This is a genomic window from Alcanivorax sp. 24 (assembly GCF_004360225.1).
In the GTDB taxonomy this organism is placed as follows: domain Bacteria; phylum Pseudomonadota; class Gammaproteobacteria; order Pseudomonadales; family Alcanivoracaceae; genus Alloalcanivorax; species Alloalcanivorax xiamenensis.
This window is the reverse complement of sequence record NZ_SNUA01000005.1, coordinates 114,394-171,597: the sequence shown is the minus strand read 5'-3', so window position 1 is coordinate 171,597 and position 57,204 is coordinate 114,394. Positions and strand designations below refer to the sequence as shown.

54 protein-coding genes (2 of these 54 cut by a window edge) are annotated in these 57,204 nt (G+C 62.7%); 38 read left to right on the top strand and 16 right to left on the bottom strand.

Translation table 11 applies throughout. The annotated features are described in order from the left end of the window. The 7 genes from E0L37_RS09045 to flgL form a co-directional block, all read left to right on the top strand. A protein-coding gene (locus E0L37_RS09045; protein ID WP_133491422.1) for a flagellar basal body rod protein FlgF crosses the window boundary here: on the top strand, positions 1-687 show its 3' portion. Its footprint begins 51 nt before the window's first position; the window shows 687 of its 738 coding nt (coding positions 52-738); its start codon lies off the left edge, out of view; the stop codon is at positions 685-687. A 53-nt stretch (positions 688-740) separates the two neighbouring features. Next, positions 741-1,523: a flagellar basal-body rod protein FlgG gene (gene flgG, locus E0L37_RS09040; protein WP_133491421.1), complete on the top strand. Its 783-nt coding sequence runs from the start codon at positions 741-743 to the stop codon at positions 1,521-1,523. Continuing rightward, positions 1,492-2,184, top strand: a complete 693-nt coding sequence (locus tag E0L37_RS09035) for a flagellar basal body L-ring protein FlgH (protein WP_133491420.1) — start codon at positions 1,492-1,494, stop codon at positions 2,182-2,184. Before flgG ends, E0L37_RS09035 begins: the two co-directional genes overlap by 32 nt. Positions 2,185-2,198: 14 nt before the next feature. Then, a complete protein-coding gene (locus E0L37_RS09030; RefSeq protein WP_205655594.1) occupies positions 2,199-3,335 on the top strand; it encodes a flagellar basal body P-ring protein FlgI in 1,137 nt (378 codons plus the stop codon). Further along, entirely contained in the window at positions 3,335-4,234 is a 900-nt protein-coding gene (gene flgJ / locus E0L37_RS09025; protein ID WP_133491419.1) for a flagellar assembly peptidoglycan hydrolase FlgJ, read from the top strand. Before E0L37_RS09030 ends, flgJ begins: the two co-directional genes overlap by 1 nt. Before the next feature lie 225 nt (positions 4,235-4,459). Beyond that, positions 4,460-6,079, top strand: coding sequence for a flagellar hook-associated protein FlgK (gene flgK, locus E0L37_RS09020; protein WP_133491418.1), 1,620 nt, complete (start codon positions 4,460-4,462; stop codon positions 6,077-6,079). A gap of 20 nt (positions 6,080-6,099) precedes the next feature. Beyond that, positions 6,100-7,293, top strand: coding sequence for a flagellar hook-associated protein FlgL (gene flgL, locus E0L37_RS09015; RefSeq protein WP_133491417.1), 1,194 nt, complete (start codon positions 6,100-6,102; stop codon positions 7,291-7,293). 246 nt (positions 7,294-7,539) lie between these two features. Here the strand turns inward: flgL and fliR are convergent, their stop codons facing one another. From fliR to fliF, 13 genes are all read right to left on the bottom strand, one after another. Then, entirely contained in the window at positions 7,540-8,331 is a 792-nt protein-coding gene (gene fliR, locus E0L37_RS09010; protein WP_133491416.1) for a flagellar biosynthetic protein FliR, read from the bottom strand. 5 nt (positions 8,332-8,336) lie between these two features. After that, positions 8,337-8,606 (bottom strand): flagellar biosynthesis protein FliQ, encoded by a 270-nt coding sequence (gene fliQ / locus E0L37_RS09005; RefSeq protein WP_133491415.1) that lies wholly within the window; start codon positions 8,604-8,606, stop codon positions 8,337-8,339. Positions 8,607-8,619: 13 nt separating this feature from the next. Beyond that, positions 8,620-9,324 (bottom strand): flagellar type III secretion system pore protein FliP, encoded by a 705-nt coding sequence (fliP, locus tag E0L37_RS09000; protein WP_133491534.1) that lies wholly within the window; start codon positions 9,322-9,324, stop codon positions 8,620-8,622. A 50-nt stretch (positions 9,325-9,374) separates the two neighbouring features. Then, entirely contained in the window at positions 9,375-9,800 is a 426-nt protein-coding gene (gene fliO, locus E0L37_RS08995) for a flagellar biosynthetic protein FliO (protein WP_133491414.1), read from the bottom strand. A 3-nt stretch (positions 9,801-9,803) separates the two neighbouring features. Further along, positions 9,804-10,319, bottom strand: coding sequence for a flagellar motor switch protein FliN (gene fliN / locus E0L37_RS08990; RefSeq protein ID WP_133491413.1), 516 nt, complete (start codon positions 10,317-10,319; stop codon positions 9,804-9,806). Further along, positions 10,312-11,343 (bottom strand): flagellar motor switch protein FliM, encoded by a 1,032-nt coding sequence (fliM, locus tag E0L37_RS08985; RefSeq protein WP_133491412.1) that lies wholly within the window; start codon positions 11,341-11,343, stop codon positions 10,312-10,314. Before fliM ends, fliN begins: the two co-directional genes overlap by 8 nt. A gap of 42 nt (positions 11,344-11,385) precedes the next feature. Further along, entirely contained in the window at positions 11,386-11,853 is a 468-nt protein-coding gene (gene fliL / locus E0L37_RS08980) for a flagellar basal body-associated protein FliL (protein ID WP_166643027.1), read from the bottom strand. A gap of 228 nt (positions 11,854-12,081) precedes the next feature. After that, positions 12,082-13,146 carry a flagellar hook-length control protein FliK gene (locus E0L37_RS08975; protein ID WP_133491410.1) on the bottom strand — a complete coding sequence of 355 codons (1,065 nt, stop codon included), beginning with the start codon at positions 13,144-13,146 and terminating at the stop codon, positions 12,082-12,084. A gap of 17 nt (positions 13,147-13,163) precedes the next feature. Continuing rightward, complete coding sequence (gene fliJ / locus E0L37_RS08970; protein ID WP_133491409.1) at positions 13,164-13,619, bottom strand: flagellar export protein FliJ; 456 nt, start codon at positions 13,617-13,619, stop codon at positions 13,164-13,166. Next, positions 13,616-14,974 carry a flagellar protein export ATPase FliI gene (gene fliI / locus E0L37_RS08965; RefSeq protein ID WP_133491408.1) on the bottom strand — a complete coding sequence of 453 codons (1,359 nt, stop codon included), beginning with the start codon at positions 14,972-14,974 and terminating at the stop codon, positions 13,616-13,618. Before fliI ends, fliJ begins: the two co-directional genes overlap by 4 nt. After that, a complete protein-coding gene (gene fliH / locus E0L37_RS08960) occupies positions 14,971-15,681 on the bottom strand; it encodes a flagellar assembly protein FliH (protein ID WP_236564145.1) in 711 nt (236 codons plus the stop codon). The genes fliI and fliH overlap by 4 nt, the downstream gene beginning before the upstream one ends. Then, a complete protein-coding gene (gene fliG / locus E0L37_RS08955) occupies positions 15,674-16,690 on the bottom strand; it encodes a flagellar motor switch protein FliG (protein ID WP_133491407.1) in 1,017 nt (338 codons plus the stop codon). The genes fliH and fliG overlap by 8 nt, the downstream gene beginning before the upstream one ends. Beyond that, positions 16,677-18,371 carry a flagellar basal-body MS-ring/collar protein FliF gene (gene fliF / locus E0L37_RS08950; RefSeq protein ID WP_133491406.1) on the bottom strand — a complete coding sequence of 565 codons (1,695 nt, stop codon included), beginning with the start codon at positions 18,369-18,371 and terminating at the stop codon, positions 16,677-16,679. Before fliF ends, fliG begins: the two co-directional genes overlap by 14 nt. Positions 18,372-18,635: 264 nt before the next feature. Between fliF and fliE the strand changes: the two genes are divergently transcribed. After that, a complete protein-coding gene (gene fliE / locus E0L37_RS08945) occupies positions 18,636-18,953 on the top strand; it encodes a flagellar hook-basal body complex protein FliE (protein ID WP_133491405.1) in 318 nt (105 codons plus the stop codon). A 182-nt stretch (positions 18,954-19,135) separates the two neighbouring features. On the opposite strand, the gene E0L37_RS08940 is transcribed toward fliE, so the two are convergent. Next, a complete protein-coding gene (locus E0L37_RS08940) occupies positions 19,136-19,486 on the bottom strand; it encodes a flagellar protein FlaG (protein WP_133491404.1) in 351 nt (116 codons plus the stop codon). 246 nt (positions 19,487-19,732) lie between these two features. Next, positions 19,733-20,626 carry a LysR family transcriptional regulator gene (locus tag E0L37_RS08935; protein ID WP_133491403.1) on the bottom strand — a complete coding sequence of 298 codons (894 nt, stop codon included), beginning with the start codon at positions 20,624-20,626 and terminating at the stop codon, positions 19,733-19,735. A gap of 205 nt (positions 20,627-20,831) precedes the next feature. Here E0L37_RS08935 and bla point away from each other — a divergent pair, with 205 nt between their 5' ends. After that, a complete protein-coding gene (bla, locus tag E0L37_RS08930) occupies positions 20,832-21,668 on the top strand; it encodes a class A beta-lactamase (RefSeq protein WP_370450524.1) in 837 nt (278 codons plus the stop codon). Between the two features lie 226 nt (positions 21,669-21,894). On the opposite strand, the gene E0L37_RS08925 is transcribed toward bla, so the two are convergent. Continuing rightward, entirely contained in the window at positions 21,895-23,007 is a 1,113-nt protein-coding gene (locus E0L37_RS08925) for a FliC/FljB family flagellin (protein ID WP_133491401.1), read from the bottom strand. A gap of 439 nt (positions 23,008-23,446) precedes the next feature. Here E0L37_RS08925 and fliD point away from each other — a divergent pair, with 439 nt between their 5' ends. The 29 genes from fliD to E0L37_RS08780 form a co-directional block, all read left to right on the top strand. Then, the gene (gene fliD, locus E0L37_RS08920; RefSeq protein ID WP_133491400.1) at positions 23,447-24,796 is read left to right on the top strand and encodes a flagellar filament capping protein FliD; all 1,350 of its coding nucleotides are present in this window, start codon (positions 23,447-23,449) and stop codon (positions 24,794-24,796) included. 119 nt (positions 24,797-24,915) lie between these two features. Next, positions 24,916-25,341, top strand: coding sequence for a flagellar export chaperone FliS (gene fliS, locus E0L37_RS08915; RefSeq protein WP_133491399.1), 426 nt, complete (start codon positions 24,916-24,918; stop codon positions 25,339-25,341). Then, positions 25,338-25,754: a flagellar protein FliT gene (locus E0L37_RS08910; RefSeq protein WP_133491398.1), complete on the top strand. Its 417-nt coding sequence runs from the start codon at positions 25,338-25,340 to the stop codon at positions 25,752-25,754. Before fliS ends, E0L37_RS08910 begins: the two co-directional genes overlap by 4 nt. After that, positions 25,751-26,842: a flagellar hook-length control protein FliK gene (locus tag E0L37_RS08905; protein ID WP_133491397.1), complete on the top strand. Its 1,092-nt coding sequence runs from the start codon at positions 25,751-25,753 to the stop codon at positions 26,840-26,842. Before E0L37_RS08910 ends, E0L37_RS08905 begins: the two co-directional genes overlap by 4 nt. After that, on the top strand, positions 26,835-27,122 hold the full coding sequence (locus E0L37_RS08900; protein WP_133491396.1) for an EscU/YscU/HrcU family type III secretion system export apparatus switch protein: 288 nt from the start codon (positions 26,835-26,837) through the stop codon (positions 27,120-27,122). The genes E0L37_RS08905 and E0L37_RS08900 overlap by 8 nt, the downstream gene beginning before the upstream one ends. A gap of 481 nt (positions 27,123-27,603) precedes the next feature. Then, a complete protein-coding gene (gene flhD, locus E0L37_RS08895) occupies positions 27,604-27,930 on the top strand; it encodes a flagellar transcriptional regulator FlhD (protein ID WP_133491395.1) in 327 nt (108 codons plus the stop codon). Positions 27,931-27,933: 3 nt separating this feature from the next. Next, on the top strand, positions 27,934-28,506 hold the full coding sequence (flhC, locus tag E0L37_RS08890) for a flagellar transcriptional regulator FlhC (protein ID WP_133491394.1): 573 nt from the start codon (positions 27,934-27,936) through the stop codon (positions 28,504-28,506). A 1,202-nt stretch (positions 28,507-29,708) separates the two neighbouring features. Continuing rightward, entirely contained in the window at positions 29,709-30,596 is an 888-nt protein-coding gene (motA, locus tag E0L37_RS08885) for a flagellar motor stator protein MotA (protein ID WP_133491393.1), read from the top strand. Next, positions 30,593-31,453, top strand: coding sequence for a flagellar motor protein MotB (motB, locus tag E0L37_RS08880; protein WP_133491392.1), 861 nt, complete (start codon positions 30,593-30,595; stop codon positions 31,451-31,453). Before motA ends, motB begins: the two co-directional genes overlap by 4 nt. A 2-nt stretch (positions 31,454-31,455) precedes the next feature. Continuing rightward, positions 31,456-33,459, top strand: coding sequence for a chemotaxis protein CheA (gene cheA / locus E0L37_RS08875; protein ID WP_133491391.1), 2,004 nt, complete (start codon positions 31,456-31,458; stop codon positions 33,457-33,459). Further along, entirely contained in the window at positions 33,456-33,956 is a 501-nt protein-coding gene (locus E0L37_RS08870; protein ID WP_133491390.1) for a chemotaxis protein CheW, read from the top strand. Before cheA ends, E0L37_RS08870 begins: the two co-directional genes overlap by 4 nt. Before the next feature lie 30 nt (positions 33,957-33,986). Next, positions 33,987-35,246 (top strand): methyl-accepting chemotaxis protein, encoded by a 1,260-nt coding sequence (locus E0L37_RS08865; RefSeq protein WP_305015734.1) that lies wholly within the window; start codon positions 33,987-33,989, stop codon positions 35,244-35,246. Then, positions 35,239-36,900 (top strand): PAS domain-containing methyl-accepting chemotaxis protein, encoded by a 1,662-nt coding sequence (locus E0L37_RS08860; RefSeq protein ID WP_133491389.1) that lies wholly within the window; start codon positions 35,239-35,241, stop codon positions 36,898-36,900. The genes E0L37_RS08865 and E0L37_RS08860 overlap by 8 nt, the downstream gene beginning before the upstream one ends. A 1-nt stretch (position 36,901) precedes the next feature. Beyond that, the gene (locus E0L37_RS08855) at positions 36,902-37,765 is read left to right on the top strand and encodes a CheR family methyltransferase (protein WP_240687446.1); all 864 of its coding nucleotides are present in this window, start codon (positions 36,902-36,904) and stop codon (positions 37,763-37,765) included. Between the two features lie 110 nt (positions 37,766-37,875). Further along, entirely contained in the window at positions 37,876-38,928 is a 1,053-nt protein-coding gene (locus E0L37_RS08850) for a chemotaxis response regulator protein-glutamate methylesterase (protein WP_133491388.1), read from the top strand. A gap of 33 nt (positions 38,929-38,961) precedes the next feature. Beyond that, complete coding sequence (locus E0L37_RS08845; protein WP_133491387.1) at positions 38,962-40,713, top strand: methyl-accepting chemotaxis protein; 1,752 nt, start codon at positions 38,962-38,964, stop codon at positions 40,711-40,713. A 24-nt stretch (positions 40,714-40,737) separates the two neighbouring features. Continuing rightward, complete coding sequence (gene cheY, locus E0L37_RS08840) at positions 40,738-41,127, top strand: chemotaxis response regulator CheY (protein ID WP_133491386.1); 390 nt, start codon at positions 40,738-40,740, stop codon at positions 41,125-41,127. A 90-nt stretch (positions 41,128-41,217) separates the two neighbouring features. Next, positions 41,218-41,874 carry a protein phosphatase CheZ gene (gene cheZ / locus E0L37_RS08835; protein WP_133491385.1) on the top strand — a complete coding sequence of 219 codons (657 nt, stop codon included), beginning with the start codon at positions 41,218-41,220 and terminating at the stop codon, positions 41,872-41,874. Between the two features lie 189 nt (positions 41,875-42,063). Continuing rightward, a complete protein-coding gene (flhB, locus tag E0L37_RS08830; protein ID WP_133491384.1) occupies positions 42,064-43,221 on the top strand; it encodes a flagellar biosynthesis protein FlhB in 1,158 nt (385 codons plus the stop codon). Then, positions 43,218-45,302: a flagellar biosynthesis protein FlhA gene (gene flhA, locus E0L37_RS08825; RefSeq protein ID WP_133491383.1), complete on the top strand. Its 2,085-nt coding sequence runs from the start codon at positions 43,218-43,220 to the stop codon at positions 45,300-45,302. The genes flhB and flhA overlap by 4 nt, the downstream gene beginning before the upstream one ends. 22 nt (positions 45,303-45,324) lie before the next feature. Further along, positions 45,325-47,370 carry a hypothetical protein gene (locus E0L37_RS08820; RefSeq protein ID WP_133491382.1) on the top strand — a complete coding sequence of 682 codons (2,046 nt, stop codon included), beginning with the start codon at positions 45,325-45,327 and terminating at the stop codon, positions 47,368-47,370. Next, positions 47,367-47,816, top strand: a complete 450-nt coding sequence (locus tag E0L37_RS08815; protein WP_133491381.1) for a hypothetical protein — start codon at positions 47,367-47,369, stop codon at positions 47,814-47,816. Before E0L37_RS08820 ends, E0L37_RS08815 begins: the two co-directional genes overlap by 4 nt. After that, positions 47,813-48,205, top strand: a complete 393-nt coding sequence (locus tag E0L37_RS08810) for a flagellar protein FlhE (RefSeq protein WP_133491380.1) — start codon at positions 47,813-47,815, stop codon at positions 48,203-48,205. Before E0L37_RS08815 ends, E0L37_RS08810 begins: the two co-directional genes overlap by 4 nt. Positions 48,206-48,602: 397 nt before the next feature. Then, complete coding sequence (locus E0L37_RS08805; protein WP_133491379.1) at positions 48,603-49,298, top strand: RNA polymerase sigma factor FliA; 696 nt, start codon at positions 48,603-48,605, stop codon at positions 49,296-49,298. An 80-nt stretch (positions 49,299-49,378) separates the two neighbouring features. Next, entirely contained in the window at positions 49,379-50,959 is a 1,581-nt protein-coding gene (gene prfC, locus E0L37_RS08800) for a peptide chain release factor 3 (RefSeq protein WP_133491378.1), read from the top strand. A gap of 227 nt (positions 50,960-51,186) precedes the next feature. Continuing rightward, a complete protein-coding gene (locus E0L37_RS08795; RefSeq protein ID WP_133491377.1) occupies positions 51,187-53,250 on the top strand; it encodes a metallophosphoesterase family protein in 2,064 nt (687 codons plus the stop codon). 271 nt (positions 53,251-53,521) lie between these two features. Next, positions 53,522-55,123: an isocitrate lyase gene (locus E0L37_RS08790; RefSeq protein ID WP_133491376.1), complete on the top strand. Its 1,602-nt coding sequence runs from the start codon at positions 53,522-53,524 to the stop codon at positions 55,121-55,123. A 288-nt stretch (positions 55,124-55,411) separates the two neighbouring features. Beyond that, positions 55,412-56,968: an AMP-binding protein gene (locus E0L37_RS08785; protein ID WP_133491375.1), complete on the top strand. Its 1,557-nt coding sequence runs from the start codon at positions 55,412-55,414 to the stop codon at positions 56,966-56,968. Further along, positions 56,965-57,204: the 5' portion of a nitronate monooxygenase gene (locus tag E0L37_RS08780; RefSeq protein ID WP_133491374.1), read on the top strand. 777 nt of this gene lie beyond the right edge of the window; the window shows 240 of its 1,017 coding nt (coding positions 1-240); its start codon is at positions 56,965-56,967; the stop codon falls past the right edge of the window. The genes E0L37_RS08785 and E0L37_RS08780 overlap by 4 nt, the downstream gene beginning before the upstream one ends.

Here is a 57,204-nt window from a genome sequence, read left to right as displayed (position 1 = left end):
CAGCAGGCGGTGGTCAGCAACAATCTGGCCAACGCCACCACCTCCGGCTTTCGCGAGCAGATTCACGCGCTGCGGGCGGTGCCGGTGCGGGGTGACGGAGCACTGCCGACGCGGGTGTCGATGATGGCGACCACGCCGGGCACCGATTTCAGTATCGGTCCGATCAACGCCACTGGTCGTGATCTGGACGTGGCTCTGCAGGAGGGCAACTGGCTGGCGGTACAGGGCGCCGACGGCACCGAGGCGTACACCCGTCGAGGTGATCTTCAGGTCAACGGCGAGGGATTGCTGACCAGTGCCGGCCGGCCGGTGATTGGCGATGGCGGCCCCATCGTGGTGCCGCTCGGTGCCAGCCTCTCGATCGGCGCCGACGGCACCGTCAGCGCCATCGGCGCCGGGGAGCAGCCCGATGCCATCGCCGAGGTCGGACGTCTGAAACTGGTTAACGCCGCCGCCGGAAATCTTGAGCGCGGTGATGACGGTTTGTTCCGCGCCGGAGCCGGTGTGCTGCCGCGTGATGAATTGGGTCGTCTGCAATCCGGTGCCCTGGAAGGCAGCAACGTCAGCACCATGGAAGCCATGGTGTCGATGATCAACACCGCCCGCCGCTACGAGATGCAGCTGCAAGTGATCGAGCACACCGACCAGAACTCACAGCGCGCCAACGCTCTGTTGTCGATGAACTGAGGTCGGCCCGCGAATGCGGCCCGATAACGAGATAACCGAAAGAGGACATCGCCATGATTCGCTCTTTGTGGACCGCCAAGACCGGTCTCGAATCGCAGCAGGTGAAGATGGACGTGATCGCCAATAACCTGGCCAACGTCAGCACCAATGGGTTCAAGAAATCCCGCGCCGTGTTCGAGGATTTGTTGTATCAGAATCTGCGTCAGCCCGGCGGTCAGAACGATGTACAGAACCGCTTGCCGTCCGGTCTGCAGATCGGCACCGGGGTGCGGCCGGTGGCCACCGAACGTTTGCACGCTCAGGGGGGGCTTGAGCAGACCGGTAACTCACGGGATCTGGCGATCAACGGCAAGGGGTTTTTCCAGGTGCTGATGCCGGACGGTACCATCGCCTATACCCGTGACGGCAGCTTCCAGCTGGATGAGAACGGCCAGATGGTGACGTCCAGTGGTTACCCGCTGGAGCCGGCGATCCTGATTCCCGATAACGCGCTCAGCGTCACCATCGGTCAGGACGGTATTGTTTCCATCACCGAGCCCGGTTCCACCGATGCCCGCGAAGTGGGGCAGTTGACCCTGTCCACGTTCGTTAACGCCGCCGGCCTGGAAAGCATCGGCGAGAATCTTTACCTGGAGACCGCCGCTTCCGGTATGCGTACCGAAAGCATGCCGGGCATGAACGGCGCCGGCCGGATTTACCAATCCTATGTGGAAACCTCCAACGTCAATGTGGTGGAGGAAATGGTCAACATGATCCAGACCCAGCGGGCCTATGAGATCAACAGCAAGGCAGTGCAAACCTCCGATGAAATGCTTGCCCGGCTCACCCAGCTCTGATCCGCGCCGGTGGGGGCTGGCCCTGGGCCTGTTTCTGTTGGCGGGCTGCGCGCAACTGCCGCGCCCTTCCGTGGTGGGTGAACAGGAGCGGGTGGAGATCGCCCAGCCGCCGGCGCCCCAGGCCAACGGCTCCATTTTTCAGGCCAGGCGTGGCTATCACCCGCTGTTCGAGGACAACCGGCCGCGTATGACCGGTGATGTGCTGACCATTGTGTTCGACGAAGAAGTCAGCGCCAGCAAAGTCTCCAGCAGTAATGCCAACCGTACCGGCAACAGCACCTTTACGCCGCAAGTGCTGCCCAAGGGGCTGGAGGGCCTGGCCGACTATGGCTTCGACCTGACCGGTGAAAACACCTTCGAAGCGGGCGGCGGTTCCCGGGCCAACAACAGTTTCACCGGCACCCTCACCGTTACCGTTTTGGAGGTGCTGAGCAACGGTAATCTGCGCGTGCGGGGGGAAAAACAGATCGCCATCAACCAGGGAACGGAATTCATCCGTTTCGCCGGCGTGGTGGATCCCCAGGTGATTCGCGGCGACAACTCGGTACTGTCCACCCGGGTCGCCGACGCGCGCATCGAATATGTCGGCGACGGCTACATCAATGAAGCTCAGCACATGGGGTGGCTGCAGCGGTTCTTCCTGAATATCTCCCCGTTCTGATGACGGCGCCAACCATGAAACTGTTTGCCTTACCTCGTTCCCGATCGCACCGCCCAAAATGGTTGGCGGCATGGCTGTTCCTGCTGTTGTCATGGCCACTGTCCGCCGGCGCGGAAACTCTGCGGGAACTGGCCAGCTTTGCCGGCGTGCGTGACAACACCCTGGTGGGATATGGCCTGGTGGTGGGGCTGGACGGCAGCGGCGACCAGACCATGCAGACGCCGTTCACCACCCAGGGGCTGACCAATATGTTTTCGCGGTTGGGTATCACCGTGCCGGCGGGTACCAACATGCAGCTGCGTAACGTGGCAGCGGTGATGGTGACCGCCGATCTGCCGGCGTTCGCCCGCCCCGGGCAGCGCATTGACGTGGTGGTGTCCTCGGTGGGCAATGCGCGCAGCCTGCGTGGAGGCACTTTGCTGATGACGCCGCTGAAAGGCGTGGACGGCCAAACCTATGCCCTGGCCCAGGGTAACCTTCTGGTCGGTGGGGTTGGCGCCGAGTCCGGCGGCAGCAGTGCTCAGATCAATCAACAGGCCGGTGGCCGTATCAGCGGCGGCGCCATGGTGGAGCGGGAAGTACCGTTACAGCTCGGTGGAGACAACGGTGTGCTGGAATTGCAGTTCCACGATGCCGATTTCGATACCACCTGGCGCGCGGTGCAGGCGATCAACCAGGAGTTTGGCTCGCCGGTGGCCAGTGCCGTCAACGGCGGTGTCATTCGTCTGGTCGGCCCCCGCGACGATAATCGCCGGGTGGCGTTCATGGCGCGGGTGGAACGCATTGCGCTGAATCCTTCGGACGCCCCCGCCAAGGTAGTAATCAATGCCCGTACCGGTTCGGTGGTGTTGAACGGGCGCGTCACGCTGCGACCGGCGGCGGTGGCCCACGGCAACCTCTCGGTCACCATCGACACCCGTTTTGGTGTCAGTCAGCCGGCGCCGTTTGGTGACGGGGAAACCGTGGTGGTGCCGGACAGTGATATTCGTATCGAGCAGGAGGGCGGGGCACTGCAGGTGGTGGAAGGCGCGGACCTGATGGAAGTGGTGGACGCGCTGAATGCCTTGGGCGCCACGCCCCAGGATCTGATGTCGATCCTTCAGGCGCTCAAGTCAGCCGGCGCGCTGCGCGCGGAACTGGAGATACTGTGATGGCTGTTGGCGCGGGCAATAACCAGTTCGCCCTCGATTTGCAGGGGCTGCAGCGGCTCAAGCAAAAAGCCGCTCTGGAACCGGCCAAACAATTGGCGCACGCGGCGCAACAGTTCGAAGCGTTGTTCTTGCAGCGGATGGTCAAGAGCATGCGTGATGCGGTCCCTCGTTCGGATTTGCTCGACAGCAACCAGTCCCGCTTCTATCAATCGCTGGCGGACCAGCAGCTGGCGCAACATGTGGCGGGTCGTGGCGTCGGTCTGGCGGAGCAACTGATCAGCCAGTTGTCGCCACGGGCCGGCGGCGGTACCGAGGTGCCGGCTGCTTTTGGAGCCGTGCCCCGTGCTTTGGGGGCGAAGCAGGCGTTACCGGTCACCGCGCCGGACCGCTTTGCCGGGGTGGTGGAACGTCAGGCGGAATGGAGCAAGGAGGCGTTCCTGCAACGGCTCTCCGGGCCCGCCGGCGAAGCCAGTGAACGCAGCGGTCTGCCACGGGAATTGCTGCTGGCGCAAGCGGCGCTGGAAACCGGTTGGGGGCGCCATCGCATTCACACCGCCGAGGGCGCCGACAGTCATAACCTGTTCGGCATCAAGGCCGGGACGGGGTGGCGCGGCAACACGACCGACATTATCACCCACGAGTACGTGGATGGTGAGAAGGTCCGGCAGGTGGATCGTTTCCGTGTTTATGACTCTTACGCCGATGCCTTCGCCGATCATGGTCGTCTGCTCACTGAAAATCCGCGTTACGCCGGGGTAATGTCGGCGCCGGATGCGCACAGCGCCGCTCGTGCCCTGCAAGCGTCCGGTTATGCCACCGATCCGGCCTACGCGGAGAAATTGATTGCGGTCATGGAGGGATTGAGCGGCACCTCGCTGGCAAGCACGACGATCGACTAATGTAATCCCGCAATGTGCGGGTGCGCTATTCGCTGCCAAGGCAGCTTCCCACAGCAGGTTACTACGGAGCCGCTGTGGGAAGCTGCCTTGGCAGCGAATGACGAGCCATATAAAAAGGTCGAACATCAGATGCTCTGGCCGTCAATACAAATAAAACCGCCGCCGGGACTCAAGTAGCGCCCGCCGCCGCCGATAACCTGATTAGATAACGCAGGGATACCGTCGATGAGCTTGTTTTCCATTGGCCTGAGTGGTCTGAACGCGGCCCAGAACGCGCTGTACACCACCAGCAACAACATCAGTAACGTCTACACGCCCGGCTACAACCGGGAGCTGGTTTTGCTGGGTGAACGCGGGGTCGGCAACGGCGTGCGGGTAAACGACATTCAGCGTCAGTTCGACCAATACGTGGCCGAGCAACTGAATCAATCCACCAGCAACGCCAGCGCCTTGCAGGCCTACCAGACTCAGGTCAGCCAGATTGACAATCTGTTGGCGGATCAGGAGGCCGGCCTGGCTCCGCTGATCCAGAAATTTTTCTCCTCCCTGGAAGACCTGGCCGGGGCGCCTTCCGACCCCGCGTCCCGCCAGGGCGTGATCGGTAGCGCCGATACCTTGTCCGCCCAGTTCCGCTCGTTCCAGCAATACCTGGATGACATGCAGAGTGGTATTAACGGACAGATCAGTGACGAGATCACTCAGATCAACAACACCGCCGAGCAGATCGCCAATCTGAACCGGGAAATTGCCCTGGCCAAAGCCAAGCAGGGCGAAGCACCGAACGCCTTGCTCAATCAACGCGACCAGTTGGTGGCGGAACTGAGTGAGCGTGTCGACGTCAAGTTGTCGGTGCAGGAAAGCGGCACCTACAACCTGAGTATCGGTAATGGCCAGCCGCTGGTGGCCGGTACCCGTAGTTTCGATCTGGAAGCGGTGGAATCAAAGACCGACCCGTCCCGTCTGGTGGTGGGCTACCACGACTCCGCCGGTAACCTGGTGGAACTGAAGAGCAAGAACATTCAGGGCGGTACCCTGGGCGGGCTGTTGAACTTCCGCGAAGAGACTCTGGATAAAACCCAGAACGAGCTGGGCCGTCTGGCGGTATCCCTGGCCGGGGCCTTCAATGAGCAGCACCGTGCCGGTGTTGATTTGAATGGCGACGCCGGCGGCGACATGTTCGCCATTGGTACCCCCCGCCTGTACAGCCACGCCGATAACACCGGCACCGCCACGCTGTCGGTTGCCTTTGGCGATGCCGGTGATTTGACCACCAGCGATTACACGGTGACCGTGGTTGATCCCGCCACCGGTGAGTTCGCCATTACTCGCAAGGACAATGGCGAAACCGTCAATGCCACCCTGGATGCCAATAACCAGCTCAGCTTCGGTGGCGTGGTCGTCACCATTGATGACCCGACACAGCTCGTCGCCAATGATCGCTTCGAGGTTCAGCCCACCCGGTATGCCGCCGGTGGTATGGAAATGCTGATTCGCGATACCGCCGAGATCGCCGCCGGCAGTGCCGCCGGCAGCGGCAACAACGAAAACGCGCTGGCGCTGCAGGAATTGCAGAACCAGTCTCTGGTCAGCGGCAACGCCACGTTCAGCCAGGCTTACGCCTCGTTGGTGGGGGACGTTGGCAACCGCACCAATATCGTCAAGGTGAATCTGGCGGCACAGCAGGGTTTGCAGGAGCAACTCAGCGCCGTGCAACAGTCGGTATCCGGGGTGGACCTCAATGAGGAAGCCACCAACCTGATCCGTTTCCAACAGTATTTCCAGGCCAACGCCAAGGTGATCGAAGTCGGCAGCACCGTGCTGGATTCGATTCTTGGCCTGCGTTAACCGGTCAAGGAGCCCTCGTTATGCGTATCAGTACGGTGACCATGTTCGAGCAAAGCATGACCTCCATGAACCGGCAGCAGGCGGACTTCATGAAAGTCAGTCAGCAGATAGCGTCCGGGCGGCGGGTAGTCAATCCGTCCGACGATCCGCAAGCCGCTTCCCAGGCGGTCCGCGTGGCGCAATCCCTGGCGCTCACCGAACAATATGGTGACGCGAGGGTCAGCGCGCGCAATGCGCTGTCCCAGGAAGAGAGCGTGCTGAACAGCGCCAGTGATTCAATCACTCAAGCCAAGACACTGATCCTGCAGGCGGTGAATGGCACGCTCAGCGACGCTGACCGGGATTCCGCCGCCAGTGAATTGCGCGGGATCTATGAAACCCTGCTCGGCCAGGCCAACGCCACCGACGGTAACGGCCGTTATCTGTTCGGCGGCTACCAGGACGACAGCCCGCCGTTCGTCAAAAACGGCGGCGGCGTGGACTATGTGGGGGATACCCGGGTGCGCCAGCAGCGCATCGATGCCTCCCGTTTGATGCCGGTGTCCGATAACGGCGAGGACATCTTCCAGAGTGTGCATACCAGTGCCGGCTATCTGGCTCGCGCCGAAGGCGGCAATAGTGGATCCCTGACCTTCACCGGACCGGACGTGGTTGATGTCGATGACCCGGACTTCGGTGGCGCCTTTACCATCGAGTTCGCCGACGACGGAACCGATATCACCTACAGGGTCAACGGAGGCGTGCCGCAACCTTATCAGGAAGGTGAACCGATCCGTTTCGGCGGTCTCTCCATGACATTGGAAGGCGCGCCGGCGGACGGTGACAGTATCGCGGTGGACAAAGCCGCCGACATGGATCCGGACTTGTTCGCGACCTTTGAGCGGGCTCTGGCGGTGCTGGAGAATCCGGCCTCCACCGACGCGGAGAAGGCGGCGCGTACCAACACCCTGAACAACGCACTGCGCGAACTGGACAATGGCCTGGACAATGTTCTCACCGTGCGGGCCTCGGTTGGCGCCCGCCTTAACGAGTTGGACGTGGTGGATACGGTGGCGGAGAACCGTACTCTCAACTACGAGCAGACCATGTCGGATCTGGTGGATCTGGATTACGTCGAAGCGATTTCCGAGTACGTGCTGCGCCAGGTCGGTCTGCAAGCCGCTCAACAGAGCTTCATGGGCATCAAGGGGATGTCGCTGTTCGACCGGATGTAAAGGGCCGGTTTCTCATGGCATGAGCCATGAAGCCGCTGAAAAACGTCATGCCGGACTGGATCCGGCATCTCCCGCTACGAAGTGATGCGCCCTCCAGAGGGGGCCGGGTCAAGCCTGGGATGACGGGGCTTTTCAGGAATTCCCTACGAAGTCACTGTGGGAAGCTTGCTTGCAAGCGAATCTTTGGGCTGGAAAGTCCATTCGCTTGCAAGCAAGCTTCCCACAGTCGATCTCTCCAAAGGCCTCTCAAACAGGGGATGCCAAACGTTCCAGCAGATGCTGCAAAACCTCCAGTCCTTCCCCGAACAAGCCCTGAAGAAAACGCCCAAGGTCCCCCATCAGTACGGTCAGAAGAAACAGCCCCAGGGTCAACGACAACGGGAAACCCACTGAAAACACCGTTAACTGAGGCGCGGAGCGATTCAGGATGCCGAGCGCCAGATTGGTGATCAGCAGTGCACAGACCAGAGGCAGCGCCAGCATCAGACCGGAGGCGAATATCGTACCGCCATAGCGCACCAGCAGTTCGAAGCCATCGCTATCCAGACCGGCCAGCCCCACCGGCAGTGTCCGGAAGCTGCCCGCAAGGGTGTCGATCACCATCAGATGGCCGTTCACCGCCAGAAACATCAGCAGCGTTATCATGTACAGAAAACGCGATACGATCATGGTGTTGGCGCCGGTGTCGGGGGCCACGAAGGTGGCGAAGGCGAGGCCCATCTGCAGCCCGATGAAGTCGCCGGCGGCCATCACCACCGCGAACATGACCCGCAATACCAGCCCCATGGCCACGCCGATCAGAACTTGCTCCACCGAGACCCCGAGGCCGGCCCAGGACAGCACGGGAATCGCCGGGGGCGCCGGCAGATGAGGCACGATCGCGATGGAGATCAGCAGCCCCAGGCCAATCTTCATCTGCCGGGGCACGCTGGAATGGCCGAGCAACGGCGCGGCGCTGAAAAACGCCAGAATACGCAGAAAAGGCCACCAGAAGGCGGTCAGCCAGGTGTGCAGCTGATCGAAGGTGACCTGAATCATTGGGGTCAGGACAACAGCAGCGGCAGGTTCTGGAACAGCTCGCGGGTGAAGTCGATGATCAGATGCAGCAGCCATGGACCGGCCAGCACCACCACTGCGAACACACCGAGAATCTTCGGAATGAACGAAAGCGTCATCTCGTTGATCTGGGTGGTGGCCTGGAACAGACTGACCAGCAGACCGATCACCAGAGCCGTGATCAACAGCGGCGCCGCCAGCATCAGCGTTACCATCATGCCCTGATAGGCCAGGCCCATTACCGCTTCCGGTGTCATGGCGTTCCTCCGGTCAGACGAAAAAGCTCTGCGCCAGCGAGCCGATCAGCAGTTGCCAACCGTCCACCAACACGAACAGCATCAGTTTGAAAGGCAGCGAAATGGTCGCTGGCGGCACCATCATCATGCCCAGGGCCATCAACACGCTGGCCACCACCAGATCGATGATCAGAAATGGAATGAAAATGGTGAAGCCAATCTGAAACGCGGTCTTCAGTTCGCTGGTCACGAACGCCGGTAGCAACACGCGCAATGGCACGTCCTCCGGCCCATTCAGGTTTTCCGCCTTGGCCAGCCGCGCGAACAGCGCCAGATCCGGCTCCCGGGTCTGCGCTATCATGAATTCCCGGAACGGCTCGCTGCCGACGCTGAGCGCCTGCTCGAAGCCCATTTCATCGTTGGACAATGGCACCCAGGCTTCCTGATAAACCCGGTTCAACACCGGCGACATAATAAAGAAAGTGAGAAACAGAGTGAGTCCGAGCAGAACCTGATTGGGCGGCGCCGACTGGGTCCCCATGGCGGTGCGGAGCAAACTGAACACGATGATGATGCGGGTGAAGCAGGTCATCATCAGCAACAGAGCGGGCAGGAACGCCAGGCTGCTGAGCAGCAACAACGTTTGCAGCTGGATCGACCACTGCTGGCCGCCGTCGGCGGTGGGCTGGCTGGTGAGACCGGGAATGCTGGCTTGCGCCCCGGCCAGATCAGGCAGCATCAGCGCGGACACCAGCAGGGTGGCCACCAGCAGCCAGCGCTGGCCGCGCTTCATGATCCGGTCCCGCGGGTTTTGCCGGTGCCGCCGGACCCTTTCCGCTCGCTCCCGTTGAGCGCTTTGGCGAAGCGCGCGGCGAAACTGATGTCCTGATTCGCGACGTCCCGATGCTCGCCCGCGAGCGCGGCTCGCTTCGGCGCCGGCAATTCATGAACCTTGCTGATGCCGCCGCCGCTAACGCCAAGCACCAGCCAGGTGCCTTCCACCTCCACCACGACCAGCCGTTCCTTGGGACCCAGGGCGCGGCTGCTGACCACTTTCAGTGCCTGACCCTGACCGGGCAGGTTGTTGAGGCGGCGCAGCAGCCAGGCGCACAACAGGATAATGGCGACGATAAGCAGCAGGGCGAACGCGGTTTTACCGATCACCGCGAGTCCGATCCAGCCTTCACCGTGTTGTGTCAGGGTATCGGTGTTCATGGTTCAGCGATTCAGCTTCTGGACCCGTTCGGACGGGGTGGCGATTTCGGTGATACGGATGCCGTAGCGATCGTCCACCACCACCACCTCGCCTTGGGCGATCAGGTATCCATTGATCAGAATGTCCATGGGCTCGCCGGCCAGGCCGTCCAGTTCAATCACTGACCCCTGAGCCAGCTCGAGCAGCTGTTTTATGGTGATGCGGGTACGCCCCAGCTCCACCGTCAGCTTCACCGGAATGTCCATGATCATTTCCAGATCGCGCGGCCCGGAACCAGACCCGGCTTCCGCTTCCAGTGGCTTGAACACCTGGCCACCTGCGTTGCGGGTGGCATCGCCGCCGCCGGTCGGGTCATCGCTGGCGTCACCGGCTTGCTGCTCGGCCAGGGCTTCGGCCCAGGGGTCGTCCTCGCCGCCACTGTTTTTTTCGTTCAACGCTTCGGACCAGAGGTCATCGTGCTCCGGCTGCTCCGGCTGCTCCGGCTGCTCCGGCTGATCGGGTTTATTGGGATCACTCATCTTCGGATTCCTTGGGTTGCGGCGTGGACGCTTTAACGAACGGGGAGCTCGAAGGTGGACCGGTGTGATCGATCATGCGCACCACGCGCAACGCCCGCTGGTCTTCACGGCTGCCGTATTCACACTCCATGACTGGAACACCGTCCACGTGGGCGCGGACACTGTCCGGTAGTTCGATGGGTAATACATCGCCTTGCTTCAGTGCCATCACGTCCGCGATGCGGCTGGCCACGGAAACGAACTCCGCCACCAGCTCCACCTCGGTCTGGCGTAACTCGCCGGCCATCCGCCGGGTCCAGCTTTGATCCCCTTCGCGGCCATTGGGGCCCAGGTTGGTGAGCACATCGCGTAGCGGCTCGATCATCGAGTAGGGGATGCACACCTGAAAGTCGCTGGCCAGATTGCCGACCTCCAGATGGAAAGTGGTATTGACCACGATCTCGTTGGGGGAGTTGGTGATGTTGGCGAACTTGGCCTGTATCTCCGAACGCAGATACTGGACGTCCAGGGCGAAAACGGTGCTCCAGGATTCCTGGTAGGCATCGATGGCGAGGCGCAGCACCCGGCGAATGATCCGCTGTTCGGTATTGGTGAATTCCCGGCCCTCGGAGCGGGTCAGGAAACGACCATCGCCGCCGAACAGATTGTCCACCACCATGAACACCAGGCCGGGTGGAAATACCACCAGGGCGGTGCCGCGCAGTGGTTTCATCGCGATCAGATTGAGATTGGTCGGCACCGGCAGATTGCGGGCGAAATCCTTGAAACTCTGATAGCGCACGGAATCCACGGTGATATCGGCACTGCGCCGGATCAGGTTGAACAGGGCCACGCGGAAATGACGGGCGAAGCGTTCGTTGATGATGTCCAGGCTATGCAACCGTTCCCGGATCACCCGATGCTGCGAGGCCGGGTCGTACGGCTTGATCCGCGACTCGTCGGTTTTGACGCCGTCGTCATCGCCGCCGGGACCGTTCAGCAGCGCGTCGATTTCTTCCTGGGACAGCAGATCGTCTTGGGACATGGCGTTATCGTCGGGCGGCGTCGGTGAATATCGGAAGGCGTGTCATTGCACGATGAACTCGGTGAACAGAACATCGTCCACCCGCAGCGTCGGCTGGCCGCTCACCAGTTCCTTTTCGAACAGGGCGAGGATCTTTTCGATCAGCGCCGCTTTCCCTTCCGGCGTCATCATCTCCCCGGCCTTCTGGCCCGAGGTCAGCAGCAACAGCCGGCTGCGCACCTGGGGCATGAAGTCATTGAGGAAATCCTCGGTGGTGCTGTCGCCCACCTGCAGGGATATCCCCGCGTACAGAAGATGGCGGCCACAGAAATCGTCACGCAAATTCACCGTGAAAGGATCGACTTTGACGTAGATTGGCGAACGGGCGGTCTGCACCACCTTCGCCGCGAGTTTGCTGTCGCCGCTCTTATCCATCAGCAAATAGACGTTGGCTGCCGCCAGAGAGGTGGTCATCACCAGCAACGCGGCGATCAGCCACACCAGTTTCCGTGAACCCTTTTTTTCGGCCATGCTCATCCGCCTGATCAACTACTCCTCACGCCGTCGAGTATGCCGATGACGAAGCCATGACCATGGCTGGAATAGGACGCGCTAATGGGGTTATCTCGGGGTTTTAGGCTTGGGGAGAAGGGTAGCGGTGCATCATTCGCTGCCAAGGCAGGCTCCCATAGAGGCTACGTCGCTCCTCTTCCGTGGGAAGCTGGCTTGCCAGCGAATAACGGGCCGGAGCCCGGCATCTCAAGCGTACAAATCCACACCCTGACTCACCGACACAGTGCGAGCCGGAGAGCTGGCAGGCTCGGGAATTTCGGTGTCGGTCAGTAGGGCGTTGGATGAGGCGCCGGATTCCGATTGCGCGAAATGGGACGGTTGCTGCTGCCCTGCTTGCTGATCATTGACGCTGGCTTCACCCAGGCTGATACCTTGCTGCGCCAGTGCCTCGCGCAGTTGCGGCAGCGCCTGCTCCAGAGCCTGGCGGACCTGGCCGTGGGCGGAGAAGAACTGGGCCTGGGCGCCTTGGTCATCCACTTTGAGGGAGACCGAGAGCGGCCCCAGCTCCGCCGGATGCAGATGCAGTTCCACCCGATGTTCACCGCGCTGTTGCCATTGTGCCAATTGCAGACCCAGCTCCTGCCCCCAGCCCGGCTGACCCACGGTGGTGGTGAGGGCGGCGCTGGTCACGGTGGGCGACGGTGTTGTCGGTGCCGTTAAGGTGGTGGGCCGCTCATTGGCGGAAGCGCTGATCAAGGGCGCATCCGCGCTGGTGGATGACACCGGCGGCCGGGTCGGGTCCATGGATTCCGCCGTGGCCGTGGGGGGAGGCAACGGCGGAGCGGAGCTTTGGCTTTCCATCTTGAGCCCTTGGGCATCCGCCGTGACCGGGGAGGGCGGCGTGACCATGGCTGGCGCGCGGGCTTTCCGTGATTCGGAACCCGCGTCCGCGTTCTCGCCGGTGGGTGTCGCCGGGGCGGCGGTTTGAACCATCGGAGTCAACAGCGCCGTCACCGCTTCCGGTTCGTCTCCGGCCTCCTGGCCCGTGGTGTGATCCGGCAATACTCTCAACGGCTCTTTTACGTTACCGAGCAGGGGCGCGGTCAATGCCTGGCTGAGCGTGTTATCGGACAGCGGCGTCAGCGCCGTGGCGGCGGGGAGGTCAGCCTGAAGTCCGGCCGGCGCCGGTTGAGCGGCGTTCTGGCTCAGTAACCGCAAGGCCGTGGCGAAGTCCGTGCCTTCGGCGGGGGTAGCGTTCGTGGCGGGCTTCAGGCCACCGCCGGGCAGGGTCAACAGAGATTGAATGTCCATGGGGCTCCTCCGACTCTTCAGGTCGCTGTGCCGGGGCGCCGGCGTTGGTGCAGGTTGCCGGCGATGTCATCGGTTTGTCGCCGTTCCTGGCGGTGTTCCCGGTATTGCTGTTGCTGTTGGCGACGCGTCGCCAGGGTATCGAATGAGGACAGCCGCTGTTGCCGTTGACGCCAATGGTCCTGGCCGGCGTCGACGGCGCGCTGTTGCTCGTTCAATACCCGCCGTGCCTGTTCGATGGCCTGATCCAGGGAGGCCAGGAAGCGGCGATAGGTATTCAGCGTCAGTGTATCCATACCCCGGGCAAGAGCGTCCTGTAACCGGCCGGCGTACTCATTGCGGTAATTCTCCAGCGTGGACAATTGCGCCACGGTGTTTTGCTGACCGCGCCGGGCGTCGGCAAGGCTGTGTCCGGCCTGATCGCGGGCCTGGCGGGCCTGCTCGATCAAAGTGTCCAACGGCGACGAGGGTGTCATGGCGGATCTCCGATCAGGTGGGTCAAGGCGCCGTGGGCGTCCTGCAGCCCGGCGCATTCGTTGGTGTCCTGGCGCAGCAGCGCTTCCAGGCGCGGATACAGCTGCACTGCTTGATCCAGCTGCGGATCGTGGCCGGGGCTGTAGGCGCCGACGCCGATCAAATCGCGGTTGCGCTGATACAGGGAAAAAAGCTGTTTGAAGCGCTGGGCCCGGCGTAGCTGGGCGGCGGGCACCAGCTGCGTCATGGCCCGGCTGATCGAGGCCTCGATATCGATGGCCGGGTAGTGGCCGGCCTCGGCCAGGGAGCGCGACAGCACCACATGACCATCGAGAATGGCGCGGGCGGCGTCGGCGATCGGATCCTGCTGGTCGTCGCCTTCGGTGAGCACGGTGTAAAAAGCGGTGATCGAACCACTGCCGGGGGTACCGTTACCAGCCCGCTCCACCAGCCCCGGCAACTTGGCGAACACGGACGGCGGGTAGCCCTTGGTGGCGGGTGGTTCGCCGATGGCCAGGGCGATTTCGCGCTGCGCCATGGCGTAACGGGTCAGCGAATCCATGATTAACAGCACGTTGTGGCCGGCGTCGCGAAAACCCTCCGCCAACCGGGTGGCGTAGGCCGCGCCTTGCAGACGCTGCAAGGGCGACGTGTCCGCCGGGGCCGCCACCACCACCGCCCGGCGGCGGCCCTCGGGACCGAGAATATGCTCGATGAACTCCTTCACCTCGCGGCCCCGCTCGCCGATCAGGCCCACCACGATGACATCGGCGCTGGTGTAGCGGGCCATCATTCCCAGCAGTACCGATTTGCCCACGCCGGAACCGGCGAACAGGCCCATGCGTTGTCCCCGGCCGATGGTGAGCAGAGCGTTGATGGCGCGGATACCGACATCAATCGGGGTGTCGATGGGCGCCCGGTCCATGGGATTGAGAGGAACACTGTCGAGACCGCCATGGGGACAGTCGCCAAGCGACGCGCCGCCATCCAGAGGCATGCCGTTGCCGTCCACCACCCGCCCCAACAGGGTGTCGCCGAGCGGAAAACGGCGAGTGCCGCCTTCATCAGCGAGTGGTAACACCCGGGCTCCGGGAGACAGCCCGTGCAGCTCCGCCAAGGGCATCAGATACAATCGCTCGCCGGCGAATCCAACCACCTGAGCTTCGGCGAACCCGCGCCCGGCCAGCTCAATGCGGCAGCCGCTGCCGAGAGGAACACGCAGACCCACCGCTTCCAGCACCAAACCGGTGGCCCGCACGATGCGGCCGCTCTCCCGGTAGGGGGGCGTGCTGGCCAGGCGCTGGCCGACCCGTTGCAGGGCCTCGCGCCAATGGTCATGGTGAGTCGTGGCCGTCAAGTTTCAGTCTCGCGCGGTTGGCGCCGCAGTTTGGCCAGCAGCATGTCCCAGCGGCAGGCGCGACTGGCGTCCCGTTCGCCGGCATCACCGGTGACCCGGCAGCCGCCCCGTTGCAGGTCCGGGTCGACCCGGACCTGCCAGCCGGCGGCGGTCAGTTCCGTGGCGAGATGCTCTTCCACCAGGACCAGGTCATCCGGGTGCAGCCACAGGCGTGGGTCGGCGCCCAGTTGCGGTTCCTGGTGGAGCAGCTCTCGCACCAGAGCCAGCACCTGCTCAGGACGAGCGGTAAGCGCCTCGCCGGCCAGCTGCTTGCCCACCGCCAGGGCCAGATCGACCAGGTCGTCGGCGATCTGCCGATCGAGGGTCTGGATCGCGTTTTGAAACTGGGTGGCGAGTTCGGCCAGGGGAGCGAGACTGGCCGCCGCCTGCTCCCGTGCTTGTTGCTCGCCATCGTGGCGACCTTGTTCCAGACCCTGGGTATAGCCTTGTTCCTGACCGGCCTCGAAACCGGCCTGGCGGCCCTCCTGGTAGGCCTGGTCACGGACCTGCCGGCGCAGGGCGTTCAGTTCGGAGCGCGCATCAAAGCTTTGATCCGCGGGGCGTTGTGGGCTGGCCGCCTTGGTCTCCGGACGCTCGGCTCGCGGGCGTTCCAGATCACCCATTCGCCAGCGTCGCCAGGACGCGCTCGGGGAGGTGGAATCAGACATACAGATCGTCCCCGCCGGAAAGTACGATGTCGCCATTGTCGGCGAGGCGGCGCACTATCTGCAGAATGGCTTTCTGTTCGTTTTCCACCTGCGAAACCCGTATTGGGCCACTGGCTTCCATGTCCTCGCGCAACAGAGAGGCGGCACGCTGGGACATGTTGCGCAGGAATTTTTCGGTAAGTGCTTCCTCGGCGCCTTTGAGTGCCACCATCAGCGACTTGGTGTCGATCTCCTTGAGCAACAGCTGGATGCTGCGGTCGTCCAGTTCCAGCAGATTCTCGAACAGGAACATCTCGTCAATGATGCGCTGGGCCAGATCCTCGTTGTGGGCGCGCACGGTTTTGATCACCGCTTCTTCCTGGCTGGAGTTCATCAGGTTGAGAATCTCGGCGGCGGTGCGCACCCCGCCCATCTTGCTGCGTTTGAGGTTCTGACCATCGAGCATGCCGCCGAGTACCTCGGTGAGCTCCTGCAATGCCGCCGGCTGCACACCGCTGAACGTGGCGATGCGCAATACCACGTCGTTGCGTAATTTCTCGTCGAACTGTTCGAGCACGTCGGCGGCCTGGCGCCGTTCCAGATGAACCAGGATGGTGGCGATGATCTGCGGGTGTTCGTCACGAATCATTTCCGACACCACATTGGCGTCCATCAGATTGAGCGCGTCGATACCGGAATTGCCGGCGTGCTGTTCGAAAATATCCTCTAGCAGACTGGAGGCCCGTTCCTGCCCCAGCGCCTTGACCAGCACCGAACGGATGTGATCGGTGGAACGCAGGTTGAGGGCGGCGAATTGCTCCTGTTCGTCGTAAAAATCCTCCAGTACCTGATGCATTTCCTCATGGGAAATGTGCTTCAGGCCGGCCATTTCCTGACTGATGTCCTGCACCTCTCGGGCGGACAAGTGACGGAATACTTCCGCGGCGCTGTCTTCGTCCAGGGCCAGCAAAAGAATGGCGGCGCGCCGGGCGCCGCTGGCGGTGCGCGCGCTGCTGTCAGGTCGGCTCATTACGGTTCATCCAACTACGCAGGATCATGGCCACCATGGCCGGGTCGTCCCGGGCCAGGTCCTGCAGGTCCTTCAGATTGCTTTCGTACATCAGGGTCTTGCGCCGCTGGCGCCGGCGCCGGGCCACGGCTTCTTCCGGATCCAGGTCGTTGTCCTCGTCGTCGCCGACCACGGTGGAGACATTGCCCCCCGCCGTCGGCCGGGGAGGCTCGGCGGGAGAGGCGGTATAGCGCTGTATCAACGGGCGCAGGATCAACCGGTAGAGCAGCAGGGCGGCCAGCGCCACCAGCAGATAGCGGCCCAGACCCAACGCCAGATCCACCCACTGCGGTGATTGCCACCAGGGCCTTTCCTCGAACGGCTCGGACAAATCGGCGAACGGACTGTTGACCACCTCCAGGCCGTCGCCGCGCTCCGCCGAGAACCCCATGGCGTGCCGGGTCAGGTCGGTGATGCGGTCGAGTTCCTCGTCGCTCAGCGGGGCCAGTTGAACGGTGCCGTCCTCGCCGGTCTTTTCCCTGTAATTCAATACCACCGCCACGGACAGGCGTTGAATGCCGCCCTGATGATGTTGGGTGTGGGTGACGTTGCGATCCAGCTCGTAGTTGATCAGATCGTCCTGGCGGACGCGCTGGGGAGGGGTGTCTTCCTCATCATCATTGTCGCCACCGTCGTTGTTGATCGGCGAGGTGGCTTCCCCCGGAGGCGTGTTGCTGAGCGCGCCGGGGATACCGCTGGCACCGCCGTCCGGGTCTTCATAAACAGCATTGATGCGTTTGCTGCGAATCGCCGCCGGGTTGCCGTCCTGATTCGGGCCGTAGCGTTCCTCGGTTTGCTCGCGGCGGCTGAAGTCGATCTGCGCGGTGACCTGGGCCCGCACATTGCCACGGCCGAGAATCGGCTCCAGGATTTTTTCGATGCGCTGTTGATAGGCGCGCTCGACTTCCTCGGTATAGCGCAGGCGGGTGCCGTCCAGATCATGGCCGGGGCCGGTTTCCCGGGACAGCAGGCGGCCGCCTTGATCCACCACGGTGACGTCTTCCGGCGCCAGTTCCGGTACGCTGCTGGCCACCAAATGAACCATGGCGTTGACCTGGGCATCGCCGAGCGCGCGGCCGGGCTGCAGTGTCAGAACCACCGAGCCTTTGGCGGGCTGGCGGTCGCGGATGAAGACAGAGGGTTTGGCCAGCGCCAGGTGCACACGGGCCCGTTCCACCGGACCCAGCGCTTCGATGGAGCGGGCCAGCTCGCCTTCCAGGCCGCGCTGGAAGTTCACCTGCTCGGCGAACTGACTGACGCCGAACGCCTGCTTCTCCATGATGTCCAGGCCCACATTGCCGCCTTCCGGCAGCCCCTGTTCCGCCAGTTGCAAACGTAGCTTGTGCACCTGATCGCCGGGCACCAGCAGGGCCTGACCGCCCTCGCTGAAACGGTACCGCACACCCTGTTGTTCAAGGGCGGCGATGATGCGGCCGCCGTCCGCTTCGGTGAGATTGCTGAACAACACGCGGTAGGTGGGAGCGCTGGCCCACAGCAACAACGCGGCGACGATCGCCACCACCGCGGCGCCCGCCACCAGTAATGGGATAAGCGGATTGGCGCGCAGCCTGGCCAGCCAGGGAGCCAGCGGGCTGGACTGGCCGGTGGCGGTGGTGGCGTTGCCGGTGGACGCCCCGCTCATGATGGCCGGGTTCCCGCTTCAAGGCGGTGCGCGAGTCCGCGCCGGGGACGCTGTCGATGCAGAAGAACGCGATACATGATCACCCTTGCCTAACCTATGGTCGCTTGCGTGAACGGGCTCATGGAGCCGTGGGCTTTGCCATTATGCGTAGAGCGCCGCCACGCAAAGGCGAGAAAAGCCTGTCTTTTTGTCGTTAATTACCGGCATCGCGATTCGGACCGCCTTGCTAGTCTGGGCGCTATCAAAAAAACCGGAGACAGCGAAATGAGCACGCCGGAGATTCAATCCGTGCTGAGTCAGATGAGGCAACTGGCCGCGGATGCCGGGGGGGTGTCCGGTTCCGGCTCCACCGGCGGGCATGGTGATTTCGCCAACGAGTTGCGTGCGTCGCTGGAGCGGATCAATGGTTTGCAGCAGGCCGCCGGAGAGCAGGCCCGGGCTTTTCAGGCCGGGGATCCGAATGTGTCATTGCCGCAGGTAATGGTGGATTCGCAGAAGGCCAGTGTGGCGTTTGAAATGGGCGTGCAAATGCGTAACCGGCTGGTGTCCGCCTATAAAGAAATCATGAATATGCAAGTGTGAGGGAGCGCTTGACGCCAGACGCTTTGGAACACCGAGACGGAGAGCATGGCGGATGTAAATAAACGCATTCGGGGCTTGCCGAGGCGTTCGGGTCGGCTTTTCATCTTTTGGCGTCCGGCGTCCGGCGTCCGGCGTCCGGCGTCCGGCGTCCGGCGTCCGGCGTCCGGCGTCCGGCGTCCGGCTTATACTTCCAAGCGCAACAGTCGCCCTTTCATTTCTTCCATGCGCTGATAGGCATTGAGCGCTTCCTCCGGCGGTATCTGGCGGATCACCTGGCCGCTCTCCCGGTCCACCACCAGAATGATGGTCCGGCCGGAATCATCACTGAGATCAAACTGCACACCGTAGGGGCGCAACACGTCGTTGATCCGTTGCACCGGCTCCACCAGGCTGTCGCGGTCCGGCTCGGGCTGGCGGGTTTGCGAATCGGTCAGGGGTAACTGAGCCAGCACCCGTTCCACCCTCTGCCGGGCGGATTGAAAAGAAAACTGTGACGGCAACGACGAGGCCAGCGGGTCCACCGGAGCGCTCATGGCGATGATCCTTATTGGTTTTCACAGGTAACGTCTGGCAGGAGTATCGGCGTGCCATGGAAAAACTTTAGAGGTTGGGGCGAAGTGCTGGCATGCCTGCATTCCGATTCGGCAGCTTCCCTCCAACCAGACTACGAAGCCGCTGTGGGAAGCTGCCTTGGCAGCGAATGGGGCCACAGATATGAATTCACGCTGGATTTGCTGGCAAGCCAGCTTCCCACAGCAGCTTCGTGGCAATCTCCAAATTCATCTCGGCAAGGCCGCGGCGCCGCCTCCGCGTAAAGATTGTTCCAGCCAGGCGCGAAGCTGCAGCATGGCTGGCGTTTCTTCCCGCGATTTCAGTTTGGTCAGCCAGTAGCGGCCGGTATCCACGACCAGTTCGAAGGGTTGCTTCACCCGGCCTTGTTTCAGCACTTCCTGGAACATCGTCACCGGTAACAGGGCCACGCCTTCGCCGCCCGCGGCGGCTTCCAGCAACAGGGCAGAGGAATCAAACATGCCGCCCCGGGGTGTCGCCGGTACCGTGTCGGCGGCCCGGAACCAGCGCTCCCATTCATCGCGGCGGAACGAGCGCAGCAGTGGCACCGCGTGCAAGTCCGCCGGTTGCTTCAACTGATTCGCCAGCGCCGGGGCACAGACTGGCGACAGCGGCGCGTCCAGTAACGGAACAGCGTCGGTACCGTGCCAGGCGCCATCACCGAAGCGAATGAAGTAATCCAACCCTTCGGCGACGATATCCGCCACGTTGTTGTTGGTCTTCAAACGCAAATCGATGGCCGGGTGGCGATCACGGAAGTCGGACAGGCGTGGCAGCAGCCACCCCGAGGCGAAGGTACCGACCACGCCAAGGGTCACCACTTCCTGGAAACGGCCTTCTTGCACGCGGGTGACGGCGCCGCTGATACGGCGAAAAGCGTCGGTCAGGACCGGCAGTAGCGCCTGACCTTCATCAGTGAGCGCCAGCCCCCGGGGAAGCCGGGTAAAAAGGGTAACGCCAAGTTGGTCTTCCAGCGCCTTGACCTGGTGGCTGATGGCGGTCTGGGTGACGTTGAGTTCCTGTCCGGCGCGGGTGAAGTTGCACAGCCTGGCGGAAGCCTCGAAGGCGCGCAGGGCATTCAGGGGCAGTTGCGGAACATCCATTGGAGCGATTCTGGTCGAAGGCCAAGGTTTTCTCATATCTGAGTGGAGAATTGATCGTTTGTCAACGCGTTGGTGGCTTCCCATAGTAGCCGTCGCGACCGGACGGAAAGGGCCGAAGGCGCGGAAATGGCAGGGAGAACGGGATATGAGCGCGGGACTGTCACGCAGAGGTTTTCTGCTGGGCTCCATGTTGGCGTTGCCGGTCATGGGGCTGGCGGCGAAGGCCACCGATCACGGTAAGGTGAGTGACCTGCTGAGTCGCCGGTGCCAGGAGTGGGAGCACCGGCATGGTGGCCGTGTCGGGGTGGCGGTCTGGAATCTCGCCACCGGCTATCGAGCCGGCCACCGTGTGGATGAGCGTTTTCTTATGTGCAGTACCTTCAAGGCGTTGGCGGCGGCACTGGTGCTGGCGCGGGTGGATCGCGGCGAGGAGAGTCTGGACCGGCGGCTGTTGGTGTCCCGGGAGGATCTGGTGGGCTGGTCGCCGGTGACCGGGAAGCGAACCGGAGAAGGGGGCATGACCGTGGCGGAGCTGTGTGAAGCGGCGGTGGCCTGGAGCGACAACGGTGCCGCCAACCTGCTGATAAAGAGCTTTGGCGGCCCCGGGGCGCTGACGGATTTTCTGCGCGAAAGCGGTGATCCAGTGACACGGCTGGATCGGCTGGAGCCGGAACTGAATGGTTATGGTGGTCCTGATGGCGAATACGACACCACCTCGCCTGCGGCGATGTTGGAGACCCTGCATCGGTTGTTGTTCGGCGAAGTGCTTTCCGCCCACGGCCGCGCGCAACTGGCGGCGTGGATGATCGCCAACAAAACCGGGGACCGGCGGCTGCGTGCCGGCTTTCCGGACGGCTGGCTGGTGGCCGACAAAACCGGCACCAGCGGCGATGAACTGGGCTACGGTAATGACATTGGTGTGGCTTGGTCGCGGGACCGGGGGGCAATATTGGTGACGGTGTATTGCGAGATGCCAAAGGCGGAAGCCGGAGCCCGGGACCGGATCATCGCCGAGGTGGCGGAGATGGTGAGTAAAGGGTAGAAGGGGCGCTTGCCCTGCAAGCCAAGCTACTGGCGCGAGAGTCCATTCTGTATTCGCTGCCAAGGCAGCTTCCCACAGAGGGAACTACGAAGCCGCTGTGGGAAGCTGCCTTGGCAGCGAACCGGTGTAGGGCGGCGGTCACAAAAAAAGCCCCCAAAAAATGGGGGCCTGATGCGAAGGTGAGCGCAAAAGCAGCACCCGGCCAGGGGCCGGGCACCGATAAACATTAACCCAACAGGGACAGCACGGACTGCGGTACCTGGTTGGCCTGAGCCAGCACGGAAGTACCGGCTTGCTGCAGAATCTGCGCACGGGTCATGTTGGACACTTCCACCGCGTAGTCCGCGTCCTCGATGCGGGAACGGGCGGCGGAGAGGTTGGTTTCGGTGGTGCCCAGGTTGGTGATGGCGGACTCGAAACGGTTCTGCATGGCACCCAGCTCGGAACGCAGGGAATCCACGGTGCTCAGAGCGGTGTCCAGGGTATCCAGCGGATTGGCGGTGGCGGTCAGGCCAGCTTCCGCGTCGGCGTCGTATGCATCCTTGGCGGCTTGCAGACCCGCCGCATCGGTGAAATCGTGGGTTACCGCGCCGTTGGCTGCAACATCGGCGGCGGCAATTTTGTACATGTTGCCGTCTTCGTCCTTGATGGCGTACTCAGCGTATTTGCCTGTGGTGGAGTCGTAGGCGCCATAACCGTGCAAAGTAACATCACCGGCTGGACCGTTGGCAATGCCGCTCAGGTCGATCTGGTTGGTAGTGGTGTTGCCGGCGCCATCATCGGTGGTGATTTCGGTCAGGGAGCCGGACAGCGAGCCCACATTGAAGCCGCCGAGCTTGAGGGTGGTGGAGTTGATTTCTTTCAGGTTCAGGGTGATCTTCTCGCCATCATTGGCGCCAACTTGAATGGACAGATCCTGGTTGCTGGCCAGTACCTTAACGCCGTTGAAGTCGGTTTCTTTGGAAATGCGATCAATTTCTGACAGGCGCTGATTGATTTCGTCCTGGATGGAGGTCAGGTCAGAGCCGCTGTTGGTGCCGTTCTGTGCCTGAACCGTCAGTTCGCGGACACGCTGCAGGTTGTCGTTGATCTGGTTCAGGGCGCCTTCCGCGGTCTGGGCCACGGAGATGCCGTCGTTGGCGTTACGCTGGGCCTGGGACAGACCGGTGATCTGGGAGCTCATGCGGTTGGCGATGGCCTGACCGGCGGCATCGTCCTTGGCGCTGTTGATACGCAGGCCGGAAGACAGACGCTCCATTGAGGTTTGCAGCGCGCTCTGGGAACGGCCCAGGTTCTGCTGGCCGATCATGGCGGTAATGTTGGTGTTGATGACTGACATATCAGTGTCCTTTGCTGGTGACCAAATCGGTTTAGCTACACCGGCGGCTCCCATCGGGAGCGCCGCAACGGCGCGGGCCGTTATTCAGTCTTTCGGCGGTTCGGCGGGGAGCTTTAGGGGGGGGGGAGAAAAAAAGCCGGACGCCGGACGCTTGATGCCGGACGCTTTAGAACACCAGGTCGAAGAGCATTGCGGAAATAAATAAGCGTTTTAGTACTTGCCAGGGCGTTGGGTCTGGTTTTGCATTATCGGCGTCCGGAGATACCGTGCATTCCTCCTTCTAATCGACGCTTCACTTTTTGCCAAAGACGCTAAAGTCCGCTGCGGTGGGGCCGATAGCTGAGGTAAGCGGTGAGGATCCGGAAGGCCTCACGCCGGGGAGGAGCCTGTCCCCTTTTGCCCCTTCCGTTTCACTTTCCTGCCAGGAGAAGGAAGCACTATGGCCAGCATCGCATCTTTAGGCGTCGGGTCCGGCCTGGATCTGAATGGATTGTTGGATCAGCTCGAGGCCGCCGAGCGGCAGAAGCTGACCCCGATCACCAATCAGGCGGCCAGCTACCAGGCCAAGATCTCCGCCTTCGGTACCCTGGAGAGCGCGCTGGCAAAGTTCCAGGACGCCGCCGAGACCTTGGGTGAAGAAGACAGCTTCCGCAGCGTGGCCACCAGCCAGACTGGTGAATCGATCACCTTCACCACCGGTACGGATGTGGCGCTGGGCAGCTTCGATATCAATGTGACCCAGCGTGCCCGCGCTTACAGTATCGCCACCCAGGGGGTGGCCGATAAGGATGCGGATCTGGGGGCGGGATCGGTCTCCATCGATCTGGCCAACGGTGAATCCCTCGAGGTCACTTTGAGCGCGGACAAGAGCTCCCTCAAGGATCTGCGTGATGCCATCAATGACCAGAACAAGGGCGTGCAGGCCTCCATCGTCAACGACGGCAGCGGCACGCCCTACCGGCTGGTGATGACGTCGACGAAGACCGGAACGGAAGAGGCGATCAGTGGCGTCAGCTTCTCCGGCGGGCTGGGTTCCGCGCTGTCCCTGGATGGCGCCTCCGAGGTGACCGCCCGCAACGCCGAATTCACCATCAACGGCATCGCCATGCAGAGTCAGAGTAACAAGGTGGAAGACGCGATCCAGGGCGTTACCTTGAATCTGGTGGAAGAAGGCGAATCCAGCCTGGATATCACCCGGGACACGGATGCGATCAAAAAGGCGGTCAACGATTTCGTCTCCGCCTTCAATAACCTCAAGGAGAGTCTCGGCAGTCTGACCCGTTTCGACAGTGAAACCGGCGTAAGTGGCGAGCTGATAGGGAATTCCACGGTGCGCCGTATTGAGTCCGAATTGCGCGGGGTGCTGAGTGCCGGCGTGGACGAAGGCGAATACCGGGTGCTGGCGGACCTGGGGGTCTCCCTGCAACGGGATGGCACCCTGAAGGTGGATGACGACGATCTCGACGAAGCCATCAGCAATAATCTGGAAGGGGTGTCCCGTTTCTTTGTTGGCCGTGACGAGGGCGACGGCATGATCGGCAAGCTGGATTCCGCGCTGGAAGACATGCTGGAGGATGACGGCATGATTGATCGCGTCACCGAGGGCTTTCAGACCAGCATCGACAGTCTGTCGAAACGCTACGACCGCATGGAGCAGAGCATCGCCGCCACCGTGGAGCGTTATCGTACCCAGTTCCAGAAACTGGACAGTATGGTGGCGCAGATGAACGCCACCAGCAGCTATTTGACCCAGCAGTTCGACATGCTCAATGCGCAATTGAAGCAGTAAAAAACGAAAGCAGTAAACGGAACCCGGGAGGCTGACGAAATGGCGGTGTATGGTGAGACGAGAGCGGCTCACTGGTCCATGGCGGGCCGGCTTTCCAAGCCAGGTTGGGAGCGCGGATCATGAACAATACCGGTGGTCATTCCGCCTTTGCACGCGGAGCCGGCGCCTACGCCAGAGTGGGGGTGGAGAGTGGCGTGATGTCCGCCAGTCCCCACCAATTGATTACCTTGCTTTTTGATGGAGCGCAAAGCGCCATCCGCACCGCCCGCCTGCATTTGCAGGACGGCCGCGCCGCGGAAAAAGGAGCCACGATCTCCAAGGCGCTGGACATCGTCAACAATGGTCTGAAGGCCGCGCTTGACCTGGAGCGTGGTGGCGAGTTGGCCGAACGTCTGGCGGCGTTGTATGACTATGTGGCGCGGCTGCTGCTGGCCGCCAACCTGTATAATGACGACGAGCGTCTGCGGCAAGCGGCGGAGCTGCTGGAAAATATCGGGTCCGCCTGGCGCGACATTGATCCACGGCATTCCGCGGAGGGGGTATGAGTAGTCAAAACACGGACTCCGTGCCGACCCCCGAGGGGGTGTTGGTAAGCTATGAAACCCTGCTTGCCCAGTCCACCCGAATGCTGGCCTGTGTCCGGCAGAAGGATTGGGAGGCGCTGGTGGATGAACAGTCCCGTTATGTTCTCGAGGTGGATCGTCTGTCACGCATCGAGCGGGATCTGTCCTTCAACGTGGAAGAACAGGAGCGCAAGGCGGCGTTGCTGGAGCGGATTCTTGAACAGGATCTGGAAGTGCGCCGCTGCTTGATGGCACGTCGCGACGAGCTTGATCAACTGCTTGGCACCAGCCGCCGCCGCCAGGACCTGCATCGCACCTATCAGTCTCATTCCGCCCAGGTGGTGGACGGCCGAGCGCGCTTTCATCGCGACCCGTTGCATAAAGGGACGCCGTGAGCACCATCACGCCGTTGCTCGATACCCTGCTGCACCAGGTGCTCGGGCGACGGATGGATGGCCCGGCGCCAACGCCGCTCAATCAACCGGTCACCCCCTTGGTGCCCGGGCAGGCCATCGAGGCATTGGGGCGGGACGAGCGTCCGCCATTGGCGCCTCAATCTCCGTCGCCGAAATCACCCGGGATAGCGGAGGTCCACGCCCGGGATGCCGCCAAGGCCGGGGAGCGGGCACCGCCGCCCGCATCGGTATTGACCCCGGGCGCCACACCGGCATCCACCAGAACCCATTTCAGCGGTGCCGCCCGCGCCATCGCCGATCTTTTGATCCGCTACCCCGCGCCGCCTTCCGCGGTGCGGCCGGCGGGGCCGCTGTTGTCCGGGCCGCCGCTGTCTCCCGCTCCGTTGGCGGCGGCTCTACGGGGCAGCGTGGAGCACAGCGGCTTGTTCTACGAATCCCACCTGGGCCAATGGTTTCGCGGTGAACGTCCTCTGGCGGCCTTGCGGGCGGAGCCGCAAATGCGGCTGGCGCCGGGGCCGGCCGCCACGCCCGGGCTTGTCCCGGCGCCGGGACCCGCCACGATCAGGGGGGCGGAGGGCATGGTAATTACTGGTATCGGGGAAACGGATGGGGAGCCGCCAGTGGCCGCTGCCGCCGGGCAACGTCATGTCGCCACCGTGGAAGAGAGTGTGCAGCCGGTGGTACGTCACCAACTGGAGTTGCTGGCGACGCCGGTATTGCGCTGGGAAGGTGACCTTTGGTCGGGGTTGTTCGCCGCGTTGCTGATACAGGCTCCGCCACGGGAGTCCCGGTCCGACGCCGACGGTGAAAACCCCCGCCGTTCCGGCGAGGAGGAGGGAACCTGGCGGTCGCAATTGGAAGTGAGCACCGAAGCGCTCGGCGAGATCCGGGTACAACTGTGGTTGCGGGAAGACCGCTTGAATCTCCAATTGACGGCACCGAGGGAAGAAACCTTGGTGTGTCTGCGCGCAGGAGAGTCGATGCTCCGGGACCGCCTCGAGGCTCTGGGGCTGCGGGTCTTGATCAAGGTGGCGAAGCCTGATCCGGAGCAAAACGCCGATGAGTGAGGGGAGCGATACTTCGCGCCGCCGGGCGGTGGCTCTGGCCTATCGGGAAGGCGACGGTGCCCCGAGGGTCATGGCCAAGGGCTACGGCGACCTGGCCGAGCGGCTGGTGGAAGAGGCCCGCCGCCATGGCGTCTTCGTCCATGGCGCGCCGGAGCTGGTGGCTTTGCTGATGACCGTCGATCTGGACCAGCGTATTCCCGAAGCCCTGTACCAGGTGGTGGCGGAGTTGCTGGTCTGGGTCCATCAACTGGAGCAGGATCCGCCTGGGGAGCAGACCTGAGGAACCCCTGAACACCTTGTTATTCCGGGCTTACCCCCCTTGCTTCATCCCGGGTTTGACCCGGGTTCTCCCTCTACCGGTTGTATGACCTGGTAGAGGGAAATGCCGGATCGAGTCCGGCATGACGTTTCTCGGTGGCTCTCCAAACCCAGCCGGTTCGCCGCCGTTTCCCGCATTCTCCCGCCTCTATCCTGAAAGAAGTTGAAAGTTTGAAATAATTCAAAAGTGGTATGTGAAATGTATCACTATTTTGGTACTTTAGTGTGATGCTTGTCACGCTAAATGCTTAGTCGTGGACGAAGGTCCCGACTCAAAAGCCCACCGGAACAACAATATCACCGGTGCCGATGAGCAGGCTCCCGCCGCCCATCGAAACGATGCCGGCCGGCGGGCAAGACGGATGGAACGGGGGATCGGGAGTCCTCGGCCAAAGCAGGTCAGGGACTCTCTCGGTACGGGTACCGAAGGAGCAAGCGCAACAATGAACGTCGACAACATACTGAATGAAATTCAGGATCTGAATCTGACCTATCTGCTGCTGGCACAACGCCTGTTGCAGGAAGATTACGCCACCGCTTTGTTTCGTTTGAAAATCGACGAGTCCATGGCGGAGGTGCTGTTGTCCCTCTCCGCGCGTCAACTCAGCCGTCTGGCGCGTACCAACCAGTTTCTGTTCCGACTCGGGTTGGATGACGCCGGCCAGTTGCAGGCGTTGACCAATCACAAGCGTGAACAGGGGCTGGGGCAGACCCATGCCGCCTTGTTGATGACCGCCACCGGCGATGCCGTGGCCGCGCGGCAAGGGTGAGTCATGAGCGAAAAGAGTCTGGTTGGCGAGATGCGGCAGGTGCAGCTTGCTATTGAGCTGATTGAACTGGGCGCCCGGTTGCAAGTGCTGGAATCAGAGACCGAGCTCAGTCGTGGCCGGTTGATCCGTCTGTACAAGGAAGTACGGGGCATGTCGCCGCCGAAGGGCATGTTGCCGTTTTCCACGGACTGGTTCATTACCTGGTTGCCGAACATTCACTCGTCGTTGTTCTACGGCTTCTTTCGTCACCTCACCGTGCATCAGCGGTGCGGGCGTATGGAAGGGTTCGTCAAGGCCTACCGGCTTTACCTGGAGCAAATGGCGTTGGATGGCGCCGAGCCGGTGCTGGGGCTGACCCGCGCCTGGACCCTGGTACGTTTTTTTGAAAGCGAAATGTTCGAGCTATCCGCCTGTACCTGTTGCGGAGGGCATTTCGTCACCCATGCCCATACTCCGACGCAGAATTTCGTCTGTGGTATTTGTCAGCCACCGTCGCGGGCGGGCAAGACCCGGAAACGAGCCCGGAGCACGGGACCGCTGCTGGACGACGGTTCGGTGTCGGCCTCCTACGCCTAGCAGGCTACCCACAGCGGCTTCGTGGCACACTCTGTGGGAGCCAGCTTGCTGACGAATAGGGTCTCCGGCGTTGCTCCATTCGCTTGCAAGCAAGCTTCCCACAGTGCCTTCGTGGCACACTCCGTGGGAGACCAGCTTGCTGGCGAATGCCGGTCTCCGGCGTTGCTCCATTCGCTTGCAAGCAAGCTTCCCACAGTGGCTTCGTGGCACACTCCGTGGGAGACCAGCTTGCTGGCGAATGCCGGTCTCCGGCGTTGCTCCATTCGCTTGCAAGCAAGCTTCCCACAGTGCCTTCGTGGCACACTCCGTGGGAGACCAGCTTGCTGGCGAATGCCGGCCTCCGGCGTTGCTCCATTCGCTTGCAAGCAAGCTTCCCACGGAGGCTTAGTGGCTCAAACCGTGGGAGACCAGCTTGCTGGCGAATGCCGGCCTCCGGCGTTGCTCCATTCGCTTGCAAGCAAGCTTCCCACGAAGGCTTCGTGGCTCAAACCGTGGGAGACCAGCTTGCTGGCGAATGCCGGTCTCCGGTGTTGCTCCATTCGCTTGCAAGCAAGCTTCCCACAGTGCCTTCGTGGCACACTCCGTGGGAGACCAGCTTGCTGGCGAATGCCGGCCTCCGGCGTTGCTCCATTCGCTTGCAAGCAAGCTTCCCACGGAGGCTTAGTGGCACACTCCGTGGGAGACCAGCTTGCTGGCGAATGCCGGCCTCCGGTGTTGCTCCATTCGCTTGCAAGCAAGCTTCCCACGGAGGCTTGGTAGCTCAAACCGTGGGAGACCAGCTTGCTGGCGAATGCCGGCCTCCGGCGTTGCTCCATTCGCTTGCAAGCAAGCTTCCCACGAAGGCTTGGTAGCTCAAACCGTGGGAGACCAGCTTGCTGGCGAATGCCGGCCTCCGGCGTTGCTCCATTCGCTTGCAAGCAAGCTTCCCACGGAGGCTTAGTGGCTCAAACCGTGGGAGACCAGCTTGCTGGCGAATGCCGGCCTCCGGTGTTGCTCCATTCGCTTGCAAGCAAGCTTCCCACAGTGCCTTCGTGGCCCCAACCATGGGAAGTGGTCGGCTACGGCAGGTTCAACGAGAACCGTCATACCCACGCACATTCCCCTAAAGCCCCACCCGTTCCTGCCGATACAGAAGTGAGAGTGTTCGTAAACCGTGCTCCCCGGAGGCGGTGAACTGATTCAGCGGCGTAAGGAATCCGGTTGTGCTGATCCCCATTGGTTTCATCATCGTGGCGTTTTCCGTGTTCGGTGGCTTTTTTCTGGCCGGCGGTCATCTCGGTCCGCTCTATCAACCCAGTGAAATCATGATGATCTGTGGTGCCGCCGTGGGGTCCTTCATCGCCGCCAATAATGGCAAGGCGATCAAAGCCACGCTGCGTTCCTCGTCTCAGCTCAAGCGCACCACCCGCTACGGCAAGGAAACCTACATGTCGTTGATGTCGCTGCTGTACAAGCTGCTGTCGAAGATGCGCCGCGAAGGGGTACTGGGCATTGAGCGTGATATCGAGAATCCGCGGGACAGCGAGCTGTTCGCCGATTATCCGGAGCTGCGGGAAGACCCGATGATCATGGGCTTCATCACCGATTACCTGCGATTGATGATCAGCGGCAGCATGGACCCGCATGAGCTCGATGAACTGATGGCCCATGAAATCGAGGCGTTCGAGGACGAAGCGCATATCCCCGCCGATGCGTTATCCAAGGTCGGGGACGCCTTGCCCGCTTTTGGTATCGTCGCCGCCGTGCTCGGGGTGGTGAAGGCGCTGGGGGCCGCCGACGCGGGTGTGGATGCGATGGGATACATGATCGCCCAGGCGCTGGTGGGTACCTTTCTCGGCATTCTGCTGGCCTACGGTTTCGTCAACCCGCTGGCCAGTCGCATTGACCGGCAGGTGCATGAGGGGGTGAAGATGCTGCAATGCATTCGCGTCACCCTGCTCGCCAACCTGAACGGCTATGCTCCGCAGCTGGCGGTGGAGTTTGGGCGCAAGGCGCTGCACACCAGCGAGCGTCCCAGCTTCAGTGAATTGGAAGATCATGTGCGCGGCACCCCGCGTGATGACAAGGGCGTGGGTGTGGGTGAGGCATGAGTGAGGCCGTTCGCCGCATTGTCGTTCGTCGCCGCTCGCGTCGTGCCGAGGCGCATCACGGCGGCAGTTGGAAGATCGCGCTGGCCGATTTCATGACGGCGCTGATGGCATTGTTCCTGGTCTTGTGGATGATCTCCACCGCCACGCCGCAGCAATTGCAGGGACTGGCCGAGTATTTCCGCACGCCGCTGAACGTGGCGATGACCGGCGGTGACCGCAGTACCGCCAGTACCAGTGCGATTCCCGGCGGCGGCGATGACCCGGCCCATGCCAAAGGGGAACAGGCACGTATTGACCTGCGCGACCAGACCCGGCCGGCGGAGATGCAGCGTCAGTTCCTGGAGTTGCAGCGGCGCATCGAGAGCACCATCAGCGCCGACGACAGCTTGCGCGAACTGCGTCAACAGATGCGTTTCGACGTGACCCCGGAGGGGCTGAGGATTCAGCTTCTGGATACCGATCCTCGCCCCATGTTTCATCTGGGCAGTGATCAGGTGGCGCCCTATATGCGCGAGTTGTTGCGCACCCTCGCGCCGCTGCTGAATGACCTGCCAAACCCGCTCAGCATCACCGGCCATACCGACAGCCTGCCCTATGCCAACGGTGAGCGCGGCTACAGCAACTGGGAGTTGTCCGCCGACCGCGCCAACGCCTCGCGCCGTGAATTGATTGCCGGTGGTCTTGAGCCGGACAAGTTACTGCGCGTGGCGGGACTGGGTGATCGGGTGCCAATGATCGGCAGTCACCCCGGGGATCCGGTCAATCGTCGTATCACGATACTGGTGCTGAATGAACGGGCGGCGCGGCGTATTCGCGTGGAAAGCGAGCCGGCGGCATTGACCCCGCTACAGGAGTAACCATGGATATCAGCGATTTTTACAGCACCTTCTTTGAGGAAGCCGAGGAATTGTTGGGGGACATGGAAGCCCATTTGCTGGCACTGGATGTCGACAACCCGGACATGGAACAGCTTAACGCCATCTTCCGGGCGGCCCACTCCATCAAGGGAGGCGCCGGCACTTTCGGGTTCGAGGCGCTGCAACGCACCACCCATCTGCTGGAGAACCTGCTCGATTACACCCGTCGCGGCGAACTCACGCTGCGTCGTGACATCGTCGATACCTTTCTGGAAGCGAAAGACATGCTACACGACCAACTGGAGGCCTACCGCCAAGGCGTGGAGCCGGACGCGGAGGCGATGGCCCGTATCTGTGAGGTGCTACGGAAGCTGGCGCTGGAGGAAATTGGTGAGCCGGCGGGCGATGTGGCTCCCGCTACCACGGTGGCTCCGTCCTCGCCGCCACCGGCCAGTGGCGGGGCTGGACAACCCCTTAGCGTGGCTCTGCTTGGTGTGTCGGAAAGGGATCGGGAACTGCTCATCGAGGAGTTGGGTCAGCTTGGCGATGTGCTGGAAACGCGAGGTGAAGACGACCGCTACGAGGTGTTGATGCAGTCCACCGCCAGCGCCGATGACATCGAGGCGGTGATGTGTTTCATCGTCGAGCCTGAGCAATTGGACATCCGCAGTATCCCCCCGGAACGGCTGCCGGTGCCGGTGAAAACGCCGGAGCCGCCTCCCAAAGCTGAAACCAAACGCGCCGCGCGGCCGGCCGTCGACAGCCGGGACAGTGGCGCCAACTCCTCGATCCGGGTGCCGGTGGCCAAGGTCGACCATATCATCAACCTGGTGGGTGAGTTGATCATTACCCAATCCATGCTCAATCAGGTGGTGGAGGATTCCGACGTCACCGGCGATGGTGGCTTCGCCTCCGGCCTCAGCCTGTTGCAGCGTACCGCCCGGGATCTTCAGGAAGCGGTGATGTCCGTGCGCATGGTGCCAATGGACTATGTATTCAGCCGTTTCCCACGGCTGGTGCGTGATCTGGCCGGCAAGTTGGGCAAGGATGTGGAATTGATCACCGAGGGCAAATCCACCGAACTGGATAAGAGCCTCACCGAACGCATCATCGATCCGCTTACGCATCTGGTTCGCAACAGCCTGGATCACGGCCTGGAAACGCCGGAGCTTCGCGCCGCCGCCGGTAAGCCGGGCACCGGCCGCCTCACGCTGTCCGCTCAGCACCAGGGTGGCAACATACTGATCGAGGTGAGTGATGACGGTGCCGGTCTGGATCGCGAGCGGATTCTCGCCAAGGCCCGCGGTAACGGGCTGCCGGTGTCCGACAACATGAGTGACGAGGAAGTCTGGCAGTTGATCTTCGCGCCGGGCTTTTCCACCGCCGAAGCGGTCAGCGACGTTTCCGGCCGTGGTGTCGGCATGGATGTGGTCAAACGCAACATTCAGGCCATGGGCGGTCATGTGGAAGTGCTCTCCGAAGCCGGTGTGGGTACTCGTACCCGCATTGTCTTGCCGTTGACCCTGGCCATTCTCGACGGCATGTCGGTACGGGTGGGGGAGGAGACTTTTATCTTGCCGGTCAGCGCGGTGATCGAATCGTTACAGCCGCGCGCCGATGATCTCTACACCATGGCCGGCGGCGATGTGCTGTTGAAAGTGCGTGAGGACTATTTGCCCCTGGTGGCGTTGCACCATGCCATGGAGGTGTCCGGCGCCGTCACCGATCCGACCGCGGCGATTGTGGTCATCGTGCAGGGAGAGGGGCGCCGTTATGCGCTGCTGGTGGATGAATTGGTGGGCCAGCAGCAAGTGGTGGTCAAAAATCTGGAAACCAACTACCGCAAGGTCCCCGGCGTGTCCGCCGCCACCATTCTCGGTGACGGCAGCGTCGCGCTGATTCTGGATATTCCCGACCTGCATCGTCTCAGCCAAAGCAAGAAAGCGAGTGACGCGGTCGCTCGAAACTCCACTGTCCTTTCCTCCAAGGAGGTTTCCGCATCATGAGCAACCTGGTTTCCGTCAATCCCGTCAAGAAAGCCGCCGAGATCAGCAGCCGTGAATTCCTGGTGTTCTCCCTGGGTGACGAGGAGTACGCCATCGACATTCTCAAGGTCCAGGAGATCCGGGGCTACGAGAACGTTACCCGCATCGCCAACGCGCCGGATTTCATAAAAGGCGTGGCCAACCTGCGCGGCGTGATCGTGCCAATCGTCGACCTGCGCCTGAAATTCCGTCTCGCCAGCGCCGACTATAACCAGCAGACCGTGGTGATCGTCATCAATATCGGTACCCGTGTAGTGGGCATCGTGGTGGATCAGGTCTCGGACGTGATGACCCTGACCGCCGAACAGATCAAACCGCCGCCGGAATTCGGTATCAGTCTGCCTTTGGACTACATCCATGGACTCGGCAATCTGGAAGAACGCATGCTGGTTCTGGTGGACATAGAGAGACTGCTCACCAGCGAGGAATTGGCCATCGTTGAGCGCGTTGGTGAATAAGATGCCCACGAGCCGAGTGAGATAACCATCGTGAAAGTACTGGATAACATGACGGTCAAAGTAAGCTGGGGTCTGGTTCTGGCGGCGTTTTCGCTGTTGATCCTGATTCTGAGCGCGCAGAGTGTGTACATCCTCGATCAAAGCCATGACGCGATGATCCGGTTGGCGGCGCAATCCGGTGACGCCGGCAGCCAGGCGTTGGCGGCTTTCGAATCCTACGCCGCCACCATGCGGTGGGGTATCGGCGCGGTGATCGCGGTATCGGTGGTGCTGGTGGTGATCGTGCTGTGGGGTGTGACCGTGAATGTTATCCGGCCTCTGCGCAAGGTGGTGGGGCACTTCGAGCGGATGGCCAAAGGCGACTTGTCGGAGCCGATCAAGGCGCGCGGCAATAATGAAATCGGTCAGCTCTACGCGGCCCTGTCGGACATGCAGCAAAGCCTGTCCCGCACCGTGGCCACCGTGCGTGACAGCAGCCAGGGGATTTATCAGGGCGCCGGTGAAATCGCTCAAGGCAACACTGATTTGTCCTCGCGCACGGAACATCAGGCGGCGTCGCTGGAACAGACCGCCGCCAGTATGGAGCAGCTCACCTCGACGGTGGAGCAGAACGCCGACAATGCCCGCCAGGCCAGCCAGCTGGCGGCCAGCGCGTCACAAGCCGCGCAACGGGGCGGTGAGGTAGTGGGCGAGGTGGTCGGCACCATGGCGGAAATCAGCGGCAGTGCCCGTCAGGTGACCGAGATCATCGAGGTGATCGACTCCATCGCCTTTCAGACCAATATCCTGGCGCTGAACGCGTCGGTGGAAGCGGCCCGGGCCGGTGAGCAGGGCCGGGGGTTCGCGGTGGTGGCGGGAGAAGTCCGTGCTCTGGCCGGGCGTAGTGGCGAAGCGTCGAAAAAGATCCGTGCGTTGATCGAGACGTCGGTGGAGCGCATCGAAGCCGGGACCCGACTGGTGGATCAGGCGGGCAGTACCATGACCGAAATCGTCGAAGCGGTGCGCCGGGTCACCGACATCATGGATGAGATTGCTTCCGCCTCCCAGGAGCAGAGCAAGGGTATTGGCCAGGTCAATCAGGCCATCACGCAAATGGATCAGGTGACGCAGCGCAACGCCGCTCTGGTGGAAGAGGCGGCCGCGGCGGCCAGCGAACTGGAAGGCGAAGCCGCGCGGCTGCGGCAGGCGGTGGCGCTGTTCACGCTGGCGCGAGTGATCAACGACGCGGAGGGAAAAAGCTCCGACAAGAATATCGTCGCTGGCGCCGTGACGGAGGTAGTGCATGCGTGATAATCAGCCCGTCACGCAACGGGAATATACCCTGCGCGATGATCACTTTCTTATCTCCCGTACGGACTTGCGCGGCAAAATCTCCTATGCCAATCCCGCCTTCATTGAGGTCAGTGGATTCAGCCGGGAGGAGTTGCTGGGCGCCCCCCATAACCTGGTTCGCCACCCGGATATGCCGCCGCTGGCGTTTGAAAACCTCTGGCGGACGCTCAAGGCGGGCGGTACCTGGGTTGGTGTGATCAAGAACCGCCGCAAGAACGGTGACCACTATTGGGTCAAGGCGCATGTCACGCCGATCATGGAAGACGGCGAGATCAAGGGGTATGTGTCGGTGCGCCTGAAACCGGACGCCGATAGTGTGATCCGGGCGGAACACGCTTACGCCGCCATGAATACGGACAAAGGGCATCGCTTCTCCCTGGAGCGGGGAGAGATACTGAGGCGGGGGCCGGATAGCTGGCGGCGGCGCCTGCGGCGGCGTGGTGGCGCCGTGCGTTTGGGAGGATTGGCGCTATTGGCGGTGGTGTTGTTGGCGATCAGTAGCGTGGTGGGGCTCTACGGCGTGAGCCATTTGCCGTCGGATGATCCGGTGCGCGGCCGATTGATGTTGGCGCATGGCTTGCTGTTGGTCGCTGGCGTGCCGGTGTTGGCATTGCTCGGGGTGATGACCGCCGGCGCCTTGCTGAAGCCGTTGCGTGAGGCGGTGATGTTCACGTTCCAGATCGCCGCCGGCAATCTGGCGGCACAGCCGCCGAAGCGTACTTTGGGGGAAGCGGGGCGGTTGAACATGGCGCTGGCGGTCACGCAGCGCTGCCTTGGCAGTATCGTCAGCCATGTCAACGAGGGTATCGCGGTGGTGACGCCGGCGGCTCGCGGTATTGCCGAAGCCAACCGCGATCTGTCTTCCCAGACCGAACAGCAGGCCGAGTCGCTGCAGCAGACCGCGTCCAGCATGGAACAAATCACCAGCGCGGTGCGGCAAAACGCCGACAACGCGCGGCAGGCCAGTGAGCTGGCCTCGCAGGCGGCCGGTCAGGTGGCGCACAGCGGCGAGGTGATGGGCGAAGTGGTCAATACCATGGAGCGTATTACCGCCAGTTCCAACAAGATGACGGTGATCATCGACAGCATCGACGCCATCGCCTTTCAGACCAATATTCTGGCGCTCAATGCTTCAGTGGAAGCGGCCCGGGCCGGTGAGCAGGGGCGCGGCTTCGCGGTAGTGGCCAGCGAGGTCCGCAACCTGGCGGGGCGGTCCGCCGCCGCGGCGAAAGAGATTCGTGATCTGATCGCCAACTCAGGCCGGGAAATCCAGAGCGGGGCCGATTTGGTTCACCGGGCGGAGAGCACCATCCGGGAGGTGGTGGCGTCGGTGACCCGCGTCAACGACATCATGGGGGAGATCACCTGCGCGTCCGAGGAGCAGAGCTCTGGTATCGCTCAGATCAACCAGGCGGTGACACGGATGGACGAGACCATGCAACACAACGCCCGCCGTATTCAGGGGTCCGCCGACGCCGCCGGCGCGTTGCGCGGTGAGGTCGATACACTCGGCCATTCGGTGGCGGTATTTCATTTGCGCGGCGTCGATCGGCAACAGGCGGGCCACCCGGTCCGGACCGATCCGCCGCTGCTGATGGAAGCGGGGAGCTGATTTGAATCCGCCGCAAGAGATCGAGGCTGCGTCCCTGTTTTCAGAGCGCGATCTGCATTTTTCCGCCAATGACTTCAGAAAAATCCGCGATCTGATCTATCAGCGCGCGGGTATTGTGTTGGCGGAGCACAAAAAGGACATGGTGTACAGCCGCGTCGGTCGCCTGGTGCGTGCCCGCGGTCTGACCCGTTTCGGAGATTATCTGGCGGGTCTGGAGGCCAGTGGAAAAGGCGAGGAATGGCAGACGTTCGTCAACGCCCTCACCACCAATCTGACCTCCTTTTTTCGCGAATCGCACCACTTTCCGATCCTGGCCGATCATGTCCGCGGCCGCAGGGATCCGGTCCGGGTATGGAGTGCCGCCGCGTCCACTGGCGAAGAACCCTATTCCATTGCCATGACGTTGCTGGAAACCCTGGGAGAGCATGTCAACGTGGAGGTGCTGGCCACCGACATCGACACCGAGGCCCTGGATCGTGCCCGACGTGCCGTCTATCCGCTGGAGCAGGTAGCACGCCTTGATGATCAGCGTCGGCGGCGGTTCTTCCAGAAAGGCAGCGGCGCCCGCACCGGTTATGCCCGGGTCAAACCCTCCCTGGCGGGAAAAGTACGTTTCCAGGTGATGAATCTGGTCGGCCGGGACTGGCCCACCGGGCAACGCTTCGATGCCATTTTCTGCCGCAACGTGATGATTTACTTCGACCGGGAAACTCAGAGCCGGGTGCTCGGGCGGTTGGCTGATCGACTCAAGCCCGACGGGTTGTTGTTCGCCGGCCACTCGGAAAATGTCGCCTACCTGAGCGACCGTTTCCGCTCCCGTGGTCAGACAGTGTACTCGCTGGCAGGGCATGACGGCGGCGGGTAATGCCCAATCCGGCCTCAAGGTTGGCGACTCGCGGCCGATAAGCTAACCAGTAGGACTGTTGAACCAACGCCATTGCAATGTTTCCACCGTAACAGGGGCGGGTTTGGGCTATGGAAAAAATTCGCGTGCTGTGCGTCGACGATTCCGCGCTGATTCGTGACTTGATGCGCGAGATCATCAACGGCCATCCCGATATGGAAGTGGTGGCGGTGGCGCCGGATCCGTTGGTGGCCAGGGATCTTATCAAACAGCATAACCCGGATGTGTTGACGCTGGACGTGGAAATGCCACGCATGGACGGGCTCGACTTTCTGGAGCGCCTGATGCGCCTGCGGCCGATGCCGGTACTGATGGTGTCGTCACTGACCCAGGCCGGATCGGAGATTACGTTACGGGCCCTGGAACTGGGTGCGGTGGATTTCATTGAGAAACCGTCGTTGGGGATTCGTTCGGGGATGCTCGACTACAGCGAGCTGATCGCGGAAAAGATTCGTGCCACGGCTCGCTCCCGGCCGCGCCGCGCCAACGACAACAGGACGCCACCGACGAAGTTGAAGGCGCCGATCATTTCCAGTGAGAAACTGGTGATTCTGGGAGCGTCAACGGGGGGAACCGAGGCGATCCGGGAAGTGCTGTCGCCGTTACCGCCGAACAGCCCGGCGATTCTGATCGCGCAACATATGCCCGGCGGATTCACCCGGTCGTTCGCCGAACGGCTCAACCGGCTCAGCGCGGTGACGGTGAAGGAAGGGGAACACGGAGAGCGGGTGCTGCCCGGTCACGTGTACATCGCGCCAGGGGATGCGCACATGCTGTTGGCCCGCAGCGGCGCGAACTATGTGATTCACCTCGATGATGGGCCACCGGTGAATCGCCACCGACCCTCCGTGGATGTGTTGTTCCGCTCCGCGGCGCGGCACGCCGGCCGCAACGCCATTGGCGTTCTGCTCACCGGTATGGGCAAGGATGGTGCCGGGGGACTGCTTGCCATGCGTGAAGCCGGTGCCCACACCCTGGCCCAGGATCAGGACACCTCCCTGGTGTTCGGGATGCCTCGCGAGGCTATCGCTCTGGACGCGGCGATCGAAGTGCTGCCGCTGAATCAGGTGGCGCCGCGTCTGATGGCACTGGCGGCCGCCTCCGGGCGGGCTCAGCGGGTATAGACAGAATAACCTTGAAAAAAGGAAAGGCCGGCTATGATGAAATTCGTGCGAAATATCAACATCAATACGGCGGTGGCCGGAGCGCTGATTTGCTGCGCGCTTTTGATCGGCGGTATCGCCGCTATCCGCATCCTCACCAACCAGGTGGTGGATGCTTCCATCTCCACCCTTAATCAGGTCAATGTGCAGCAACTCAATCAGGTTGCCCGGGCCAGTACCTTGCTGAACCAGGCGCGTATCGAAATGGATCTGGCCGCTGATTATCTGGACAACGGCATGCGGCTGGTGGCGGACAACCAGATCCAGCGCGTCAGCGGTTTTCTGGAAAGGGCGGAACGTCGCTTTCAAAACTTCGTCGACAGCCCCAAGGATGAAATGGGCGAGGCCCGGGCGAATGAGCTGGCGGGGGCCTACAAGGAAGTACTGCGTCTGGTGAAGATGCAATACGATTATCTGCAGAAAGGCGACCTGCGTACTTATCGTAATCTGCGCCAGGAACTGCTAACCCCCAACGACGACCTGAATGACACCCTGACCAACTTCACCCGTTATGGCGATGAACGTGGCCAGGAGGTGATGGGCCATTATCAGAAGCAGACCGCTTTGTTCTCCTACATCGGCATCGGCATGTTGGTGCTCACCGGCATCATCATGGTGCTGGTGTACCTGATGCTGCGCGGCGTGGTGGTGAAACCGTTGAGCTGGGCGGTGGAAAACCTGCAGCGCATCGCCCGCGCCGATCTGTCCGAGGAGATCAAAGTGCCGGGCAACAATGAGATCGGCAAGCTGTTCACCGCCATGGCGGAAATGCAGCACAGCCTCGGCAAGATCGTCACCGAAGTGCGGGAAAGCGGTAACGCCATTTATGTCGGCGCTTCCGAGATCGCCAGCGGCAACGCGGACTTGTCTTCCCGTACCGAACAGCAGGCCGCCTCGTTGGAGGAAACCGCCACCAGCATGGAGCAACTCACCGCCACGGTGAAGCAGAACGCCGACAACGCGCGCCAGGCCAGCGGCCTGGCCAACGACGCCTCCGGCACCGCCGGCCGTGGTGGCGCCGTGATGGACCAGGTGATTGGCACCATGCGTGGTATTTCCGACAGCTCCCGCAAGGTGGCGGAAATCACCAGCATGATCGATTCCATCGCCTTCCAGACCAATATTCTCGCGCTGAACGCCTCGGTGGAGGCGGCCCGGGCCGGCGAGCAGGGGCGCGGCTTCGCGGTGGTGGCTGGAGAAGTGCGTAACCTGGCGGGCAACAGTGCCGACGCGGCCCGTCAGATCAAGGCACTGATCGAAAGCTCGGTCTCGCAGGTGGACGAAGGGTCCCGCTTGGTGGAAGAGGCCGGCGAGACCATGCGGGAAGTGGTGGCCGCGGTGAAACGGGTCACCGACATCATGGATGAAATCTCCTCCGCCTCCCAGGAACAGAGTGGTGGTATCGAACAAGTCAGCCAGGCGGTGACGCAAATGGATGAAGTGACCCAGCAAAACGCGTCGCTGGTGCAGGAAGCCACTGCCGCCGCCGCATCGCTGGAAGAGCAGGCGCGGCGTCTGGAGAAAGCGGTGGCGATTTTCCGGCTGCGGCCTGAACAGTTGGCGTCCCTGTCGTTGTGGCGCAAGCAGGAAGCCGGGGACGATCCGGAAACGCCGGCCGACATCGAAGCCGACGTGGACGACGGTGCCGTCAGCGAGAAAAAGCCGGCAACGGCGGAAGAAAAACTGAAGAAGGTGGTGCCGCGCCGTGAAGCGGTGACCGCCGAGGATGACTGGGAAGAGTTCTGACCGGACCAAGTAGCGGAGAACACAATCGTGGACAAGAACATGAGTATTCTGGTGGTGGATGACTTTCCCACCATGCGGCGCATCATCCGCAGCCTGCTCAAGGAGTTGGGATTCGGCAATGTGGATGAAGCGGAAGACGGACAGGAGGCCCTGACCAAGCTGCGCGGTGGTGGCTTCCAGTTCGTGGTGTCGGACTGGAACATGCCCAATCTGGATGGTCTGGAAATGCTCAAACGGATCCGCGCTGACGGCGATCTGAGTCACCTGCCGGTGTTGATGGTGACGGCCGAGGCGAAGAAGGAAAACATCATCGCCGCGGCCCAGGCCGGAGCCAACGGGTACATCGTCAAACCGTTCACCGCCGTCACCCTGGAAGAAAAGCTCAACAAGATCTTCGAGAAACTCGGCGCATAACCAGTGACAGGCAGCATCCGGGAATCGTGAAAGCGCGCCGCCGGCCAGGACCGGCGGGACGTCGGACATCCCGAGGCAGGAGAAAGCAGCATGAGCAACGAGGCCGGGCATATCAGCGAAGGGGGAGCCGGATCCGACGATCTGGTCCAGCGTATTGGCCAGCTTACCCGCATGTTACGCGACAGCATGCGCGAACTGGGTCTGGATAAGGAAGTGGTCAAGGCGGCGGAGGCGATTCCGGATGCCCGTGCCCGCCTTAGTTACGTGGCCACCATGACCGAACAGGCGGCCGACCGGGCGCTTAACGCCATTGATCGCGCGCAGCCATTGCAAAACCAGCTGGCCGACCGCGCCGGAGATCTGGATCAGCGCTGGCAAGCCTGGTTCCAGGAACCCAAGGAGCTGGATCAGGCCCGTGATCTGGTCAACGACACACGGGCGTTTTTCGGCGAGGCGCCGGACCTGGCGCAGGCCACCAACAAGGAATTGTTGGAAATCATGATGGCCCAGGACTTCCAGGATCTCACTGGCCAGGTGATCAAGAAGATGATGGAGGTGATCCAGGAGGTGGAGCGGCAGTTGCTGCAGGTGTTGCTGGACAACGTTCCGGAAGGCCGGGAACGCGATGAAATGCAGCGCCGCCGCGACGAATCCCTGATCAACGGGCCGCAGATCGATGCCGCCAGGGAAGATGTGGTCAGCAGCCAGGATCAGGTGGATTCGCTGCTGGACGAATTGGGGTTTTAAACGTAGCTTTACGGCCAATTCGCCGCCAAGGCAGCTTCCCACAGCGGCTCCGTGGCGCTCTCTGTGGGAAGCGACCTTGCTCGCGATTCTTTCGAATAACCCCCATTCCCTGCCTCTAATCCACCGTTAGTTCCGCCGCTGCTTTACCGACAATGATGGGCCGAATACCCAGCCTTCCTTGACGATGCCATGGCGGACGATACCCAGGACCAGGAAAAGACCGAACCGGCTACTCCCCGACGATTGGAACAGGCGCGGGAAGAAGGCCAGGTGCCGCGTTCGCGGGAGCTGGCTACCTTTCTGTTGCTGTTCGCCGGGGTGGGTGGTCTGTGGGTGATGTCCGGCCCGTTGTTCGCCCAGCTCGGCCTGGTGATGGAGCAGTCGTTCCTGTTCGAGCGGCGCCAGGCCCTGGATACCGGGCCGATGCTCGGACGGGTGGCGGAGCTGGGCATGCGGACCCTGCTGGCGTTGGTGCCGTTATTCCTGTTACTGCTGGTGGTGGCGCTGGTGGCGCCGATGCTCACCGGTGGCTGGTCCATGAGCGCCAAGGCGCTGCAGCCGAAATTCTCCAAGCTCAATCCCATCGCGGGCCTGAAACGCATGTTTTCCAGCCAGGCGCTGGCGGAACTGGCCAAGGCGCTGGCCAAGTCGATCCTGGTGGGTGGAGTGGCGGTGTTTTTTCTGCTGCGCCACAAAGGGGAATTCATGGCGCTGATGGAGCAGCCGCTGCGTCTGGCGATGACCAACGCACTGGCGCTGGCCGCGTCCGCCAGCGGTTTGATGGTGCTGACACTGCTGGTGTCGGTGCTGATCGATGTGCCCTATCAGCTCTGGAGCCATGCCAAGAAGCTGCGGATGAGCAAGGAAGAGATCAAACGCGAGCACAAGGAAAGCGAAGGGGATCCGCAACTCAAGGCACGTATCCGCTCGCAGCAGCAGAGCGTGGCGCGCCAGCGCATGATGAGCAAAGTGCCGGAAGCGGATGTGATCGTTACCAACCCGAGCCATTTCGCCGTGGCCTTGCGCTATGAGGAAGGCCAGATGTCCGCGCCCCGGGTGGTGGCCAAAGGCGTGGATCAGGTGGCGGCCCGCATTCGTGCTCTGGCAGAGGAACACCGGGTGCCGTTGCTGGAAGCGCCACCGCTGGCGCGGGCACTGTATCGCCATGTGGAGCTGGACCGGGAAATCCCCGCCGCGCTGTACACCGCCGTGGCGGAAGTCCTGGTCTGGGCGTTCCGTCTCAAGAGCGCCCGTGGCAGCGGTGAAGCCTCGCCGATGCCGCCACGGGATCTGCCGGTGCCCGATGACCTGGCGGTACCCGCCGCTGATCAAGGAGTCGCGTCATGATCGGATCGCTGCTGGGGGCGGGGGCCTCTTTGTCGATAAAGAACGTGCCGATGAAGATCATGGCCGGACCGGTGCTGATTCTGCTGGTCATGTCCATGCTGATCCTGCCGTTGCCGCCGTTCGCGCTGGATCTGTTCTTCACCTTCAATATCGCCCTGGCGGTGATGGTGCTGCTGGTCAGTATGTTCACCCTCAACTCGCTGGACTTCTCCGCCTTTCCATCGGTGTTGCTGTTCACCACGTTGATGCGCTTGTCGCTGAACGTGGCCTCCACCCGGGTGGTATTGATGGACGGCCACGAGGGTGGCGATGCCGCCGGCAAGGTGATCGAGGCGTTCGGCCAGTTCCTGGTGGGCGGCAACTTCGCCGTCGGTCTGGTGGTGTTCCTGATTCTGGTGGTGATCAACTTCGTGGTGATCACCAAAGGCGCCGGGCGTATCGCCGAGGTCGGCGCGCGCTTCACCCTCGACGCCATGCCGGGCAAGCAGATGGCCATCGATGCCGACCTCAACGCCGGTTTGATCGGCGAGGAGGAGGCCCGCCGTCGCCGTGCCGATGTGGCCAAGGAGGCGGACTTCTACGGTTCCATGGACGGCGCCAGCAAGTTCGTGCGCGGCGATGCCGTGGCCGGTCTGGTGATCATGGTGGTGAACGTACTCGGCGGTTTGTTGATTGGCATGTTGCAGCACGACATGAGCTTCGCCGAAGCGGGCCGTACCTATGCGCTACTGACCATCGGTGATGGCCTGGTGGCGCAGATCCCGGCGTTGGTGATCTCCACCGCCGCCGGTGTCACCGTGTCGCGGGTCAACACCGACCAGGATATCGGCGAGCAGATCATCGACCAGTTGCTGGTCAACCCCAAGGTGATGTTCCTGGCCGCCGGCGTGATGGGACTGCTGGGGCTGGTGCCGGGAATGCCGAACCTGGTGTTCTTGCTGTTCACTCTCGCGCTGGGCGGGCTCGCCTGGTATTTGCTCCGGCGGCGCGATCGGAACCTGGCGGAACAGCACATTGAAGCCGCGCCGGCGCCGGCGCCGGAAGTCCCGGAAGCCACCTGGGACGATGTGCGTCTGATCGACACCCTGGGACTGGAAGTGGGGCACCGGTTGATTCCGCTGGTGGATCATCGCCAGCACGGCGAACTGCTCGGGCGGATCAAAAGCGTGCGCAAGAAATTCGCCCAGGACGTGGGTTTTCTGCCGCCGGTGGTGCACATCCGCGACAACCTGGAACTGGATGCCAACAGCTATGTGATCACCCTCAAGGGCGCGGAAGTGGGACGCGGCCAGGCATTCCCCGGCCAGTGGCTGGCCATCGATCCCGGTCAGGTCTCCGGCACCCTGGAAGGGCGTGCCACCCACGATCCCGCCTTCGGTCTGCCGGCGGTATGGATCGATGAATCCCAGCGGGAACGGGCCCAGGTGTACGGTTACACGGTGGTGGACGCCGGCACCGTGGTGGCCACCCACTTCAATCATTTGTTGCACCGCTACGGCGCGGAAATGCTCGGACGCAAGGAGGTCCAGCAATTGCTGGACAAACTGGGCGAAGAGCAGAAGCCGTTGGTGGAAGAGGTGGTGCCCAAGGCCGTGTCACTGACCACGCTGCAACGCATTCTGCAAAACCTGCTGGACGAGGATGTGCCGATCCGGGATCTGAGCACCATCCTCGATGCCCTGGCGGAGCCGGGCAATGCCCAGACCGGCGCGGAAGAACTGACCGCCCGGGTACGCGTGGCCCTGGGCCGGGCCATCACCGACCGTTGGTTCTCCGCCACCGGAACCTTGTCGGTGATCGGCCTCGACGCCGGCCTCGAACAAGTGCTGGAGCAAGCGCTCAATGGTGGCGGTGCACTGGAGCCGGGCCTGGCGGACACGCTGATGAGCCAGGCCAGTGCCGCCCTGGAACGCCAGGAGAACGCCGGCTTGCCGCCGGTGCTGGTGGTGGTGCCGGCCTTGCGTGGCCTGCTGGCCCGGTTCCTGCGCCGCCGCCTGCGTCACCTGGTGGTGCTGTCGCAGGCGGAAATCCCCGATGACCGTAGCTTGCGCGTTACCGAACTGATCGGGATGCAGCCATGAACGCCAATAAAGGAAAAGCGGCATGAGTGTTCATCGTTTTGTCGCGCCGACGCAGCGCGAGGCCATGCGCCGGGTCCGTGAGGCCCTGGGTGACGATGCCCTGATCGTGGCCAACCGCCAGGTGCCCGGTGGCGTGGAGCTGGTCGCCCTGCGCGAGGGGGAAGACACCCCCGCGTCTCCGCCTTCCGGCGAGGCCCTGCCGATGGCGGAAGGCGACGCTGATGTCAGCCGGTTGTTGCTGAAGGAAGTGGAAACACTACGGGCGCTGTTGCGGCGCCGGGAGCGTGGCGAGGGCGCCGCCGATTCGCCGTTGGCGGCGACGCTTCGCGGCGCTGGTTTCAGTGCCGCTCTGATCACCGATGTGCTGACGGGGCTGCCGGAAGAAGCGGGTGAGGGCGATGCCGCCCGCGCCTGGGTGGAACAACAACTGGCGCGCCGCCTCAACGCCCAGGCGCGGCCCTGGGACAAATTGGCCGAAGGCGGCGTCCTGGCGTTGGTGGGCCCCACCGGCGTCGGCAAAACCACCACCGTCGGCAAGCTGGCGTCGCATTACGCCATGCGCTGGGGGGCGGATCAGGTCGCCCTGGTCAGTGCCGACGGCTACCGGGTGGCGGCCCGGGACCAATTGCGTGTTTACGCGGAACTGCTCGGCGTGGAGCTGCATCCACTGTCACCGGGGCGCACGCTGGCGTCGCTGGCGGGAGTCTTGAACGACAAGCGTCTGGTGATCATCGACACGGTGGGGCTGGGACAGCGCGATGAACGTCTGGCGGAAGGGTTCGCGCCTCTGGTGGGTGGCGCGCGCAGCACCCGGGCCGTGCTGTTGCTGAACGCGGCCAGCCAGGCGGAGACCCTGGACGAGGTCAGCACTCACTATCGCCGTGCCGCGCGGCAAGCCGGGATGACGCTGGACGATGTCATCATCACCAAGAGCGATGAAGCGGCCCGTATGGCGCCGTTGCTGGACGTGGTGATCGGTCAGGGACTGCGGCCCTGGTTCCAATGTGATGGCCAACGGGTGCCGGAAGATCTGGCCCCTCTGGACGGTGCCGAACTGGTCCGGCAAGCGTTGAATCAGGGCGACTGCCGGACCGGCGGCACGCTGCCGTTCAATCCATTGGCCCAGACCGGAACCCTGGTGAATACCCTCGCCGTCCTGCGTCGCGAGGTGCCCGGCTTCTCCTGGCTGGAACAGGCGCTGGCGGGGCAATGGCAGCGGCAGCCACCGCTGCCACCGAGCGATGAGGCCGGCTGGCTGTTCTGGCCGGTGGCGCGGGATGAGGCCGCCCTGGTGCTGGGCAAGGAGGGCGAGGCCTGGCCGCTGTGGCCGCCGGAACAGGCGTCCCGTATTCGCTGTCTGCAATGGTGCCGCCGCCATTACCCGTCGCTGATGCCAGTGTTCTCCGGGGTGCCCGGGGCCACCAACTGGCGGTGGCTGGATCGCCAGGGTCTGCCCTGGCTGGCCACGGTGTCGGCACAGGCGCGGGTGCGCTACCACGGCGACCTTCAGCCCTTGTGGGCGCTGCGCGAGCAGGCGCCGGAGCAGGGGGAGGCGCTGTTGCGGCGGAAGGGGCGCACGTTGCGGGTCAGCCTGCGTGCCTTGCCGGTGGCGGCGGCGTGCGGCCGCCGGTACAGCGGACTGGTCCGTGCCTGGTTCCTGCAAGCGCGGGATCCCGAGACCGATCGGGTGCGCGGCTGGCGTTATGCGCTGTTGCCGAATGATTGGGATCTGTCGCGGGCGCGGCCGCATTTGCTGGCGTTGTGGCGGGGGCAGGCGGTGGCCGGGCTCGGCCAGCGGGCCTTGCGGGAACTGTCGGAGAGCGCCGCTTTGTCGTCGGGCGATTCTTCACCTTCTTCCCATCACGCGTCTTATCGTTCCGCCGCCGCCGGACTGGCGGCTCTGGCCTGCCGTCTCGACGAGGAACAGAGCGACTGGGCGGTGGCGACTCGCGGCCGGGTCCTGGGCTTACTCGGACCACGTCGCCGGCGTACGCCGGAGCGGTTGTTGACGGCGTTGCTGCATGTGATCCGCACCCATGACGCCCTGCGTCTGATGAGGGCGTCATGACCGCTTTACCCGGGGCGGATCAGGCCGCCGGCCTGCGGGACTGGGCCGCCACGCGTTCGCGAAGCGTCGGACCGACCCTGGTGGTGGTGGGCGCTCCGCTACCGGCCCAGGCCGGCCGGCGGACCCGGGCGGTACTGGAACATTGGGCGGGCTGCGGCTGGCGCTGGGTCGGGGCGGCGCAGGATTGGCGAATCGTGCCATTGTCTCCGGCTTTGCCGGTGCCGGCCAGTGCCCGGCGTGAACCCCGCTGGGCGCTGTGGGTGGAGCCGGATGGTGCCGGTCTGCGCCGGGCCCTGAGCTGTCTGGAATCGGTGCGGCGTCAGCACGGGCCGCGACGATTGCTGGCGCTGCACCCGCCCCGGCTGCAACGGCGCGGGCTGCTGGACAACCTGCAACAGGCGGCCCGGCGCTTTCTCGACACCGAGCTGGTGGTGCTGGCGCCATGACACTGCTGCGCGGGCTGCTGTGGATGAGCCTGCTGTGGCCGTGGCTGGCGCCAGCGGCGCCGGGCAGTTGGAGCGCCGAGGCACCGTCGGTGCGGGTGGCGGTGCCGGGGCGGCTCTATCACAGCGAGGCGCTGCTGCCACCCGGGGACGCCGCCGCGCGCGGCAACTACATCCAGAAAGTGCGCTGGCGCTACAGCACGCCGCCGGGGCGTTCGTTGCGCGCCTGGCTGTGTCAGGGCGACCGCTGCCTGCCGCTATCCGGCAACCGGGGGATCAGCGAAGCGTTACAGGGGCCGGCGTGGTCGCCGCTGTCGTTCCGTTTTCAATTGCCCGATGGGGAGCGCCGCGCGGTGACGGTCACCGACATTCAGGTTCTGGTCAATTATTGATCTCAACCCCATCGTGGTCCTTTCCGGTATGAAGAGGACCAATTATGAAGAGGACCAATGCCGTCCCACAGTTCGCCAGCACGCTTGCACGCTAACACCCCGATTCGCGGCCAAGGCCGCTCCCACAAAGAGCGCTACGAAGCAGCTGTGGGAAGCTGGCTTGCCAGCGAATACAGCGCGAATTCATGTCTCCAGGGCTGACAATCAGGCTTTCAGGCTTAGCGTGCAAGCGTGTTGCATGTAAGCCAGCTCCCGGTCCCCGCCAGTCGCCGGAATAACCCCCAACAATGCCGTCTTTTCCGGGCATGGCCATGGTCATGGAAGCGAATAATGGGAGGACTCCCACGATTCGGGGTGATCAGTGCGGACGCCGATGGGGCGCTGTTGAGGACAGGGCATGTACACCGCTCAAGGGAAAATCGACCAACAGGCACTGCTGGAAGAGCACCTGCCGGCAGTGCGGCGCCAGGCGCTGGCGCTGCAGGTCAAGCTGCCTGCCAGTATTGAACTGGATGATCTGATCCAGGCCGGCACCGTCGGTCTGCTTGACGCCCTGCGCCGCTATGACCCCAACGCCGGCGCCAGTTTCTCCACCTTCGCCAGCCAGCGTATTCGTGGCGCCATGATCGATGAACTGCGTTCACGCGACTGGTTGCCGCGCAGCGTGCGCCGCCATGCGCGGGAGCTGGACCGGTGCATGCACCGGCTCGAGCAGCGTCTCGGCCGCGCCCCCCAAGAGCGGGAGGTGGCGGCGGAGATGGGCATGGGCCTGGAGGACTACCGGCGGCTACTCAGCGATACCAACAGCGGCTTGTTGCTGCCGTTCGAGGACATTGTCGCCGAACAGGGCGAACCGGACGCTGGCGGCAACGGCCCGCCGGACCCGTTCAGCGCTCTGCTGGACGGGCAGCAGCGCGATCGCCTGATTGCCGCCATTGAATCGCTGCCGGATCGGGAAAAACTGCTGATCGGGTTGTATTACCAGGAAGATCTCAACCTCAAGGAAATCGGCGCCGTGCTGGGCGTCACCGAATCCCGGGTGTGTCAGTTGCACAGCCAAGCGGTGAGCCGGTTGCGCGGCCGTTTGAGCTGATTCCCGCCCGGCTCGCGCGGCTTCCTACACGAAGCGGCCCGTCGGCGCTACAATGCGCGCCGACGCAGACCGAGATCGCTATGAAGCCCATCGACGAAATCCACAAACGGCGCACTTTCGCCATCATCTCCCACCCGGATGCCGGTAAGACCACCATTACCGAGAAGCTGCTGCTGTACGGAAATCAAATCCAGCTGGCGGGTACGGTGAAGGGGAAGAAATCCGGCCGCCACGCCACCTCCGACTGGATGGAGATGGAGAAGGAGCGGGGGATTTCCGTGACCACCTCGGTGATGCAGTTCCCTTACCAGGACGCCATGGTCAACCTGCTCGACACGCCGGGGCACGCGGATTTCTCCGAGGACACCTATCGCACCCTGACCGCGGTGGATGCCGCCTTGATGGTGATTGATGCCGCCAAGGGCGTGGAGGAGAGGACCGTCAAGCTGATGGAAGTGTGCCGGCTGCGCGACACGCCGATCCTCACCTTCATCAACAAGCTGGACCGCGACGTGCGCGATCCCATCGAGGTGCTGGACGAGATCGAGGACGTGCTCAATATCGAGTGCGCCCCGGTGACCTGGCCGATCGGCATGGGCAAGAGCTTCAAGGGCGTCTACAACCTGCTGCGCGATACCACCGTTCTGTATAAAACCGGCCAGGGGCACACCATCCAGGACGTGCGTGAAATCCAGGGTCTGAATAGTCCGGAACTGGATCAGGCGGTGGGGGCGGACTACGCCCAGGAACTGCGTGACATGCTGGAACTGGTGCGCGGCGCCAGCCACGATTTCGATCTGGAGCGGTTTCTGGACGGCCGGCTGACGCCGGTGTTCTTTGGTACCGCGCTGGGCAACTTCGGCGTCGATCACATGCTTGATGGCCTGGTGAAATGGGCGCCGGCACCGCAACCCCGGGTGGCGGTGGAGCGCAAGGTGGAAGCGGAGGAGCCGAAGATGACCGGCTTCGTTTTCAAGATCCAGGCCAATATGGACCCGCGTCACCGGGACCGGATCGCCTTCATGCGCATCTGCTCCGGCAAGTATCAGAAGGGCATCAAGCTCAAGCAATGCCGTACCGGCAAGGAAGTGCGCATCTCCGATGCGCTGACGTTCCTGGCCGGAGAGAGGGACAACGTGGAGGAAGCGTTCGCCGGTGACATCATCGGCCTGCACAACCACGGCACCATCCAGATCGGTGACACTTTTACCGAGGGCGAGGATCTGCGCTTCACCGGTATCCCGCACTTCGCGCCGGAACTGTTCCGCCGGGTGGTGCTGAATGATCCGCTGAAGAGCAAGCAGCTCCATAAGGGCCTCACCCAGCTTGCGGAAGAGGGCGCCACCCAGGTGTTCTTCCCGCTGCGTAACAATGACGTGGTGCTGGGCGCGGTGGGAACGCTGCAGTTCGACGTGGTGGCGGCTCGTCTGAAGGCCGAGTACGGCGTGGAATGTCGGTACGAGCCGGTCAACGTCACCACCGCCCGCTGGATGGAAGCGGACAGCGAACGCGAACTGGCGTTGTTCGAGCGCAAAGCCTACGACAACCTGGCCCGTGACGGGGCCGGCCATCTGACCTACCTGGCGCCGACACGGGTCAACCTGCAACTCACCGAGGAACGGCACCCGGAAATCCGTTTCCTGGAAACCCGGGAGATTTGATCTCCCGGACTTCCCTGGACACCGTCACCGTACGAATTTTAAACAGACTGAAACCCGCCGGTCCCCGCTTTGCAACAACGGGGACCTAGGCTCCTCCCCCAGCGCCTTTGCCGTTATCTCCGCCCCGGCGACCATTCCATGGGCCATCGCGGCAACGATCGCCGTGATGCCGCCGGGAACCTTTTGGGGGCGCTTCCATAGCATCAATAACATCGGGGAGCACAGTCATGTTTTTTTCTTCTCGCCCCGGCCGTCTGGTCCGGGTGTTTCTGATTCTGCTGTTGTCGATGCCGTCGCTGGTGTCGGCGCAGTCCGCTCCGAATCCCACGGTTCGGGATACTGTATTTGAAATTCAGCAACGCTTTCTTGAGCAGTTCAGTACCGAAGAGTTGCAGTCGATGACGCCGGATCAGGTGCTCGACAATATTTCCGCCGGAGAGCGTCATATCCTCGGCACCGACTTCGTTCGCTTCACCGTGAACGTGCCGGTGGTGGTTTCGGTGATGCGGGATCCGTGGCCGGCGGAACAGTTCTGGCTGTCGGATCTGGGGTTCGAGAAGACCGATCTGAAGGCGCGCATTCGCCATGAGACCGAGTGGGAAGTATGGCAGGCGAGGTTTCCCGCCGGCGAGGTGGGGCTGGGCGTGAACGGCATCATCGACGGCGATTCCAATGGCAGCATCGAGTCCTACGCCATCGCGGTGGCGCCGGTGGACGCGACGGCGGAGCTGGTTATCAGCGATCTCTATCACCCGTCCTTCGGCCTGGACACCGTGGCGCTGGAGCGCCCGGCCTGGGCCGATGAGGAAAGCCGTTACTTTATCGAACTGCCGGAGCAACTGGTGGGGCAGCAGTCCGTGCAACTGCTAAGGACTCGCCGCAACGATGGCCAGTTGATCCGATTCGCCAACATCACGCCGTACCCGTCCACCGCGAGGCCGGATCAGGTGGTGTTGACGTTGGGTGATGACCCGGCCACATCCGCGGTGGTGCAATGGCGTACCGGTCGCACGGAAGGCGCCGGCAAGGTCCTGTTCCAGGAGAAAAGCCGCTTTACCGGCTTCGATGCTGGTGATGAGTATCTGTCGGCCTCCTCCGGGGGGCCGGTGGTGATTGATTCGCCTCGGGAGGACATTCTGGCCGAGTACGACACGCTGGACGATTACCCCGGTGGCTTGCTGGAGCTGCGCCCGGAGCCGGGCAATGATCCGGTGGTGAACCGGCATATCGTTCCCCTGCGTGACCTGAAATCGGCCACCACCTATGTCTATGCCGTGGGTAACGGCGAGGATGGCGGCTGGAGCGCGCCGCGGGAGTTCACCACCGATCCGGCTGATCCGGAGGCCTTTTCCTTCATCTATATGGGCGACGTGCAGCACGGCTTCGAGGAGTGGGAACCGCTGGTGCGTCGGGCCTATGAATACACGCCCAACGCCCGCTTTATCGTGATGACCGGCGACATGGTCAATCGCGGGCCGGAACGGGACGACTGGGACGCGTTTTTTCACGCCAGCGAAGGGGTGTATTCGGAACAGCCACTGGTGCCGGTGCTGGGTAACCACGAATACAACGGCCAGGAACCGACTCTCTATCTGGACCAGTTCATGCTGCCGGAGAACGGCCCACGGGGCATGGAGGAGCGTCTCTACAGCTTCCGTTACGGCGACGCCTTCTTCGCCATCGTCGACGGCAGTCTCAAGGGCGAGGATGAGTTGGCCAGGCAGGCGGCCTGGCTGGATCAGCAACTGGCCCAGGCGGATAGCACCTGGAAATTCGTCGCCATCCACCAGCCCATCTACGGCTCCCGTCCGACTCAGGACGAGCCGGAATTGCGCGAGGCTTTCCTGCCGGTACTGGACCGCCACGGCGTGGATTTGATGCTGCAGGGGCACACCCATGCCTATCTGCGCACCCAGCCGATGAAGGGCGGAGAGGTGGTCCCCGAAGGCGAGGGCACGGTGTACCTGGTGGCCAATTCCGGCACCAAGTTCTATGAAGTAGGCGGTTTCCAGGAGAAATACGGGGTGGAGCCGGCGGTCATGATCGCGGATCTGGCCACTTATCAGGTCATTGATGTGGACGGCGGAGAACTGCGGTACCGGGCCTATGATGTGGATGGCACCGTGGTGGATGCTTTCACGGTGGAGAAGACCCCGGTGGATGAGGAAGAGCCGGTGGACCCCGAGCCGGAGCCGCCCGCATCCGGAGGGGGATCCGGTGGCGGAAGTTGGGGGCCGGGTCTACTGCTGGCCGGGGCTTTGCTGCTCCGGCGCCGCCGGCCCCGGGGCTGAGCGCGGCGAGTGGCCGGAAAACCCCGGCCGGCGCCCCGAAAAGGCTGACCATCCGGTCGCGCCGGCCTCCGCCGGCGCGGCGTTTCCGGGCCTTTTCGCGGTTTGCCACCATCATTCACCAGAGAAATATTGGGTATAACCCATATTGATTGTTTTTATGGGTGAGGGCCCCCTAGAATGCGCGCCATCGGTAGCCGGCGTCGGGTAGGGACCCTTTTCCCTGCATGACCGGCGGCTTCGGTGTTCATTCTTCTATCGACAAGGATTGACCATGTCACAGTACCTCAAAGAGATCGAAGCACTGAGCTCCGTGGTTGGTGCCAACAACACCTGGCACGACATCAACCCGGAATCCGCTGTTCGCATGCGCCTGCAAAACCGCTTCAAAACGCATCTGGACATCGCCAAGTACAACGCCAAGATCATGCGCGAAGACATGGCGGCCTACGATGCGGACTCCTCCAAGTACACCCAGTCCCTGGGTTGCTGGCACGGTTTCATCGGTCAGCAGAAGATGATTTCCATCAAGAAGCACTTCGGCAGCACCAAAGGCCGGTACCTGTACCTGTCCGGCTGGATGGTTGCCGCGCTGCGTTCCGAATTCGGTCCGCTGCCCGATCAGTCCATGCATGAGAAGACCGCGGTCGCCGATCTGATCCGCGAACTGTACACCTTCCTCAAGCAAGCCGATGCCTGGGAACTGAACCACCTGTTCCGTGCCCTGGACGACGCCAAAGCCGCTGGTGACGAAGCAAAAAAAGCCGAAATCATCAGCCAGATCGACAACTTCGAAACCCACGTTGTGCCGATCATCGCCGATATCGATGCTGGCTTCGGTAACCCGGAAGCCACCTATCTGATGGCCAAGCAACTGATCGAAGCCGGTGCTTGCTGCATCCAGATCGAGAACCAGGTTTCCGATGAGAAGCAGTGTGGTCACCAGGACGGTAAAGTGACCGTTCCCCACGCCGACTTCCTGGCCAAAATCAACGCTGTGCGTTACGCCTTCCTCGAGCTGGGCGTTGACGACGGTGTCATCGTTGCCCGTACCGACTCCCTGGGCGCTGGCCTGACCAAGCAGATCGCCGTGACCAACGAGCCGGGCGACCTGGGCGACCAGTACAACGCGTTCCTGGATGGCGAGTACATCGACGACGCGTCCCAGATCAACAACGGCGACGTTGTCATCAAGTCCAACGGCAAGCTGCTCAAGCCGAAGCGTCTGGCTTCCGGCCTGTTCCAGTTCAAAGCCGGCTCCGGTATTGACCGGGTGGTTCTGGACTGTATCACCAGCCTGCAGAACGGCGCCGATCTGCTGTGGATCGAAACCGAGAAGCCGCACGTTGGCCAGATCGCGGAAATGGTTAACCGTATCCGTGAAGTAGTGCCGGACGCCAAGCTGGTTTACAACAACAGCCCGTCCTTCAACTGGACCCTGAACTTCCGTCAGCAAGTGTTCGACGCTTGGGAGAAGGAAGGCAAGGACGTGTCCGCTTACGACCGCGACCGCTTGATGAGCGCCGATTACGACGGCACCGAGCTGGCTCAACTGGCCGATCAGTGGACTCAGAACTTCCAGCGCGATGCTTCTCGCGAAGCGGGTATCTTCCACCACCTGATCACCCTGCCGACCTACCACACCGCTGCTCTGTCCACCGATCAGCTGGCCAAGGGTTACTTCGGCGACGAAGGCATGCTGGCCTATGTGGCCGGCGTACAGCGCCGCGAGATCCGCGAAGGCGTTGCCACCGTGAAGCACCAGGACATGGCCGGTTCCAACATCGGTGATGACCACAAAGAGTACTTCTCTGGTGAAGCCGCGCTGAAAGCCGGTGGTAAAGACAACACCATGGGTCAGTTCGAGAACATCTAAGTCTCGATCCTACTCAGGTAAGTCTGGAAAAGGCGGGCCCTCGGGCCCGCCTTTTTTGTTTGACGGAATTAGCCTGCGGATCGCGCTACAAGCTCCCGCGGCAGCCTTGTGGCTACCCCTGAATTCATGTCTCGCGTTCCTGTCACCATGACCGTTTTCGTCAATGGATCTGGCGTGATCGGCGATTGTCCCGGCCCGCTCCCCGGGCGGATGATGCTGGAACCCTCATAAAAGCGTGGGCAGCGCCCCGTGATATCAGAACAACAACATCCGATGCAAGGAGCCGAGATGCAAGACGCTCACGATGTGGGTCTGACGTTGGGCACGCTTGTCCTGCGTGCGCTGGCACGTTATCCGGACCGCACCGCCTTCACCTGGGAGGGCGGAGAACTCAGCTATCGCGGCGTCGCCGACCTGATCGGCCGCATCCAGAAGGTCTTTCTGGAGCACGGCCTGCAACGCGGCGACCGGGTCGCCGTGCTCAGCGCCAACCGGGCCGATGGCTGGTGCGCCGGGGTCGCCGCTCAACTTTGCGGCGCGGCCACCACCGCTTTGCATCCCAAGGGGGCGTTGTCGGACCATCAGTTCCAGCTGGAGGACTGCGGCGCCGCCTTCCTGGTGGCGGATGCCGAAGCGTTCGGCGAGGTCGGCGTGGCGTTGTCGACCCGGCCGGGAATGACCACCTTTACCCTGACGGCGGCGGAGTACGGCATTGATTTGAGTCGGGCCGTGGAACGGGCCGGCGCGGCGACGGCCCGCGATCTGGCCCACGCCGGTGATATCGCCACCCTGAACTACACCGGTGGCACCACCGGGCGCGCCAAGGGCGCGTTTCGCCGCCATCGGGCGCTGGTGGCTTCCGCCGTGGCGATCCTGGCGGATTTCGAGCTGCCGCGCCGGCCCTATTATCTGGCGGTGGCGCCGGTCAGCCATGTGTCCGGCACCAAGGTTTTGCCGACGTTGATCCGGGGCGGCTGTGTACACCTGATGCACGGTTTTGATAGCGGCGAGGTACTGGCGGCGATCGAGCGGCGGCGGATCAACGTCACCTTGATGGTGCCGACCATGCTCTACAGCCTGCTGGACGACACCCGTCTGGCGAAGACGGATCTGTCGTCCCTGGAGTCGCTGTTGTACGGCGCATCGCCGATGTCGCCGGCCCGGCTGGCGGAGGGCATGGAGCGGATCGGTCCGGTGTTCGCGCAGCTGTTCGGGCAGACCGAATGCTATCCGATCACCTATCTGCCGAAGGAAGATCATGACCGGGCCCAGCCACAGTGGTTGGCGTCCTGCGGCTTTCCGGTGACATCCAACCGGATCGCTCTGCTGGATGACGAGGGCAGGGCGGTGCCGCTTGGCGAAGCCGGGGAGATCTGCGTGCGCGGTCCGTCGATGATGGAAGGCTACTGGAACCAGCCGGAGCAAACCGAAGAGGCGATGCAATTCGGCTGGCTGCATACCGGGGATGTGGCGCGGGCCGACGAACAGGGCCGCCTGTACATCGTGGACCGTAAGAAGGACATGATCGTCACCGGTGGTTTCAACGTTTACACCCGCGCGGTGGAAGACGCGCTCAGCGCTCATCCGGCGGTGGCCATGGCGGCGGTGATCGGCGTGCCGGATCCGCGCTGGGGCGAAGCGGTCACCGCCATCGTGGTTTGCCACCCTGGGGAGCAGGTAACAGCGCGGACTCTGATCCAGCAGGTCAAGGATCTGAAAGGCGCCGCCCACGCTCCAAAGAAACTCGAGTTCGTCGATGCCCTGCCGTTGACCAGCCTGGGCAAGATCGACAAGAAAGCGCTGCGGGCCCGTTACTGGGCCGGCCAGAGCCGACAGATAGGATGAACAGCGTGACGCCGAACACCACCACGGGATTATCGTCTTCTATTGCGCGCCGGCTGCGTTTGCCGCTGATCGCCGCGCCCATGTTCCGGGTTTCCGGGCCGGAACTGGTGATCGCCGCCTGCCGTCAGGGCGTGATCGGTTCCTTTCCCACCGCCAACTGCCGCACGGTGGAAGAGTACGACCGCTGGTTGTGTGAAATCGGTGCCGCGCTGACGCCCGAGGACGCGCCGTTCTGT

What these genes read in the sequence shown, in the direction of transcription:
- flgG (WP_133491421.1), top strand. Translation starts at nt 741, where the DNA reads ATGATTCGCTCTTTGTGGACCGCCAAGACCGGTCTCGAATCGCAGCAG.
- E0L37_RS09035 (WP_133491420.1), top strand. Translation starts at nt 1,492, where the DNA reads ATGAAATGCTTGCCCGGCTCACCCAGCTCTGATCCGCGCCGGTGGGGG.
- E0L37_RS09030 (WP_205655594.1), top strand. Translation starts at nt 2,199, where the DNA reads ATGAAACTGTTTGCCTTACCTCGTTCCCGATCGCACCGCCCAAAATGG.
- flgJ (WP_133491419.1), top strand. Translation starts at nt 3,335, where the DNA reads ATGGCTGTTGGCGCGGGCAATAACCAGTTCGCCCTCGATTTGCAGGGG.
- flgK (WP_133491418.1), top strand. Translation starts at nt 4,460, where the DNA reads ATGAGCTTGTTTTCCATTGGCCTGAGTGGTCTGAACGCGGCCCAGAAC.
- flgL (WP_133491417.1), top strand. Translation starts at nt 6,100, where the DNA reads ATGCGTATCAGTACGGTGACCATGTTCGAGCAAAGCATGACCTCCATG.
- fliR (WP_133491416.1), bottom strand. Translation starts at nt 8,331, where the DNA reads ATGATTCAGGTCACCTTCGATCAGCTGCACACCTGGCTGACCGCCTTC.
- fliQ (WP_133491415.1), bottom strand. Translation starts at nt 8,606, where the DNA reads ATGACACCGGAAGCGGTAATGGGCCTGGCCTATCAGGGCATGATGGTA.
- fliP (WP_133491534.1), bottom strand. Translation starts at nt 9,324, where the DNA reads ATGCTGCCTGATCTGGCCGGGGCGCAAGCCAGCATTCCCGGTCTCACC.
- fliO (WP_133491414.1), bottom strand. Translation starts at nt 9,800, where the DNA reads ATGAACACCGATACCCTGACACAACACGGTGAAGGCTGGATCGGACTC.
- fliN (WP_133491413.1), bottom strand. Translation starts at nt 10,319, where the DNA reads ATGAGTGATCCCAATAAACCCGATCAGCCGGAGCAGCCGGAGCAGCCG.
- fliM (WP_133491412.1), bottom strand. Translation starts at nt 11,343, where the DNA reads ATGTCCCAAGACGATCTGCTGTCCCAGGAAGAAATCGACGCGCTGCTG.
- fliL (WP_166643027.1), bottom strand. Translation starts at nt 11,853, where the DNA reads ATGGCCGAAAAAAAGGGTTCACGGAAACTGGTGTGGCTGATCGCCGCG.
- E0L37_RS08975 (WP_133491410.1), bottom strand. Translation starts at nt 13,146, where the DNA reads ATGGACATTCAATCTCTGTTGACCCTGCCCGGCGGTGGCCTGAAGCCC.
- fliJ (WP_133491409.1), bottom strand. Translation starts at nt 13,619, where the DNA reads ATGACACCCTCGTCGCCGTTGGACACTTTGATCGAGCAGGCCCGCCAG.
- fliH (WP_236564145.1), bottom strand. Translation starts at nt 15,681, where the DNA reads ATGTCTGATTCCACCTCCCCGAGCGCGTCCTGGCGACGCTGGCGAATG.
- fliG (WP_133491407.1), bottom strand. Translation starts at nt 16,690, where the DNA reads ATGAGCCGACCTGACAGCAGCGCGCGCACCGCCAGCGGCGCCCGGCGC.
- fliF (WP_133491406.1), bottom strand. Translation starts at nt 18,371, where the DNA reads ATGAGCGGGGCGTCCACCGGCAACGCCACCACCGCCACCGGCCAGTCC.
- fliE (WP_133491405.1), top strand. Translation starts at nt 18,636, where the DNA reads ATGAGCACGCCGGAGATTCAATCCGTGCTGAGTCAGATGAGGCAACTG.
- E0L37_RS08940 (WP_133491404.1), bottom strand. Translation starts at nt 19,486, where the DNA reads ATGAGCGCTCCGGTGGACCCGCTGGCCTCGTCGTTGCCGTCACAGTTT.
- E0L37_RS08935 (WP_133491403.1), bottom strand. Translation starts at nt 20,626, where the DNA reads ATGGATGTTCCGCAACTGCCCCTGAATGCCCTGCGCGCCTTCGAGGCT.
- bla (WP_370450524.1), top strand. Translation starts at nt 20,832, where the DNA reads ATGGGGCTGGCGGCGAAGGCCACCGATCACGGTAAGGTGAGTGACCTG.
- E0L37_RS08925 (WP_133491401.1), bottom strand. Translation starts at nt 23,007, where the DNA reads ATGTCAGTCATCAACACCAACATTACCGCCATGATCGGCCAGCAGAAC.
- fliD (WP_133491400.1), top strand. Translation starts at nt 23,447, where the DNA reads ATGGCCAGCATCGCATCTTTAGGCGTCGGGTCCGGCCTGGATCTGAAT.
- fliS (WP_133491399.1), top strand. Translation starts at nt 24,916, where the DNA reads ATGAACAATACCGGTGGTCATTCCGCCTTTGCACGCGGAGCCGGCGCC.
- E0L37_RS08910 (WP_133491398.1), top strand. Translation starts at nt 25,338, where the DNA reads ATGAGTAGTCAAAACACGGACTCCGTGCCGACCCCCGAGGGGGTGTTG.
- E0L37_RS08900 (WP_133491396.1), top strand. Translation starts at nt 26,835, where the DNA reads ATGAGTGAGGGGAGCGATACTTCGCGCCGCCGGGCGGTGGCTCTGGCC.
- flhD (WP_133491395.1), top strand. Translation starts at nt 27,604, where the DNA reads ATGAACGTCGACAACATACTGAATGAAATTCAGGATCTGAATCTGACC.
- flhC (WP_133491394.1), top strand. Translation starts at nt 27,934, where the DNA reads ATGAGCGAAAAGAGTCTGGTTGGCGAGATGCGGCAGGTGCAGCTTGCT.
- motB (WP_133491392.1), top strand. Translation starts at nt 30,593, where the DNA reads ATGAGTGAGGCCGTTCGCCGCATTGTCGTTCGTCGCCGCTCGCGTCGT.
- cheA (WP_133491391.1), top strand. Translation starts at nt 31,456, where the DNA reads ATGGATATCAGCGATTTTTACAGCACCTTCTTTGAGGAAGCCGAGGAA.
- E0L37_RS08870 (WP_133491390.1), top strand. Translation starts at nt 33,456, where the DNA reads ATGAGCAACCTGGTTTCCGTCAATCCCGTCAAGAAAGCCGCCGAGATC.
- E0L37_RS08860 (WP_133491389.1), top strand. Translation starts at nt 35,239, where the DNA reads ATGCGTGATAATCAGCCCGTCACGCAACGGGAATATACCCTGCGCGAT.
- E0L37_RS08850 (WP_133491388.1), top strand. Translation starts at nt 37,876, where the DNA reads ATGGAAAAAATTCGCGTGCTGTGCGTCGACGATTCCGCGCTGATTCGT.
- E0L37_RS08845 (WP_133491387.1), top strand. Translation starts at nt 38,962, where the DNA reads ATGATGAAATTCGTGCGAAATATCAACATCAATACGGCGGTGGCCGGA.
- cheZ (WP_133491385.1), top strand. Translation starts at nt 41,218, where the DNA reads ATGAGCAACGAGGCCGGGCATATCAGCGAAGGGGGAGCCGGATCCGAC.
- flhB (WP_133491384.1), top strand. Translation starts at nt 42,064, where the DNA reads ATGGCGGACGATACCCAGGACCAGGAAAAGACCGAACCGGCTACTCCC.
- flhA (WP_133491383.1), top strand. Translation starts at nt 43,218, where the DNA reads ATGATCGGATCGCTGCTGGGGGCGGGGGCCTCTTTGTCGATAAAGAAC.
- E0L37_RS08820 (WP_133491382.1), top strand. Translation starts at nt 45,325, where the DNA reads ATGAGTGTTCATCGTTTTGTCGCGCCGACGCAGCGCGAGGCCATGCGC.
- E0L37_RS08815 (WP_133491381.1), top strand. Translation starts at nt 47,367, where the DNA reads ATGACCGCTTTACCCGGGGCGGATCAGGCCGCCGGCCTGCGGGACTGG.
- E0L37_RS08810 (WP_133491380.1), top strand. Translation starts at nt 47,813, where the DNA reads ATGACACTGCTGCGCGGGCTGCTGTGGATGAGCCTGCTGTGGCCGTGG.
- E0L37_RS08805 (WP_133491379.1), top strand. Translation starts at nt 48,603, where the DNA reads ATGTACACCGCTCAAGGGAAAATCGACCAACAGGCACTGCTGGAAGAG.
- prfC (WP_133491378.1), top strand. Translation starts at nt 49,379, where the DNA reads ATGAAGCCCATCGACGAAATCCACAAACGGCGCACTTTCGCCATCATC.
- E0L37_RS08795 (WP_133491377.1), top strand. Translation starts at nt 51,187, where the DNA reads ATGTTTTTTTCTTCTCGCCCCGGCCGTCTGGTCCGGGTGTTTCTGATT.
- E0L37_RS08790 (WP_133491376.1), top strand. Translation starts at nt 53,522, where the DNA reads ATGTCACAGTACCTCAAAGAGATCGAAGCACTGAGCTCCGTGGTTGGT.
- E0L37_RS08785 (WP_133491375.1), top strand. Translation starts at nt 55,412, where the DNA reads ATGCAAGACGCTCACGATGTGGGTCTGACGTTGGGCACGCTTGTCCTG.